Raw genomic sequence first — 46,831 nt, 5'->3', positions numbered from 1 at the left:
AACACCTTGATAAAATAGATGTTAGCGGGCGCTTCCCCTCTCTTGTGGCAAGAGAGGGGGCAGGGGGTGAGTTAGGGTGGAGAAAAGGGGTAACAATCAAATCTTAAACAATCCATATGCCGGTAAATGCCCTGTTTACAGTATATTTCGAACTTTTATAACAATTTTAACCGGACACTATTGAAACACAATGTGAAACAAGGCGTTTCTTACGTATAGAAAAAGTTGGGAAAAAATACGGGTTAGTAAGGTCCGATAAATTCAGTCAGATTATTCAAGCGTCCGAAACGCAAGACACTCAAAATAATGAAAGTTAAAAATAATATCGATTTACACCGATAATCGGTTACCAATACTGATTATCCGCGGAACTGATACAAATCCTCTCAAGTACTGGATGAATTCATACAGATACTCCGGTCTTATCAACACTGCTCTTGCAAAATGATAAAAACCGCGTTATTTTGAACCAATGCGGTAAGTATATGCCTTTTTACCCTCAATCAGAGTTGAGAAATGCGGGCATAAACCGTGTTTTGATAATCCTGCAACCTGACATCACAGCGATACTATTTCCGGAGTTTAAGATGGGTCTTGTAAGCACCGTAAATCTTCTCGAACACGCCGAAAAGAACTCGTATGCACTCGGAGCGTTCAATGTCATCAACCTTGAATTCCTCAACGGGATTCTCGAAGCCGCCGAAGCCGTTCACTCCCCGGTGATTCTCAACATAGCGGAGGTTCATTTCACCTATATCAATATCGAACAGTTTACTCCGGCAGTCAAATACATGGCTGACAACGCCCGTGTTCCGGTGGTGCTGAACCTCGATCACGGTCTCTCGATCGGGACGGTTGTGAGGGCGCTGCGCTGCGGTTTTTCCGCCGTGATGTACGACGCATCGAAGAAACCCCTCGAACAGAACATCGAGGAAACACGGCTTATTGTGAAAATGGCCCATTCCGTAGGGGTGAGTGTCGAAGCCGAACTCGGTCAGGTCGGGGGCGCCGAGGGAGGGAAAAAAACCGCAAAAGCCCGCCGCGAGTTTTTCACCAATCCCGGCGAGGCCGAACGTTTCGTTGCCGAAACGGGTATCGATGCTCTGGCGGTATCGGTGGGGAATGTGCATGGTTTCTACGAGGGTGCGCCCGAGCTCGATTTTGAGCTTATCGGAGAACTGAAACGGCGTACCGGGATACCGCTCGTTCTGCACGGCGGTTCTGGTATTTCCGACAATGACTTCCGCAAGGCTGTATCCCTCGGGATTCGGAAAATCAACTTCTTCACCGAAATGAGCAAGATGGCCACCGACCGTGTCCGCGAGCTGCTCGCCGCATCGGAGGATTATTTCATCCAGGACCTGCTCAAGGAAGCGCAGGCGAGAATAAAAGAGGTGGTCATGGACCGCATGCGGGTATTCGGCAGCGCCGAGGCGTGTTCTCTCCCCGGAAACATCTGCCCGACCGGAGGCTCCTGCTCCACATGTTCCTCCTGCAAGCCTTCTTCGAAAATAAACGCTTCGCCGCCGGCAGCCGTGCCGCATAAACACGAGATTACCGATACCGAGCTCGCGGATATCGTTTCCCGGGCAATCAGGAACATATTGGAAAAATAACACTGATTCAATCAGCGAAAAGAGCATGTAGAGGTATACCATATCACCAGTTCAAATTTAATAATCGAATGATACTCAGCGTGGTTATGTATTCGATAAAAGATTACTGAAGCGGGAATGGAGATATTCATGGCACCGCCTTCTTCACGATTTCACTATGGCTGGATTGTACTTTTCATGGGTACACTCGTAGTGTTCGGTTCGCTCGGGCTGGCTCGATTCGGCTATACGGTCGTATTGCCCGCCATGCAGGTGGGCTTAGGGATGGAAAATACACAGGCGGGTGTGCTTGCTTCGGCAAATCTGGTTGGCTACCTCGCTCTGTCGGTTATCGGGGGAGCGCTGGCGGCGCGGTTCGGGCCGCGCGTGGTTATCACCGCCGGTCTCATGCTGGCAGGCGCCTCCATGGTGATGACCGGCCTGGCTCATGGGTTCATGGCAGCTGCCCTCTGGCGGGCGGTGACCGGTGTCGGGAGCGGCGCAAGCAATGTCCCGGTCATGGGTCTCATGGCGTCATGGTTTGCGGCGCGACGGCGTGGTTTTGCGACGGGAATCGCGGTAGCCGGATCGTCACTTGCGCTCATTGTCGTCGGCCCCCTCGTTCCCCGGGTCCTCTCGGCATATGCTGAGAACGGGTGGAGAGTATGCTGGTTCCTGTTCGGCGGAATAACCGTTCTCCTTGCAGCCGGGGCATATATTCTCCTGCGGAACCGGCCATCAGATATCGGGCTCAGCCCGCTGGGAGCGTCAGGGAATGATCCGGCTCCTCCTTCGCGCCCGGGAGGAGGGCTTCAGTGGGGACGGGTGTACCGTTCGGCTTCGGTCTGGCATCTCGGGTTTGTGTATGTTGCCTTCGGCTTCTCCTATATCATCTATATGACATTCTTTTTCAAACACCTGATCGCCGGGGGCGGATATACCCGTGAAGCCGCCGGAGGACTGTTCATGACCATGGGCTGGGTCAGCGTCCTGTGCGGGCTGATCTGGGGAACCGTATCGGATGTTATCGGCAGACGGTGGGCCCTGATAATCGTGTATCTTATCCAGGCGGCGGCATTCAGCCTGTTCGCGCTCTGGCCCGAGCCTGCGGGATTCACCCTTTCGGCGGTGCTGTTCGGCCTGACAGCATGGAGCATACCGGCGATTATGGCCGCAACATGTGGTGATGTGCTCGGCCCGCGTCTTGCCCCGGCGGCGCTGGGATTCATCACGCTTTTCTTCGGGATAGGACAGGCAATCGGACCGAGCGTCGCAGGTGCCATGGCCGATGCGGCAGGCTCTTTCGGCCCGGCGTTCCTCCTTGCGGGCAGCGTTGCGCTCATGGGAGCCATTGGGGCGTTCATGCTTCGCCCTGCTTCCACGGTCATGGAAAGCTCGTCCGCTCTGCCGAATACACAGGAAAGTGCATAACCTGTTTTATACTCAATAAGGTATTTCAGCGCATGTATATTGTATAATTCACTGAAAAGTTATCTTTAAACGGATATAGGATAATTAAGCGATACCGGGGAGATATGACGATGCCTTCCTCTCTCGATAATTCCCATGATCGCCTCGTATTCTTCGATGATCTCCGTTTTTTCATCATTATGTTCGTCGTTCTTCAGCATATCGCTCTCGTGTATGGCGCAGAAACTCATGGATCGGCTGTCAGCGGGGCGATTTTCAACTACATTGTCATGCTTACCGACATTTTCATGATGCCCGTTCTCTTTTTTGCGGCCGGTTTTTTCGCCCTGCCCTCGATTGAACGGTATGGAACGGCGCACTTTGTCGTGAACAAGCTGAAAAGGCTGGGAATACCACAGCTGATAGGGGCGGTCTTTATCGTTCCGGTCGCGATGTATTTCATGTACTGCAGCCGGGTTGCCGGTGACGGTACACCGCCTGTCGGGTACTGGAATTACTGGATTGAGGTGATGAAAAGCGCCGTGACATTTCATTCGGGATATGTTCACAGTCCGGACCAGTTTTCACTGAGGCATCTCTGGTTTCTTTCGGTTCTTCTTTCGGTTTTAATCCTGTTCGCAGGGTTATATAAAGCGGAGAAGGAATCTGCCTTCATACGGAATACACTCGCCCACATTCCGAAAACTCATTCGGCTGCCGGCATGTTTACGGTGCTCCTGATCACAGGATTGATCACCTCGGTGGGATTCTTTATCGTAAAACTTTACCTCAAATGGGGTTATCAGGCAGTCCTTGTCTTCAATCTTATCCATTTTGAACCCTCGCGCCTCGTTTCCCAGATTGTCTTTTTTGCCCTGGGAGTCTATGCCTATTCCGCGAAATGGTTTGCTGAAGGCAGATCTTTCGGCTCGATAGGTATCTGGACCGGGGTATCCTTGCTCGCGCTGATCGTTCATATCCATCTGGATAATTCCCTTCCTGCCCCCTTGACCGTGTTTAACAAGTGTTTGCTGTCGTTTTCACGGTCGTTTCTGGCTCTTTTCCTGTTTGGCGGTCTCGTTTCCTTTGCACGACGGTTCTGGAACCGCCCGTCACCAGTGCACAAGGTTCTCGCAGCCAATTCGTACACCGTTTATGTGATTCACTATCCGCTGCCCGCGCTCTCTGCTATTCTGTTGAATGCATGGAATGTCCATGTGCTTGTTAAGTCGGGAACCGCGTTCGGATTGACCGTTCTGATAAGCATGATTCTGAGCAATTATCTCGTGAAACCGTATCCGCGTCTGGCTGTCGGTTCTCTCATCCTGTTGAATGTGGTGTTGTTCATGATTTTATAGTCGTTTGAGGAGCGTTTCTTCGGGCGTTGTTGATAAAGAATAATGCACTCATAAAGTGGGGGAGTACATGGCCGAGGTGAAACTGAAACAGAAGGTACTGACCCGGAACGATGAAATTGCCGCCAATATCCGTTCAGAGCTGCGGGAAAAGGGTATACGGTGTCTCAATCTCATCGGTTCGCCCGGCAGCGGGAAAACCTCGCTGCTGGAAGCAACGTTCCGAAAACTCAAGGACACTTCGGAGATTGCTGTCATCGAGGGCGATGTGAAGACCGACAACGATATGCGCCGTATCGAGGCTTTGGGTGTAAAAGCAGTTCAGATAGAAACGGGGGACGAGTGCCATCTGGCCGCTGTTCAGGTCGATGAGGCCATGTCGCATCTGCCCCTCTCGAAGCTGAAGGTGCTTGTCATCGAGAATGTAGGAAATCTGATCTGTCCGGTCGCGTTTGATCTGGGTGAAGAGTGCCGGGTTATCGTGCTGAGTGTGGCGGAAGGCGAAGACAAACCCCTCAAGTATCCCGCCGCGTTTGTGTCGGCGAATGCCGTGGTTATCACCAAAACCGATCTTGCACCCTATGTCGATGTCCGGCCTCAGGTTCTCGAAAACCACGCCCGATCGATCAATCCGAACCTGACCGTGCTCATGACCTCCGCAAAAACCGGTGAAGGGATAGACCGGTTCGCCGAATTCCTTTTCCAGGGAACGAAAAGCTGATGTCCGTGTCATGAAAACAATCCATTACAAATGTGAACGTATCGAAATCCGCGGTATTGTGCAGGGTGTGGGGTTCCGCCCGTTTGTCCATAACCTTGCCCATGACTGCCGTCTCTGCGGATATGTGAAGAACAACCCTGATGGCGTTGTTATCGAAGCGGAAGGGGCGCCGGAGGATATCGAGGTCTTTATCTCAAGCCTCATGAGCCGGGCGCCTGTTTTGTCGCGGATAGTCGAGCTCCGCCGCACTGTCCTCGATAACGAGCCGGGTGGACGGAAATACTTAACCTTCGAGATTCGGGCAAGCGACCGGACCGGTAAGCCGCAGGCGCTTATCTCCCCGGATGTATGTGTTTGCGGGGACTGCCTGCGTGAGCTTTTCGATCAGCACGACCGCCGTTATCTCTATCCCTTCATCAACTGCACCAACTGCGGCCCTCGGTTTTCCATCATCCGGCGGCTCCCGTATGACAGGGGTTTTACGACCATGGCCGGTTTTATCATGTGTCCCGACTGCGAGCGCGAGTATCATGATCCCGCAGATCGGCGGTTTCATGCCCAGCCCGATGCATGCCCGCACTGCGGGCCGAAGCTGCGGCTCGTGGACGGCGACGGTCGCGATATTCCCGGCGACCCCGTTCTTGCTGCTGTCGAACTGCTTCGAATGGGACGGATTGTTGCGGTTAAAGGACTTGGCGGGTTTCATCTTGCTGTCGATGGCGCACAGGACGAAGCGGTGCAGCGGCTGCGTTCATTGAAACACCGTGAGGAGAAGCCGCTCGCGCTTATGACCGGCACCATCCGCAGTGCACGGAAAATGATACACCTGACCGTAAACGGAAGAGCCGCGCTCGAAAGTCATGAACGTCCGATAGTGCTTGCACCCCGCTTTGACGGGCGCGCAAAGTCTTCGCCTGTCGCCCCTTCGGTTGCGCCGGGAACATATTACCTCGGGATCATGCTGCCGTACACGCCGCTCCACTATCTTCTCTTTTTCCATCCGCAGGCCGGCGGGGATTTTGCCGGCGGGAAGCCGGTCTTCGATGCACTGGTCATGACAAGCGGGAATCTGAGCGAGGACCCCATCTGCAAGGATAACGACGAAGCCCTCAGGCGGCTGTCGGGAATTGCGGATGCGTTTCTCATCCACGACCGGGAAATTGCTGTTCGCTGCGATGATTCCGTGGTGAATGCCGGGGGCGAGGAAATTTCTTTCGTGCGGCGGTCACGGGGTTTTGCCCCCGTACCGGTTTTTCTGCCCGAGCCTGTCCCCCCGGTGCTCGCTTTCGGCGGAGAGCTCAAGAATACCCTCTGCGTAACTGACGGTCACCGGGCTTTCGTGAGCCAGCATATCGGCGATCTGGAAAACATTCCCACACTCGGATTTTTCAGGGAGGCGGTTGACCATTTCACCGGTATTCTGGAGCTCGATCCGCGAGTGTATGCCTGCGACCTTCACCCGGACTATCTGTCCACCCGGTACTGCAAGCAGTGTCTTTCGGAGCGCAGCGACGAGCTTTACGGCGTGGTCGGTGTACAGCATCACCATGCCCATATAACGAGCGTTCTTGCCGAGCACGGGCATACCGGCACGGTTATCGGATTCTCGATGGACGGCACGGGATACGGTCTCGATGAAACGATTTGGGGCGGCGAAGTACTGATAAGCTCTCCCGTTTCGTTTGTTCGGTTCGCGCATCTCGATTATGTGCCGATGCCGGGCGGTACCGCCGCCGTCAGGGAGCCGTGGAGGATGGCGCTGTCTCATCTCCGGGCGGCATACGGCGACCGGTGGCTGTCATTCGATATGCCCTGCCTGCGGCATCTTTCACCTCATGAACGCGAGCTGCTCGATCAGGCATGCAGCGCGGGGCTGAACTCTCCCCGCACGAGCTCACTTGGGAGGCTTTTCGATGCCGCTGCCTCTCTTCTTGATATCCGGCACCGCTCAGCATTCGAGGGGCAGGCTGCGATGATGCTCGAATCAGCCGCCGCCGCCGGTGAACATACGCCGCAAACACTCCCCTATACCGTGCGCAAATCGCCGCCCGAAATATATGATTCATATCCTTTACTGTGGGGAAGCTGTACCGCGGATATTCCCGGAGCGTCCATTCATGTTTCGGACGGGTGTATTATCGATTATATTCCGCTCATCCGGGGACTTATGGAAGAAGCCCGCCGGGGAAAACCGGTCTCCGGGCTTGCCGCCGCTTTTCACAATACGCTCGCGGCGTCATTTCTCGAAGTCGCCGAATATGCCCGTGAAAGTACCGGAATCAATACAGTGGCGCTTTCAGGCGGGTGCTGGCAGAATCTCATCCTGTTTGTACGGTTCCGGGATGTGCTGAAAGAACATGGTTTTACCGTGCTCACCAACCGTCAGGTGCCGGTCAATGACGGCGGCATTTCACTGGGGCAGGCGTATACAGCCGCCGCCTGTATGCGGAACCGCGGGATTTGACAGACGGTTATCGGAGACGGAACAATACAGGTAATTTTACATCCTCCGGAACGGGATTACAGGTGAACGAGGTAAAAAAAATTCGCGATCCGGGTCTTATGAAAGACCTCAGCAAACGCCTTGCGTCTCTCCGCCTCACACGACCGGTGACGCTCATGGAGGTCTGCGGGACGCACACGATGGCCATTCACCGCGCGGGGCTTCCTTCACTGCTGCCGCCGGAGCTGAGGCTTCTGTCGGGACCCGGATGCCCCGTGTGCGTGACCCCCGCCTCGTACCTTGACACTGCAATCGCCATGGCGCGAAGGTATGATGCTGTACTTGCGACATTCGGGGATATGATGCGGGTGCCGGGGAGCAGCGGGTCGCTCGCCGGACTGAGAAGCGAGGGATACTCTGTCGAAATTGTCTACTCTCCGCTTTCTGCCATAGAAATGGCCCGCTCGATGCCCGGAGCGGAGGTTGTATTTCTGGCTGTCGGCTTTGAAACCACAGCCCCGGTTGTGGCATCATCCGTTCTGTATGCCCGCGAACACGGAGTAGAGAATTTTTCCATCCTTTCCGCTCACAAGCTGGTCATGCCGGCGCTCGAACTCCTGATTTCCGACAGACTGCTTGCGGTGGACGGTTTCATGCTGCCCGGGCATGTTTCGGCTGTGCTTGGAAGCGAACCGTACCGGGACATTGCGGAGCGTTATCACCACGCCTGTGTTATCACGGGCTTCGAGACAGCCGATATAATCCAGGGTATCCTCATGCTGGCGGATCAGATCGAACGGGATGACATGACGGTGGCGATTCAGTACAGCCGTGTGGTCAAACCTGAAGGAAACAAACAGGCCAGGGCGGTTATCGACCGTGTTTTTGAGGTGACTGACAGCGATTGGCGGGGATTCGGCATGATACCTTCGAGCGGTCTTGCTCTCCGGGATGAATTTCGGGATTTCGATGCAGCCCTGCGGTTCCCCGTCGAAATCGAAGCCGGTCATGAACCCGATGGATGCCGCTGCGGCGAGATACTCAAGGGACATTGCGCGCCGCCGGAATGTCCGCTCTTCGCTCGTGTGTGCAGGCCGGAAAGCCCGGTCGGGCCCTGCATGGTTTCAGGTGAGGGAACATGCGCGGCCTTCTTTAAATACTCAAAACGACAGGGAGCATACGGAAGTGACTGACAAGGACGATGAACGGATTCTTCTTGCCCATGGTTCGGGCGGCGCAATGATGCACAATCTCATCAGGGATGTGTTTCTCCGCCACCTCGACTCGCCCGAGCTCGCCGCTCTCGATGATGCCGCAGAGCTCACCATCGATTCCGTCCGTATCGCGTTTTCCACCGATACGTTCGTGGTGAAGCCGATTTTTTTTCCCGGCGGTGATATCGGGAGCCTCGCGGTGTGCGGCACGGTGAACGATGTGCTCATGAAGGGCGCCCGGCCTCTCTATCTTTCTCTCGGGTTTGTCATCGAGGAGGGGTTCTTTCTGAAAGACCTGGAGCGTATTGTGCACAGTATCGGTCAGACGAGCATCGAGGCCGGAGTTTCTGTGGTCACCGGGGATACGAAGGTGGTCGGCTCCGGCGAAATGGACGGGATATGCATCAACACTGCCGGTATCGGTGTTATTTCCGCCGGAATCAGTGTGAGCGGCAGCAATGCACATGCCGGGGACTCGATTCTCGTATCGGGAACCATCGGTGAGCACGGCATCGCTGTTCTTGCCGAGCGGAACGGTCTTTCCCTCAGGGGAGCGGTCAGGTCGGATGCCGCGCCGCTCACGGGGACGGTGCTGCCGTTTCTCGACCGGTTCGGAGCATCCATCCATGTCCTCCGCGATCCGACACGGGGCGGGCTTGCCGCAACCCTCAATGAAATCGCCGGTTCAAGCGGAGTAGGCATCGTTGTGCAGGAGTCCGTTGTGCCGGTGAGCGATCCGGTAAGCGCCGTATGCGGCCTGCTCGGTTTCGATCCCCTCTATCTTCCCTGCGAAGGGAGGTTCCTGGCCATAGTTGATGATGCAGTCGCCAGTGACGCCGTAACATTCCTCCGCACGATGGGAAACTGCCCGGACGCCGCAATGATCGGTATGGTCGCGGATTCTCCTCACGGTGAAGTCATTCTTTCCACTGCTTCCGGTGGACGGCGTATTCTCGACATGCCTGTCGGCGAGCTGCTGCCGAGAATCTGTTGAGGCAGTCATCCGTTATCCCGAATTTCCGGGATTTTCCACGAAAGCCCGTTAATATCCCCGCTGGTCGACAATAGCCCGAACGACCTGGTTGTATTCGCTTCCTCCCATCAGATGTACGCCCATATAGAGGCCGGGAGTTTTGTTAGCCCCGATCATCTGCTCGATGAACTGGCTGTTCAGCATCCAGAGGGTAAGGGCATACAGTACTCCCGTGGCGGGACAGAGCTTCTTATCGAACCCGGGAAGACCAAGAATACCATCGCGTTCGGGGGAGTAGGTTTCGATATGATACTTTGCCTCTCGCGCCAGATCGTCGCCGCTGCTCCCCTCGGTGTGAGCGGGGCCGATGGAGATGACTGATACTCCCTTGCTTTTAAGCAGGCGCGCCATTTCAACATTATCCCTGACATCGGAAAATTCCCCTGCAATCAGAGCGAAATCGCCCGGTTTGACGTTTTTCACCGCATCCTCAGCCTGCAGGAGAAGGCACATGGCAAGACCCGATGCCCTGATATAATTCTCGATCGCCATTTCACAGCCGGCGCTGAATGTCCAGTAACGGCCTCCATTTATGACGCTTTGGACCATGAAACGGGCGGTATCGTCGATATGACCTATATCCGACTTGATTTTCTCCCCGCGTTCCTTTATGGAAGTGATGTATTCCAGTGCTTTGACGGCAGTTCCGGAAACAGCGGGATTTCTGTGGCGAAGTGCTATTTCGGCGGTGAGCATCCAGTAGAGCGGTCCCGCTCCCTGCACCGATATGGGGCATGCCCTTACAGCCGGTATTTCGGGAATATAGAGCACACCGTCCGTGAAAGGAACACCCGGTGTCAGGACAAGGCTCGCGCATTCCTCGGTGGTGACATTCCCGTACAAACGGTATGTCGGGGAAAGAGCGCCGTCAGGAATTGTCATGTTGGGAAGGTACGGAACCCGGATTCCCACGGTGAATGCGCCGCGGTCACGGGCTGCCTTCACACGGGGGAGCGCATAGTCGAAGAACAGAAAGTCGTCCTTTCCGATGAGGTTATATGAATCATCCGTCGTCTGCCGGGTCCAGTTGGGGAGATACCCCGGATTTCCGGCGCGGGCAGAGCGGAATTCTGCTTCAAGCATGTGACCGAAAATGACATGGCTGTATAGTTTGCGGCCGTTTCTGAGCGCGTATATGGCGCGGTCGGCTGCCTCTGCCAGAACGGGGAGTTCGGACATCGACTCCCTGTCCCAGATTTCACAGGCCTTTTCGTAATAGAGGACTCCGAACGGTTTTTTTCCGGACGCTTTTTGAAAGGTCGTTTCCTGCCCGGACACCGTACCATATGCTGAAATACCTGCTCCGCAGGCGGCAAGGACTGTTTTTGTAAAATCTCTTCGGTTCATCGGGCGAGATTCCGAGATTAGGTTAAAGTGTGAGGTTCATATGTATTCAGTACATGCTGTTCAACCTGAAAGTATACTGTCATTATTGTGAACAGGCAATATAAATACTGGCGACTCCAATTTTTTAAAGAACACTCCTGAGACGATACTTTCCTTTGCGCGCCCCAAGGAAAGTATCCAAAGGAAAGGGCGCCCGTGAAAAGCCTTTTTCCCCGTTCACTACCCGTTTTTCGGGAATGTGTGAACTCACGAGCCTTCGGCTCGCTCGGACAGCACCCATTCTTTTTCCGAAAACCGGTTGTGACCGCGGGGCTTTTCAACGGGATTATTCATTCACCGGCTTATAATCATATATTCTATTTATGATCAATATTACACGATATTTCAGTTTTGATATCAATTGGTTGCCAGTTGGACTTCTCTCTCTTGATTCAGTATTGTATATAATCGTATATTGCTTTGCCTGGAAGTGAACGTACATATTCGCGGAGTAGATACCATTATGGAATTTCGCATCGAACGTATATTCAAGGGGCCCGGATTTGCCGAAACGCTGTATCTGGGCACCTGTGCGGGACAGCGGATCATCAGGAAGGCTTCCAATCCCGGTGCGCTCCACTTCAGCAGGATTGCCCTTGTCCGTGAGATAAGGCTGCTGATGAGTCTTCGTGAGGAGTTGAAGCCGTTTTTCCCCGCGCTGCTCAGGACGAATCTCGGCGACCTGACCGAGGATTCACCCGGTCTTCCCACGGTGATATTCTACGATATGCCCTATTATCCGCCGGAGGAGGGATGGGAGACCATGTCGGTCCTCCTGTGTGAAGGTGCGCTTACCCGAAAGGCGGCACGGCGAATTATCGGTGAGATCATCGATACCGCTTTCATGTATTTCCGGCTCGATGACTGTGAACCGCAGGCTGATTATGCGGAGAAAACCATGCTTCGCGCCATACGGGAAAGCCTGACATGGGCGTCGAACGAAGAGAATTTCCGCCAGCTTTTTTCTCTGAACGGTCTGCGGCTCAACCGGCGGACTGTCCGGAACATTCCCGCGCTGACAGAGTATTTCGAGGATACGCCCCTCATGAGGAAGCTGCTCATCCCGGCCCGCGACCGTTTTCTCCACGGCGATTTTTTCCCGGAAAACATACTCTGCAACACAAAGACGGGACGGTGGATTCTCCTTGACCCTGTCAGCGTCCGCGGAGTGCACCGTGGGGATTTCATGCTCGATCTCAACAAAATGGAAGGCTGGCTCACCGGTGAACTGCCCGCCCTGAGAACAGGTCAGTTTACCCTCGATATCACGGGGAATAGCATGGAGTTCGTCATCGGCAACCGGTCGGGCAAGCTCGAAAACCTCCACCGTCTCGGTCTTGACGGCTGGTATGCCGATCTCCTGAGGGAACCACGGTATGCCGATGTCTTTACTCAGGAGAAGGGGTGGAACGTCAGATCGCCGTTCATCAACGCTTTTTATGCCCTCTGCATGCTCCCGCTCGCCGACAAACGTCAGGCGGCTGCGCGGTATGCTTTCGGAATAAGGTGCATGGATGAATTTATCGGTAATCTGGAGGACGGACTCTGAATGTAATGATCATTCGGGGCTGCTTGTCGGGCTTTGACTCTTGTATACGCACGCGTCGCAGCGGAGCAGAACGCCTCGACACCGCTTATTCCTCTGTCCGTTTATTATAAAAGGAATAAAAGATTTCATACTGTGAAAACTGGGTACGGCCTTATTTCCACGTTATGATATAATCCACATGCCCGCCGGTTTGTGAGTCCGGCTGGACAATCTGGAGATTGGATTCCTTTAGTAATCCCCTGTCGAAGAGGTTGTGGGCATCGGTCGATGACGTCTGGTTTTCGATGCAGAAATAGTCGCGGTCGGGAGTGTAGACCACCACATGGGTGAAATCGGCAGTCGCTTTCTGTCCGATTTCGAGACCGATCGATTCATACATCACCCGGACGATGCTTTCCGGCGTCGCACCGAAATACACATCATCGAGCGAGAGTTCCGAGACGGGTTTCGGATTGTTGAGGTCCCACTGCGTTCCACCGACCGGTTCGAGTTTCCCCGTGGGAAGCAGATCTATCGCCTCCATGTGATAGGGCAGACCGACCTGGACGAGGTCGGACTTCTTGTCGCCGATGACCTTCCAGAACGGATGGAGACCGAAACCGAATCCGAGCGGCCGGTTGTCCTGGTTTTGAACCTCGTATGCTATGCGGACACGGTCTTCCATGAGCGTAAAGGTCACCGTAAGGGTGCATTTGAACGGATAGCCGGGGAACCGGGGATTGTTTTCATCGAACACATACCATGTTTTAAGCGAGATGCCGTCCTTCCCGATCTCGGGCTTGTCGAACTTCCATGCATCATCCCATACGAGCCCGTGAATGAGGTGCGATATCTTCTCGCCGGGAAATCCCATGGTATAGATTTCGTCCATGAACCGGTATGTGGCTTCACGGACCCTGTTGGGAGTGGGGAAGAGAATCGGGCAGCCCGTACGGCGCGCGATAAGCTCGCTCAGGCTGTCCGGACTTGCGATAAGCTCTCTCCCGCCTGCCGTAAACGAGAACATGTTGCTGCCGCATTCCGGCGTGACAGCGATGGACATGCTTTTCTGCGGAATCCCGGGTTTTTCGGCGGTGAGCCGGACGATGTTCCAGCCTGTAGCAGAATCTTTCGATATCATATATGAAAATTTCATGGCAGAATTCCTGTCTTGAGAACAGCTTGTGAAAATCAATGATACGGCTAAGAACAAACACGAGAGTCTATTCATCATTATTTCCCCGGAAGGTTGTGAGAAACGGTGAATTCGACGTACAGGATTTTTTCCCCATGTTTCGTAAATTACATCGGTGTCCGACCGATGTAAAGCGATTTCAGCCTGTTTCTCCAAAGAAATCGGTGTTGCGGCAATAACAGTAAAAAAGTTTTGATTGTATGTAAAAGGCATTTTATGTACAATATAAATCCTTCTTGAATTGCATGCTGACTCAGGTGAAATAGTGTTCGCAGATAAAGGAGAAAATCATGTTTCATGAAATCCGCTTTACACGGGAAAAGATAGCCCGTTTCCTTGCGATTATCGAACAGCTTGTATACCGTCGTAAAAGCCCGCTTCCTCCTTTCCGGTTCCTGCAGAGGCCGGATCCCATGGCGGACCCGCTTGCCGGCACCGATGTCGATGACAGCGGATGGGAGATCATCGAACCCGAAACATACTGGGGAGAGTGGGTGATGAATTTCACCCTCCGGTCATCGTTCACCGTTCCCTCCGAATGGGAGTCCGGCGCTCCGGCGGCCCTCTATCTGCCCCTCGGCGATGCCGGGGATTTCAGCCATCCGGAGGCGCTTGCCTATGTGGACGGTGTCCCGTATGCCTCCTGCGACCGTCACCACCGGGAAATCATGCTTCCCGTTCAGTGGCGCGACGGCGCTTCACATGTTCTTGCGCTCAATGGCTGGACCGGACTCGGGGGAGATTTTATCAAATCCACCGAGAAAACCCGGCTTTTCATGCGTCCCTGTTCGGTTGTGCTCATCGATACGGTGACCCGTGATTTTATCGCCGCTGCACGGGTTGCGCTCGGCGCGGTCAATGCTCTCGATGCGAACAGTCCCGTCCGGTTTTGCCTGCTCAATTCGCTCAACGACGCTTTCCGGGTGCTCGATATGCGCGAACCCATCGGCGACCGCTTTTACGGGAGTGTGGGAAACGCATACGAAGTACTGAGACGGGGTATAGAAAACGCCGGCGCACCGCTCGATGCGGACATCACCGCGACCGGTCATTCCCATATCGATGTTGCATGGCTCTGGACGCTCGGGCAGACCCGCCGGAAGGTCGGGCGGACGTTCCATACGGTTCTCAGGCTTATGGAGCAGTTTCCCGGGTATCACTTCACCCAGAGCCAGCCGCAGCTCTATGATTACATGCGCCGCGACTATCCCGATCTGTTCGAGGATGTGAAAGAACGTGTGCGCGAGGGCAGGTGGGAAGTTATCGGCGGCATGTGGGTCGAGGCCGACTGTAACATCAGCGGTCCCGAATCGCTGGCGCGCCAGTTTCTGCTCGGGCGCACCTTTTTTCGCAGGCACTTCGGCTCCGATGCCGAATCGCCCGTTCTGTGGCTTCCCGATGTGTTCGGGTACTCGTGGAGCCTTCCCCAGCTCATAAAAGAGGCCGGTCTCGAATATTTCTTCACCATCAAGATAAGCTGGAACCAGTACAACCGTCTGCCATACGACACATTCTGGTGGCAGGGCCTGGACGGCACCCGGGTGCTGACCCATTTCAGCACATCCCCGGACCTCGGCGCCACCCAGCTCGGACAGTTCATGTCCACTTACAACGCGAACGCGGCGCCAGCTCAGGTGCTCGGTACATGGAAAAATTTCCAGCAGAAAGAGCTCGGCCAGGAACTCCTCATGGCGTACGGGTACGGTGACGGCGGCGGCGGACCGACCCGTGAAATGCTCGAAAACATCAGAGAAATGGAGGCGTTTCCGGGTATGCCCCGGATGAATCAGAAGCATGTCGGCAAATTTTATCGTAAGCTTGAAGCCGAAAAAGGCGCCGAGCTGCCCGTCTGGAACGGTGAGCTTTATTTCGAGCTCCACCGCGGAACGTATACATCGCAGAGCCGTAACAAAAAGGCCAACCGTGAGAGCGAATTTCTGCTTCATGACGCCGAATTTCTCGCAGTCCTCGCATCGCTTTCGGACAAGAATTACCTGTATCCGGCCGAGGACATCAGGCAGGCATGGGAGCTTGTCTGCCTCAACCAGTTCCATGATATCATTCCCGGAAGCAGCATCAACGAGGTATACAAAGAATCGCTGGAACAGTACGCCGAAGTGAAAAGAATCGCCGGAACAGTCCGTGATAAAGCTGCCGGGGTGATTTCCTGCGCTGCCGGGGGAGATGTCATTGTCATCAACCCCTCCTCCTTCAGGCGGAGCGATCCTGCATTCATCGTCAGGAATACCCTACACGGGAAAGGATTGCGCCGTAAAGACGGGACGCCGGTGATGATTCAGCAGTTCGCTGACGGTATCCGGGCGGATTGTGGCGAGCTTGAGCCATACAGCGTCAACGCGCTTTACCGTGATGAACGCGAATCCATGCCCGGGGAAACCGGACTTTCGGCATTTCCCGAACTGCTCGAAAACAACTATATCCGCGTCGAGTTCGACAGGAATGGAGATATCACCCGCATCTATGATAAGGTGTGCGGGCGCGAGGTGCTTCCTGCGGGAGCCGCTGCGAATGTGTTTCAGGCTTTCGAGGACCGGCCGGTCGAATGGGAGGCATGGGATGTGTTCATCTACTATGACGACAAGATGTGGCTGAGCGAACCGGCGTCATCGGTCAGGGTCGTTGAGAACGGGCCTCTCCGTGCCACAATCGAAATCAGGCGTCAAATCCTGTCCAGCCCCTATGTCCAGCGTATTTCGCTGAATTACAACAGTCCGCGGCTCGATTTTGAAACATCCGTCGACTGGCGCGAGCGGCATGTTCTCCTCAAGGTTGCGTTCCCGGTGGACATCCTTTCCCCCGTGGCGACCTGTGAAATCCAGTGGGGCAATGTGGAACGTCCCACGCACCGCAATACGAGCTGGGACTGGGCGCGATTCGAGACCTGCGCGCAGAAATGGGTCGATCTGAGCGAGGGCGGCTATGGCGTCAGCATTCTGAACAACTGCAAGTACGGCCATGACATCAGGGATAATGTAATCCGGGTCAGTCTGCTCAGAAGCCCCTGCAATCCCGATCCCGAAGCCGATAAAGGGGAGCATCGCTTCACTTACAGCCTCTTTCCCCATGAGGGGAGATGGGATGAGCATACCATTGCCGAGGCATACTCGCTCAACGATCCTCTTATTGCTCTCGTTCCGGAAAAGACCTCCGTGAAAACCACGGGAGTAAATCACCCGAAGAGCCCGATAAAGCCTGGCGAGGCGCTTGTCAGGGTTGACAGACCCTCGGTGGTGATCGAGACGGTGAAAGCAGCCGAGGACGGCGATGGTATCATTGTCCGTTTGTATGAAAGCCGGCGCACCCGCGGAGATATTATCCTGACAGCGGGATTCGGGATCGCCGGAGCGTGGAGGACAAACCTGCTTGAAGAAAACCGGCACCCGCTTAAAACAGACGGAAACCGGGTTTTCCTGAGTGTGAAACCCTACGAGATCCTTACCCTTCGCATCGTGCCGATTCGTTAATACAATTTGCAAAGATGCGGTGATATGGAAACGGCTCCTGTGCATTATCGAACAATAATGTGCAGGAGCCGTTTTCCGTTATTGACCGGATTAAAAAAGGGAATCAGTTATTCTATGGGCTGATTGTTTTCAAAATCCCAGAGCGTTTTACGTTTGAGGTCGGCTGTCGCGAGCTGGAATGTGATATAGGCGTTCAGGTATGCCATCTTCGACTGAGACAGACGGTTGTTGTCAAGCGCCAGGTCCTGGCTCGTGATTTCACCGTTATTGAAGCGTTCGAGCGAGATATCATAGCTGCGCTGGGCGACTTCTTGGCTTTTCTGGAGAACTTCGAGCCGGCTCACCGCCTCGGTGACCCGCCGGACAGCATCACGAATGCTGCTTTCGACCGTTTTTTTCTGCTCTTCGACGGAGAGTTCGTTTCTCTTCAGCACCGCTTGTGCGCTCGCCACCTCGGCTTTGTTGACACCCCAGTCCCAGATGGGGACTGAAAAGGTAAGCGTTACGCCGCGGTTTCTGGGGCGGCGCTGGAGGTCATCCCAGCTCGAGTTGAACAGTGTATTGGTTGAAGAATTGTAGGACAGGCTGGGATTACTTACACCGGTGAGATCGTAGAATGCCGTGAGGTCGGCGCGGAATTCACTCCGTGCATCGGTTTCCCGCACCGTTATTTTCTGGAGTTCCAGTTCGATTTCACGCTCGCGGACTTCGGCGCGGCGGGCGAGACCTTCTTTTATTGCCTTGTCGAGATCGATTTCAAAGCGCTTGAAACTGACATCCGTTTTGACAGTTACTTCGTCAGACAGCATAAGCCCGATATCCTGCTTGAAATTATCGCGCTGGGTTTCCATATTTGCCTCAGCCGACATGAGATTAGCCCGGGCTTCCGCATAATCGACCTCCATCTGCAGCGCTTCGACCTCGGGAATGAGACCGGCCTCGAATTTCAATTTGGCCAGATCGTACATGCTTTTTTTCTGTTCGAGGGTTTCGCTGTTGATTTCGTAAGTTCTCAGACTCCGGTAGAGCGAAAAAAACGATTGAGTGGTATTGTAAATATTATCGAGCTGCGACCGTGAAAGCTGGCGTGACGCCCGTTCATAGTTGAGTTCTGCGCGTTTGAGTCCGGTTTTAAGCGTGTTCATGGTGAAAAGCGGCTGTCTGAACTGCATGCTCAACGAAGAAAGAAAATCCTTTCGCTTGAGGTCGCTGTCACTCTCGGCAAGGTAGGTTTTTTCGTCCGACTGGTAGAGCTGGGAGCTGAGGGTCAGCGTTCCGGAAGTAGGAAGCGGCTGATTGACATTGAGCTGTCCCTGAGTTTTCAGCGTGCCGAAACTGTTGTAGACAGGGAGGGAGTTGGGAACAGTGACCGCCGAAACACGTTCGGACCAGTTCGGTACATCCATCTCCATGTCGATATTTGTACGGAAACGGTATTTGGCAGCAAGGTATCCTTCCTCGGCCTGGGAGAGCGAAAGGCGGAGTGTTTTCATATCGTAGCTCTTCTCGAGAGCAATATCGATGGCATCCTGCAGGGACAGGACATACTGCTGTGCATCCGGTTCTCCTGCTCCGAACAGTACCATGCCCAAACCGAGACATATGAGACCGTATTTGAAATGGGTGAATCGTAAGGTTCTGTTTCCGTTCATTCCGACACAATCCTCCGTTTATTATTCATACCGTAAAGATTCTATTGGTTCCTGTTGTGCAGCCCGCCGGGCAGGATAATATCCGAAGATAATACCTACCGCCACGGAAACCCAGAAAGCAAGGAAAATTGCCTGCAACGATACAAGGGTCCGCCAGTTCGCGTACATGGAAATGATCTTGGTCAGAGAAAATCCGACCATGATACCGATGAGTCCGCCGGTGAAGCTCAGCACGACCGCCTCGAACAGGAACTGCCCGAGAATGTCCTTCCGTGTGGCGCCGACTGCCCGCCGGATTCCTATTTCACGGGTTCGTTCGAGAACGGAGGCGAGCATGATGTTCATGATGCCGATACCGCCCACGAGAAGGGATATGCTTGCGATCGCTCCCATGACGATGTTGAAGATGCGCTGGGTCTGCTGGCTTTGGCGGAGCAGCGATTCGGGAATGACGATGTTATAATCGATGATACCATTATGACGGCGGTCCATGGTGTGTTTGATGATATTTGCGGCTTCCTGGATTTTTTCGGTATCATTGACAAGGGCGACAAAGCGGTTGAGCTCACTCTCGAACGGCTGCATGGGGAACCGTTTCATGGATGTCGTAATGGGAATGTAGACATCCATGTTCATGTCGCGGATCGGGAGATCGGTTTTCCCGCCGCCCGATTCGATTTTATCTTCCATAACACCAACAACGGTAAACCACTGATTGCTGATTTTAACCTGTTCGCCGAGCGGCTCATGGAAGAAAAAGAGTTTCCGCTTGATGCCGCCTCCGAGCACACACACCCTTCTCGATTCATCGACATCGAGATAAGTAAAAAAAGTGCCTTCACGGGGGGTATAATTCAGCACCGGGCCATATTCAGGTGTCGTTCCGACAATCGATGTTTTGGTCCGCTCGGTTTTATATGTGATGTCAAGAGTCATTTCACGCTGGGGTACGGTGAGTTCAACGAGCGGATTAACTTCCTCGACCGCACGCGCATCAGCCCACCGGAGGCCCCGCGAAAGGTTAGATCGTCCCAGGCCCGTTTCCTTGTCCTCGATAGGGATATCCTGCACGATGATATTACGCATACCCATAAGCTGTATCTGTTCAAGGGCCTGCTGTTTTGCGCCTTCGCCGATCGAGAGCATAGCTATAACAGCACCCACACCGAAAATAATACCGAGCATGGTAAGGAGCGACCGGAGTAAATGAGTCCGAAGGCCTTCGAGTCCTAAAGTCAGGTTTTCACTATAATGCATATGATTATACTACCTTCCCATCAATCGAGACGAGCCGTTATTATTCTGTTTGTTCACTTCGGATGTTGCCACTTTTTCCCCGGCGCCAAGATTCTCGAGCGGAAGAGTCGGGTCTCTGAGAGCAACCTGTTCTCCCTCTTTGAGACCGTCCTCGACAATGATGTAGTCGCTGTTACTTCTCCCCACCTTGATCGGACGTTGGCTGAAACCGCTGTCCTTGATATAGACCACGGTCGTGTCCGCCTTTTCGAAAACCGATTCGAGCGGAACATAAAGCACATCGGAAATTCTCCCTGTCACCAGAGTGCACTGTGCAGTCATTCCGGGTTTGAGCCGTTCATCCTTTTCGTTAATCGTGACATCGACGTCAAATACCTTGACATCCGATCCTTCGTCGCGGCGCGCGAGAGTTGCAATATTGGTTATCGTACCATAAAATGTTGGTCCCGGGAGGGCGTCGAGTGTAATGACGGCCTGCTGACCCAATTGTACACGGCTTATGTCAACTTCGTTGATCTGGGTTCTTGCAAGCATGACCGAGAGGTCGGGGATACTCACGAGCACCATACCCCTGTGGGGTGTGTCGCCTACCTTGACCTTGTCACGGGTGCGTGTAGACCAGTTGTATATTTCCTGAAGAACGACAAGCCCGGCTTTGGGAGACCTGAGCGTCATGGCGTCCAACTGATCCTGCGCCTGATCTCTGCGCATCTGCGCCTGTTTTACCCGTACTTCAGCTTTAGCGATATTCGCCTGGTCGATTACCTTCTGTGATTCGATTTTTTCTTGCGCCTGTTGGAGAGCAAGGTCGGCTTTTTTGAAGTTCAGCTCCTGTTCACGGCGTTTTGATTCAGCCTCGTATTTCATCTGCTCGAAACGGAGTTTTGCCTGTTCATAGGAATACTGCTGGGTTTTATACGAGCTGTCGAGCTGTTTCATGTTTGATTCTATGCTCGCTTTTGTGCTTGCCAGTTCGGCAAGGGCATTATCAAGCTCGTTCTGACGGTCGGTTACCGTGCGCTCAGCTTCGCTCGTATCGAACTGTACGAGGAAATCACCCTCTTTAACCATGGCGCCATCCTCGACAACCCTGACGATACGTACGTCGCCATACACACGGTCAGGCACCGATACTGTGACCGACGATGAAGAGTTTAATTCGCCGCGTTCCTGGATATCGATTACAAATTCACCGCGTTTTACGTTAAAGAGGGCAACGCTCGATGCGCTGCTTTTAACCTGGAATATCAGAATGATTCCCAGAATGAATACAATGGGCCCGATAACCATGACGATACGTTTTTTCAAGAGATTTCTGACATCAGACATTTTCATGAATACCACTCCTGCCGCTGCTGCCTTTGTACGAGAAGAAAACAACAGCATAACGGGTTATTTTTTGTCGATACAATTTTCATTATCATTATTTTGTATATATTTTTTATGTGTATAAACCTTCCGGAATCTGCCGCTGTCACCCGCCGGGCTGCCTTTGTACCTGCTCTGCCGGCCGCTGTCCGTTCTCTCTCGCGGGACGGTCGGAAGTACTGTTCTGCTGTCCCCGTGTATCCCTGAGCACCTTCTGCTGAACATCAGTAAGGATTTCACCGAACGCTTTAAAGCCTTCGGGGCTCTTGAGCGCCTCCGTAAGCATCTTAATCTGTTCTGCTGTCAGCGGGCATCCGGCCTTTTCAAGGGTGGCTGCCATTGCCTTGATGCGTTCATCGGGTTCCTGTGTTTTTGGAATGACGGGTTTATTAATATTTTCTTTTGACATGGTATTCAGGTGATCGACAAGCTCTTCAAGTTCTGTGGATTTACGCTGTATATCAGCGAACCATCCCAGAGGGTGTGCATCAGGATTCGGCGATGAGAGAGAAATAACATCACCCTGTCTGATGTCCCCCTGAACAATGATATAACGGTCATTTCGTTTACCGGTAGTGATTGGGACGGGATCAGGAAATGTCCGCTGCGGGAAAACCACAGGTTTGCCATCCAGTTCAAACACGGCGCCAACGGGTGCATATAACGCATCGGGAATTTCTTCAAAAATTATCCGTGTTTTGGCGGACATGCCCGGCTTGAGAAGCTGATCCGACTCCTCGATACGGATGACAATCTCGAAGTCCTTGATCTGTGAAGTCTCTTCGGCCCTGTCGGCGAGGGGGGCGATACTGATCACGGTGCCGTTGAATACCCTGTCGATGAAGGCATCGAGCCGCAGTCGCGCTTTGTACCCGATTTTAATCTTGGATGCGTCGATCTCGTTGACACGGATGACACTCTCCATCTCGTTGAGATCCGGTATATACATCACCGTCATTCCCGGTCCGACTGTTTCGCCGGCGGCTACCTTATGGAGCGGCATATCGCGCCAGCCTCCAATTTCGTTGTATACGACCATACCGGAAACCGGGGCGCGGAGTGTGAGCGCATCGATCCTTCTTTTAATATTATCAACATGCTCCTGATAATGATTAAGACGCTGCTGCTCTATTTTATACCCGGATTCATTGATTATTTTCTGGCTGGAGATTCGTGTCATCGTCTCATCGTACCCGATGAGAGCTATTTCGAAAGCAAGACGGGCATCTTCCTTGCGAACCTCCGATTCGAATTTCAACTGCTCCAGCTGGAGTTGGGCAGCATCACGCGAATATTCCGACATTTGAAGGTTCGATTCAAGTTCGGACATGACCGATTCCTGCTGAGTCTTGACACTCAGAACCTGGGCTTCCTGCGCTTTGAACTGATCAATTGCCGTATCAAGTTCTGTATATAAGGTACTCGCGTCAAACTGGACGAGAACGTCCCCTTCCTTTACGACCGTTCCCTCCGGAACCATTTCGGTAATCTGGAGCGTCATTCTCCATTCCCGCGGCGCACTGAGATAATACGAATTTGCCGCACGTATTTCTCCGCTCTCCACAATATCGACCGGGAAATTGCCTTTCATGACCGGTATCCAATGGCCTTCATGAACCGTACTGCTCCTGCTCGAAATGACTGTGACAAGAAGGATGATGATTACCAGAGCTCCACCGGTAAATACAATACGGTGATTCCTGAAAGCATTATACGCCGTAAGCACATGTTTGATTATTTTTCCAACCGCGCGATCGAGAGCAACTTCAATTTGCATGGAATGTCCTTATTTTTTATTTCTTTAGTCTGAAATCACCGTACGCATTAATATTTACTTTGTGTAAACTCGTAAGATAATCAATTTGAAAACCTTTGTCAAAATCGAAATGAGAATATTTTCTCGATTTAACAGTACGGTATAATTATATCATACCCCTGGTTATCAACGGTTGTTACTCATGGTTATTAAAACTCTTATATCTGCCGGTGCAAACTGATACAGCATACTTAAGACGTTGCAACTCCAAAAAGGTTTAAAAAAAAATCAAACCTTTTAAAAAAAATATGAATTGAACGATAACCGATGTTTTTTCATGATTTGCATCGTGCCATGGCTTGCACGGCTGACGGTCATCTCATGCTCTGCGTTGGTAAAGTCCGGGCAGTTCAATGAATATGTGCAAAAAATAAAAATCTTTGTATCTCCGTCCGCTCCGGGGAAATCCTTGTTCCATACGTGATAATTCTGTTGATTTCGCACCGACCGTATATGTATCGTTATGTAACGAAGACCGACAACCCCCTAACTGTATCGGAGAATAAGCCATGTACGCCGCATCGTCAGTTCATCGTTTCGGACACATGATCAATGACCACTCTTCGAAAGTATTCGGACGGTATTTCATCATCCTTGTGGTTGTTACCGCAGTAATTCTGTCGGGAACAGTATTTGGTCAGCCATCGCGGGAGACCATACTGTTTCAGGCGGATACCTTCCAGTCGGTTGAATCGGCTGCCGCCGGAGGCTGGGTGCAGTACAGCCAGCGCGTCGAAATCAGTCCCGAATTTTTTGTCGCCGCTCTTCCGAGCATCGGCGGCGAGGGCAGTCTCGGCATTTCCGGCGCGTCCAACAGCTCTGCAAACGGGTGCTGGCGCAGGATGGTTACCGGTATATCGGGAGGGAATTACTACCGTTTCGAGGCGTCATACACCGTGCGGAGCGTTCCCAACCCGCGAATACAGGTTCTTGCCCGTCTCGACTGGCGTGACAGAAAAGACGAACGGATCGGTCAGCCGGAATATATCCCCGATGGGGTCGTTCATGAAGGCTGGCAGGAGGTGAGCGGTATCTTCCGGGCTCCCGTTGGGACGGCCTCGGTCATGATAGAGCTGCACCTCGGATTCTGCGATCAGGGTACGGTCTGGTGGGACGGCATCAGGCTGGCGCAGGTTCCCGCGCCTCCCAAACGGATCGTGCGCGTGGGTACTGTCAACTGCTTTCCGAGAAACACGGCGTCGAGTACGGAAAGCGTCGAGCAGTTCTGTAAGCTCGCCGGAGATGCCGGGAAAAAAGGATGCGACATAGTCTGTCTCGGCGAGGGAATCAATCTCGTTGGAGTCCGGGGGGCGCAGTATACGGACATTGCCGAGCCGATCCCCGGCCCGACGACGCAGAGGCTTGGTGAGGTTGCCCGGAAATGGAACATGTATATTGTGGCAGCCCTCGGCGAACGGGATGGCGCTGCAGTTTACAATACCGGCGTTCTTATTGACCGTCAGGGCAGAGTCGCCGGGATTTACCACAAGGTTCACCTCCCGCGCGAGGAGGTCGAAAGCGGCGTCACCCCCGGAAATTCCTACCCCGTGTTCGACACTGATTTCGGCCGTATCGGCATTATGATCTGCTGGGACAACCAGTATGCGGAGCCGGCCCGGGCGCTCGCATTTCAGGGCGCGGAGATCGTCTTCCTCCCCATCTGGGGCGGGAACGCCACCTTAACACAGGCACGGTGCATCGAGAATCAGGTTTATGTGGTGAGCTGCGGCTATGACATCGGGTGCACCATCTACGATCCCTGGGCCAATCTGCTTGCCGAGGCAAAAGACCGTCCCGGCTTTACCGTTGCGGAAATCGACCTCAACGAACCGCACCCGGAGCAGTGGCTCGGCAACATGCGTCATCGCTTCTACCGGGAGATGCGGGCAGATATTCCCGTTCCCGGCCTGAAATGATACAGACAGGGGCACAGTGTTTTTTGCCGCTGACATGCGCATCAGACTGTCTCATCTATTAATGAAAGGGCGTAACAGGTTTCTGCCTTACCATTTTTTAAAGACGAAGAACACGGCGCAGATCATGAAGAGAAAACCGACAAGGTAATTCCACTTGAACTCCTCACGGAGGTACAGCACCGAAAAGACGCTGAACACAACGAGCGTGATAACCTCCTGAATGGTCTTGAGCTGTGCGGCGGTGAAAGAGGCGTGACCGATACGGTTAGCGGGAACCTGGAAACAGTATTCAAAGAACGCTATCATCCAGCTCACGAGAATAACAACCCAGAGCGCCTTATTCTTGTGCTTGAGATGCCCGTACCAGGCGAATGTCATGAAGATGTTGGATATGGTTAAAAGGATGACTGTTTTCAAGAATTATAACTCTATTATAAGTAAAACTGTTACCTTCCGAATTATTGAGGCGCAAAAATACCATGTTTCAGCAGTTGACACAAGAGAAAATTAACTTGGATATTTCATGACTGTAATTTTTCGCGAAATCGTGATGATTTATAACATATTATTTATTAAAGCATAAGGAACTTTATGTATTACAATAATTATTTTAACAATATTTATCCGCTTATATCCGCCCAATCCGCGTAAATCAGCGTTCCTTTGCATCTGTAAATAGCCGGGATAAATCGTTTCCGAAAAAAATATTGCATTCAGCGCCGTAATGGATTTCCTTACAAACTGCATATGGCAGATGAAAGGACAGTGTATGAGAATACGGCATATATCGGTTAAAAACCTGTTCGGGATATTCAATCACGAGATACCGCTCAACACCGGCGAACGGATAACGATTATTTACGGCCCGAACGGATTCGGAAAAACATTCACCCTCACCCTCGTCAACGAGCTTTTTAATCCCGGGTACGAGGATTTCTACCGAATCCCGTTCAGCGATGTGTGTGTTGATTTCGACGATGGTGGAATGCTCGGTCTCAGAAAACGCAGGAACGATAACGGCGATGAGCTGTTTTTTGAATTCACCAGACCTGGAACGAAGCCCGAAACGTTTCTCCTTGATAAAAATCCCGATCGGCATATCGAGGAACCGGCCTGGTTCAAAGAGTTGAAGGAAATCATCGATGTACGCTTCATCCATACGGAACGGCTTATCCAGCTCTCAGACTCGACACACCCCGGAAACGAGTACACGATAACCGAATATACGGAGGAGCTCAGGAATCTCATCGAGAAAAAGCTTGCCGAATATGCGGCGCTTTCACAGTCCCTTGACCGGTCATTTCCCGTTCGCCTTGTTACCGGAAGTAATAAAACGGGACTGTCGCTCGATGAGCTGAAGAAAAGATTTCGGGACATCGAAGTGAAACGAGCGCGGCTCATGGATGCCGGACTTCTTGAGCGGGAAGAAACCACCATGGGCGTCATTGATCATATCGATGAATCGAATATGAATGTACTGTCGGTATATATCGGGGACGTGGAAAAGAAACTGAGCGTTTTCAAAGACCTTACCGATAAAATCGAACTCCTCATGAAGATTGTCAACAGCAGGTTCCTCCAGAAACGCATGGAGATAAGCAGGCGGGACGGTTTCATATTCATCGCGTCGGACGGTCGCAAACTGCTGCCTGAAAACCTCTCGTCGGGCGAACAGCATGTCGTGGTGCTCCTCTACGAGCTGCTTTTCAAGGTCAGACCCGATTCCCTCATCCTCATCGACGAACCCGAGCTGTCGCTCCATGTTTTCTGGCAGCAGCAGTTCATCAGGGATATTCAGGATATCATCGGGCTTGCAGGATTCGATGTGCTCATCGCCACGCACTCACCTCAGATCATCCATGACCGCTGGGATCTTGCAGTCGAGCTGAAGGGCCCCCGCGAATGAAGCAGTTTCTTACTCCGCACGAGATTGCAAATACCATCCGCATGATGCGTCCTGTGTACGCCGGGACGGTGCTCATGGTCGAGGGCGATTCTGATGCCCGCGTATACGGCCGTTTTATCGACAGGAAACGGTGCAGTATCATTCCTGCACACGGGAAAAGCAATGTGCTCATTGCGATGGGAGTGCTCGAGAAAGACCGGTATACCGGCATTCTTGCCGTCATCGACAGCGACTACTGGAGGATGGAAGGCACCGATCCCGGCAGCGTGAACATCCTGATGACCGATACCCATGACCTCGAAACGATGATACTCTCGTCCGGAGCGCTCGAAACCGTGCTTGCGGAATTCGGTTCGGCGCAGAAGATCAGAAAAACCGGCAGTCCGATCCGCGAGATGATCCTCCATGCCGCTCTGCCATTGGGATACCTGCGTTGGATTTCCTCATCGAAACAGGACAATCTTTCCCTGAAATTCAGGGATATTTCGTTCGCCGCGGTGATTGTCACGGAGGGGAAAACGATGAGAATGGATATCGATGACATGATCGAAGAGGTGAGGGCAAGCTCTGATACGGTCCCGTTTGACCGGGAGGAGCTCAGATTAAGGATTGCCGGTCTCGTCCGGAGTAACCGTCATGACCCGTGGCAAGTATGCCGGGGGCACGATATGATTCATATTCTTGCCATCGGTCTCAGAACCGTATTCGGCGGCAGGCATGCGAAAAATATCAGCTACGAACAGATTGACAGCATCATGCGGATCGCTTTCGGTTTCGCTGAATTTTCACAGACCCGGCTCTATTCCTCGCTGAAAAAATGGGAACGGGACAACCCGGACTTCTCCGTTTTCCCTGGATAAAATCGGCTGACCGTGCAAATTTACTGATGTGGATTGATGGGAAAATCAAAACCGTTTTGCCATTCTTTTCAATAGAATCCACTCGTCATCTCCCGCGTTAAATTTGATAAAATCGTATCGATCACGCAGGAACTGTTATGAATTCCGTTATTCCAGCCCGTTGTCATGGTTGCTCGAACACTATAAAGGTTCGGGTGATGAGATTCCCTGTTTCGGATCTGGTGATCCTTTTTCTGCTCGGATTACTGCTGTATCCCTCCGGCTCGTGCTATGGTGATACACGCAAGCCCTTTGACCTCGGTGTCAAAAAAGAAGTGCTGTTCCTTACGGCAGGTGCGGGCCTGGAAATCGCGAGACAATACAGCCTTGACCATTCTTCCTCGCCGAATCTGTCACGTGCGAATCCCGGCGACATACCTGCAATAGACCGTTTTACGCGGAAGTATTATTCCACCTCTGCTGACTCATGGAGCTACGTCACCATAAAGCCCGATAATTTACTTCCCATGCTGACACCGGTTCTTACAATGGCGCTCTCACGGAAGGGATCGTGGTATTACCTTGTCACGAGCGCTGTGCTTTATGCAGAGGCATCCCTTATAGTCAACAGTGCCACCGACATCGCCAAAAATACATTCGGTCGATACCGCCCGTATGTCTATAACGATGCTGTCCCCCTTGAGAGACGGACGTCACTGGCAGGCACGAAGTCCATGTGGTCGGGACATGCCGCAAATGCGTTTCAGGGCGCAGTGTTAGGGGGATATATGTTTCAGAAATACAATCCCGGGTCGCGATGGACAAAGCCGGTATGGTGTATCGGGCTTCCGTGCGCCACAGCTACTGCGGTGCTTCGTGTCAGGGCCGGACAGCACTTTCCGACCGATGTCGTAGTCGGAGCGGCGTTCGGCTCCCTGTGCGGATGGTTTATACCGTGGATGCACATCGAAAACCACACAGCACTGTCTATGCGTACAGAAGGAGAAAATACCCCGGTAATTACATTGACACGTATGTTTTAAAAAAGACGGGTAAAAGGCACAAGGCACAAGGCAGAAGTGAAAAAGACGGATATTACAAAGGAAAGCATCAACATAAGATATGTTTCAAAAAAAATGGGGGGGCGCAAGATGATACAATTCGTTGATTTTACCCTCATTTTACACTATATTAATAAAATTGTCAATTCATGGTTATCACAAGGTAATTGAATGTCCGTATATCTTTATTCATAGACTTAATCCGAGGAGACGGTTCAATGGGTATGGTCAAAGCCGAAAAAATCTGGTTCAACGGCAAATTTGTCAACTGGGAAGACGCCAAAATTCATGTTCTGTCACATGTCATCCATTACGGTACGTCGTTTTTCGAGGGTGCCCGGTGCTATAAGACCCAAAAAGGTCCGGCATGTTTCCGTATTCACGATCACATGAGAAGACTCGTGGACTCCATGAAAATCTACCGGACCGATTCGCCCTATACGATTCAGGAGCTTGTCGATGCCACCCTTGAAACTATCAGGGTCAACAAGTTGGAATCATGTTACATCCGGCCCATCATTTTCCGCGGATACGGCGAGCTCGGTGTGAATCCGCAGCACTGTCCGCTCGATACCGTCATAGCTGTCTGGGGATGGGGCGCATATTTAGGCGCCGATGCGCTGGAAAAGGGGGTCAGTGTCTGTGTGTCCTCGTGGAACCGTCTGGGACCCAACACGATGCCCAACATAGCAAAAGTCGGTGCGAATTACATGAACAGTCAGCTCATTAAAACCGATGCGCTGGCGAGCGGATTCGATGAGGGTATCGGCCTCGACACGCGCGGCATGATCAGCGAAGGCTCCGGTGAAAACATATTCATTGTCCGTGACGGCGCCATATACACACCATCGCCCGCTGCGAGCATTCTTCGTGGGATTACCCGCGATTCCATCATCACCCTTGCCAAGTCGATGGGTATACCGGTTTTCGAGCAGCCTGTTCCACGTGAAATGCTCTATATAGCCGATGAAGTTTTCTTCACCGGCACAGCTGCTGAAGTGACTCCGGTCAGCGCAGTCGACCATGTCAAAATCGGCAATGGTGTTCGCGGCCCGATCACCGGCAGACTTCAGAAGGAATTTTTCAACATCGTATCCGGCGAAGCCGAGGACCGGTACGGATGGCTGCTCTATGTTTGAACAACCGCCATTAAACATAATAATCAACCGGATAACTGACCGGGGGGATAGACATGAAATCGGTTAACTTGGGAATTATCGGATACGGCAACATGGGTTCCGCGATTATCAGGGGTCTCATCGATGCCGGTTTATACAAGGCTTCAAGCATCTGTGTGTACGATACGGCGCCGGAGAGAAACGAAGCGGCCCGCGGCGACGGATGCGCCATCTCAGGCTCGATCAAAGAACTGGGGAAAGCGGTCGATACCATTATCATCGGTGTCAAACCGAATATCGCCCTCGAGGTTATTCACGAACTCAGGGATGTTCCCCCGGGGAAACTGGTCATATCCATCGTGGCAGGATTGAGCGCAAAGACCATCGAGGCCATCATTCCCGATAAACCGGTTGTCCGTGTCATGCCCAATACTCCCTGCATGATAAGCGAGGGCGCAAGCGCTGTCTGCCGTGGTGAAAAAGCCACCGATGAACATGTCAGAAAAGCGACAGAAATCATGGGCGCCCTCGGATATGTCACCGAGGTCGGCGAAAAGCTCATGGACGTGGTCACGGGGCTTTCCGGAAGCGGCCCGGCATATGTCGCCATCATGATCGATGCGTTGAGCGATGGCGGCGTGAAGATGGGGCTTCCCCGTCCGGCTGCGCTCAAGCTTGCCGCACAGACCGTGCTCGGTGCAGCAAAGATGATACTCGAGAAGAACCTTGCTCCCTCGGCCCTCCGCGACATGGTCACTTCACCGGGCGGTACGACCATCGCGGGTATCTCGGTGCTCGAATCGCATGCTTTCCGTGCGGCGCTCATAGGCGCTGTCGAAGCCGCGACGCTGAAATCCGAGGCACTCGGGAAAAAGTGATGTCAGGTTCAGCCGGAGAGGATTTTTTTTGCTCGTGGTTTTTATTTCTGAGCCATGAGTTTTCAGGTGCAGGTTTTTTAAGGAGACAGTGTGGTTACGATCATAGATTACGGCATGGCAAATCTCGGAAGTGTCCGTAAAGCTTTCGAGCATGTCGGCGCCATTGCCCGGGTAAGCGATAAGCCGGACGACCTTCGCGACACATCACACATCGTTCTGCCCGGTGTCGGAGCATTCGGTGATGCGATGATAAACATCCGGAAACAGGGCTTTGGTGAAGCGATTCGGGAGGCTGTTCAGAACGGGATCCCGTTTTTAGGCATCTGCCTCGGTCTCCAGGTGTTGTTCACGGAGGGCGAGGAAAAGGGCATCCACAAGGGCCTCGATATTTTCAAAGGCAGAGTGCGCCTTTTCACCGAGGGTCTCGTTCCCCAAATCGGCTGGAACCAGGCCCACATACGGCGCGAGGACCCGCTCATGGAAGGAATACCGGATCATTCGTACTTTTATTTTGTCCATTCGTACTATGTCGATCCGGCGGAAAAAGAGAATGTGACCATCGCCGAAACCGATTACCACATCATGTATGCCTCCATCGTCGGCCGTGACCGTATCTGGGGAATACAGTTTCATCCGGAAAAGAGCCAGGAGATGGGGCTCAGAATACTCGGCAACTTCGTTAAAGTACGCTCATGATTGTCATACCGGCGGTCGACATAAAGGACGGGCGATGCGTCCGTCTCCTCCAGGGGCGGATGGAAGATGAAACGGTCTACGCCCGCGTACCTTGGACTATGGCGGTCAGATGGCAGGAAGCGGGGGCGCGCATACTCCATATCGTCGACCTCAACGGCGCTTTCGAGGGTCGGGGAGTCAACGACAGCGCTGTCCGTGAGATAGTCGAACATGTGGATATGGTCACCGAGCTCGGCGGCGGTATTCGCGACATGGCGCGCATTGACGCTCTCCTCGGCATGGGTATCGGCCGTGTCATTCTCGGGACTGTCGCTGTGGAAAATCCCGGCCTTGTTAAAGAAGCTGTCGAAATGTACGGCCCCGAAAAAATCATTGTCGGCATCGACGCCCGCGGCGGCATAGCGGCGACACGCGGATGGGCTGCGGACGGCGGTCGTCCGGCGGTCGAGCTCGGCCTCGAAATGAAACGGCTCGGTGTGTCGCGAATAGTTTATACCGACATCAGCCGTGACGGTATGCTCACCGGCCCGAACCTTGCCGAAACGGAGCGCATGGCCCGTGAAACGGGGCTGAAGATCGTGGCGTCGGGCGGAGTATCATCGCTCGGGGACATACGGGCGCTGAAAGAGTTTGAACCGCTCGGTGTCGACTCGGTCATCACCGGCAAGGCCATTTACGAGGGTACGCTTGACCTGAAAGAGGCGATAGAGGCGGCGGAATAATTTTTGAGAACGGTGAAAAGGAATAATTGATTTAAAAAGGCTATTATCAACTTGACGGTGTATTCAGCCGTTTTTCCGACATTGATTATTTCAAACAGGTTTATGTTCATAAGGAATTAGGTGTTTTGTGCTGGCCCGGTGATGTCGATATCGCACTGGAAACGGTCTACAGCATGGCGACCGGCAAACCACTGCCGGAATGGATGGAAGAAGATACTGATCGTAGTGTCTTGAAACGCGGATCACCGATTGATATAATTCATCTGAGGGTAATACACCATGAAAATGAAAGTCGTTATTCACAAAGCCGAGGAAGGTGGGTACTGGGCAGAGGTACCGGCAATTCAGGGTTGTGCAACTCAGGGCGATACGTTCGAGGAATTGCTCGGCAATCTGTATGAGGCGGTTGAGGGGTGTCTTTCTGTCGATATTCGATCCATTGATACAAAAATTGGTGATAAGATATTGGAAATTGTTGTATGACCATTATGAGCGGCAAGGAATTAATACTGATTCTCGAGAAGAACGGGTGGACTTTACTGAGAATAAAGGGTAGTCATCATATATATGGTCAGCAAGGATCAAATATACGTTTATCAGTACCGGTTCATGGCGACAAACCATTGAAAATCGGTCTTTTGAAATATCTGTTGAAGGCAGCAGGGATTTTTACTAAAGAAGACAACTAGCAAATTTTATCAATGCTCATATAACCGCGCATACTATAAATGATAATTCTTTGCTATAATAGGGTAAAACAATTTAAAAATATCACACGATGTATTTAAAAATAATAAACTTAGAAATATTCTTTTTAAAGAACATAAAACTGAAAAAATCTTATGATCGCAAAACGAATAATTCCCTGCCTTGACGTCAACAACGGCCGCGTTGTCAAGGGAGTCAACTACATCAATCTTCGCGATGCCGGCGATCCTGTCGAACAGGCGCGGTTCTACGATGCCGAGATGGCGGACGAGCTCGTGTTCCTCGATATCACCGCCTCATCGGATGCCCGCGATATCGTACTCGATATGGTACACCGTGTTGCCGAGGAAGTATTCATCCCGTTCACCGTGGGCGGCGGCATAAGAACCGTGGAGGATATCCGCGAAATCCTGAAAGCCGGAGCGGACAAGGTTTCCATCAACACCGCCGCGGTTACGACGCCCGACATCATCAACAAGGGCGCCGAGCGGTTCGGAAACCAGTGCATCGTTGTCGCCATAGACCCCAAACGCTCGAAAACCGTTCCCCATGGCGGGCACGGCTATTTCGAGGTTCACACCCATGGCGGCAGAACCCCGACCGGTATCGACGCCATCGAGTTCGCCCGAGAGGTCGAGCAGCGCGGCGCCGGGGAAATCATGCTCACGAGCATGGATCGTGACGGCACAAAGGACGGTTACGATATCGAGCTGACAAGGGCTGTCGCCGATGCAGTCAACATACCGGTGATAGCGTCCGGCGGCTGCGGCAATCTCGATCATATCCACGAGGCATTGACCTCGGGAGGTGCAAGCGCGGCACTCGCCGCCTCGATCTTTCATTACCGCGAATACTCCGTCCGGGAAGCAAAGGAGTATCTCGCGGAACGAGGAGTGACCGTCAGGTTGTAACCTTCCCGTACTGTCTTTTATCCTCATCCGGATAAAACATCATCCCAGGGTTCAATGCTAAAAAGGAGCTAATTCATATGATTATCGTCATGCAGAATGGCGCATCGAAAGAACAGATCGGACATGTCATAGATCGTATACGGCAGCTCGGATATACACCGCATCCCATCTACGGCGAACAGAAAACGGTTATCGGGGCGATAGGTGACGAGCGCGGAAAATTCCGCCTCGAATCTCTGTCGAGCGTACCCGGTGTAGAAGTGGTCATGCCGATTCTCTCTCCGTACAAGCTTGTCGGTAAAGAGCTCAAGTCCGATCCGACCGTCGTCAGAATAGGGGAACATACGGTCGGGGCGGATGAATTCATGCTTGTCGCCGGTCCCTGCTCCGTCGAAAGCCGTGAACAGATCATTAAAACCGCCGAGGTGGTGAAAAAGGCCGGTGCCCAGTATCTCAGGGGCGGTGCATTCAAGCCGCGGACTTCCCCCTATGCGTTCCAGGGGCTCGAAGAGGAAGGCCTCAAGTTTCTCAAGGAGGCTTCCGAGATAACAGGGCTCAAGATCGTGACAGAGGTCATAACTCCCACGGATGTCCTGCTCATTAACAAATATGCCGATATTCTCCAGGTGGGAGCGCGCAACATGACCAACTATGCCCTGCTCAAGGATCTGGGGAAAATCCACAAGCCGATCATACTCAAGCGGGGGATGTCGGCCACCCTGCAGGACCTGCTTATGGCCGCCGAATATATCGCAAGCGAGGGGAACGCGGATATCATCCTGTGCGAGCGCGGTATACGGACATTCGAAACGGCGACGCGCAATACGCTCGATCTTTCCGTGGTTCCGCTGCTGAAAAGCAGGACCCATCTGCCCGTAATCGTCGATCCTTCGCACGGAACCGGGATACGGGAGCTTGTCGGGCCGATGAGTAAAGCCGCGGTCGCCTGCGGGGCGGACGGTCTTATGATCGAGGTTCATCCGAATCCCGAGGAAGCATTCAGCGACGGCGCGCAGAGCCTGCTTCCCGATGAGTTTGCCGAACTGGTAAAAACACTGAAAAAGTATCTTAAAATAGAAGGAAAAAGTCTCTGAAAAACACTGACAGGAAAAAACTGCTTGCCAGGGTTCGCCGTGTTGTCCTCAAGCTTGGCACAAAAATGCTCACGAGCGGCCCGTACACGCTCGATTATGAAGCTCTGGCGCGGCTGGCGCTCGATATCGCCGATTTGAGGAAAAACGGCTATGAAATCGTGCTCGTGAGCTCCGGAGCTATCGCCGCCGGCATGGGACGTATGGGTATCCGTCAGCGCCCGAAATCGATTCCCCAGCTTCAGGCGCTTGCATCCATCGGGCAGAATCTGCTCATGAACGCCTTTGAAAAATCGCTCGGGCTGTTCGGATTTCCCATTGCGCAGGTTCTGCTGACCATCGACGACATCGACGACCGTAAACGGTATGTCAACGTTCAGAACACCCTCAACGAGCTGCTCCGCATGAAGGTCGTGCCGGTCATCAACGAAAACGACAGCGTGGGCACCGAGGAAGTCAAGGTTGGCGACAACGACAACCTTTCGGCTTATGTATCAAGCCTTGTCGATGCCGACCTGCTTGTCCTTTTCACCGATGTCGAAGGCCTCTATGACCGTCACCCCGAAGAAGGCGAGGGTAAACTCATACCGATAGTGACGCGTATAACACCTGAAATCACCGGGCTCTGCGGCGGTTCCGGCGATAATGCCGCAGTCGGAGGTATGCGTACCAAAATCGAGGCTGCCCGAAGGATTCTGAGCAGCGGCGGTAAAATGATCATTGCGCATGGCCGTACGGTAAAACTGTCGCAGATTCTCGCGGGGGAAGATGTGGGAACGCTCTTTTGTCCCGAGGGTAACGGTCTCAACGCACGCCATCACTGGATAGCGATGACTGCAAAGGTTCGGGGGCGGATACGGGTTGACGAGGGTGCGGCAAAAGCCATCAGAGAGAAAAACGCAAGCCTTCTGCCGAAAGGAATTACCGGCGCCGAAGGTTCGTTTGATATCGGGGATGTCGTGGCGGTGCTGAGCCCGGATGGAACCGAGATCGCGCGGGGTGTATCCCTCTACGATCACCACGAGATAAGGAAAATTATGGGCGCGCATTCGAATGAGATCGACGGTATTCTCGGATATACAAACGGGACAACCGTTATTCACCGCAACGACATGGTTCATACCGAAAACAGATCGTAGCACGAAAGGGCGGCGATAATGGATAATATCTACACGCACGTTATCGAAAAGGCGAAAAAAGCACGGAGCGCCGCAACGAAAATGGCAGGCATCGGAAGCGCGGTAAAAGACAACGCCCTCCGTGCGATGGCAGATGCGATTATTGCCTGTAAAGCCGAAATCCGAGATGCAAACAATATCGATATCGACGCGGCGAACCGGAACGGTCTGAAGGATGCCATGATAGACCGTCTGACCCTCACCGATTCACGGATCGATGGTATGGCGCAGGGACTCCGAGAAATCGCGTCGTTTCCCGACCCTGTCGGCATATTGACCGATGTCGTCCGGCGGCCTTCCGGCATTCGTGTCGGCAAAATGCGTGTCCCTATCGGACTCATCGGATTTATCTACGAGTCGAGACCAAACGTGACCGCCGATGCCGCGGGATTGTGCCTCAAGGCCGGTAACGCCGTCCTCCTGCGCGGCGGCAAGGAGGCGATCAACTCGAACCTTGTCCTGGCCGGTATTCTCAATACGGCCGCTGTCTCGCAGGGTATTCCCGATGGCGCGATTTCGATGATCGGGATGACCGGGCGCGAAGGGGTGAAACATATGATCGAGGCTGCCGGCATTATCGACCTTCTCAGTCCGCGCGGCGGCAAGGAGCTGATCAAAGCGGTTGTGGATGGCGCCAGAGTCCCCGTTATAAAGCACTACGAGGGGAACTGCCATGTGTATGTCGATAAATCGGCGAATCTCGATGATGCGCTCAATATCATAGTGAACGCCAAAACGCAGCGTCCCGGCGTATGCAATGCCGCCGAAAAGCTTCTCGTGCACCGTGATGTCGCCACGGTCTTTCTGCCCCGTGCAGCAAAAGCGCTCAGGGAAAAGAAGGTCGAGCTCCGGGGATGCGAGAGGTCGCGGGCGCTTGTTCCTGACATGAAGGTCGCTGTCGAGGACGACTGGTATACCGAATACCTCGATCTGATACTCGCGGTTCGTATCGTCGATTCGCTCGAAGAGGCTGTCGATCATATCAACACGTACTCCTCGCGCCATACGGATGCCATTGTGACTTCCGACATAACCGCGGCGGAGTATTTTGTGACCAATGTCGACTCCTCGTCGGTGATGGTGAATGCCTCGACCCGTTTTTCCGATGGCGGAGTATACGGTCTCGGCGCGGAAATCGGTATTTCCACGGACAAGCTCCATGCCCGCGGACCGATGGGAACCGCCGACCTCACCACGTACAAGTGGGTGGTGTACGGAAACGGGAATATTCGGGTGTGAAAAATTATTATTTTTAATGCTTAACGAAAGAATTACTATCTATGAAATCATGTGAGGAAATCGTAAAACTACTTGCTCATAACAAACCGCATTTCGAACGACGATTCAAGGTGCGACGCATCGGAGTGTTCGGCTCGGTTGCACGAGGTGATGCAATACCGGGAAGCGATATAGACATCATTGTCGATGTAGATCCATCCATCGGGCTGGATTTTGTCACCCTTGCTGATGAAATTGAACATCTGCTTGGTGAACATGTTGATGTGATTTCGCACCGTGCAATAAATTCACGACACTGGCGTGAAATTGAACAGGATATTGTTTATGTCTAAACGTCCTGAAAAGATACTTATAGAAGATATCTTGGAATCCATTGAAAAAATTGAACGGTATGTTTCAGGATTTTCCGCTGATTCATTCATGTATGATGAAAAGACAGTTGATGCCGTGGTACGGAATCTCGAAATCATCGGTGAGGCAGCTAACCGCCTTCCTACTCAATTTAAAGAAATTCATTCTACAATCGAATGGAATAAAATTGTAGGTCTGCGCCATCGTATTGTACATCAATACTTTGGTATAGATCGTGAGATTATTTGGGAGATCGTAGCCGCTGATTTGCCTGTGTTTAAATCTCAATTGGAACGTATCCTGAAAATCCTTTAATTAAAGCGAGAAGTATTGAGAATTCTTGTGAACAAGGAGATTTTTCTTGGACATTGAAACCATAAAATTCGATGAAAAGGGCCTTGTCCCGGTCATTACCCAGGACGATGAAACCGGCGATGTCCTGATGTTCGCCTGGATGAACCTTGAAAGCCTGAAAAAAACCCTCGAAACCGGCGTGATGACATACTGGTCGCGGTCGCGGCAGGAACTGTGGGTCAAGGGGGAACGCTCCGGCAACACACAGGTGGTGCGGAAAGTTTTCGTGGATTGCGACGCGGACTGTCTCCTTTTCAGGGTAACCTCACAGGGGCACGGAGCTGCCTGCCACAAGGGGTACAGGTCGTGCTTCTACCGTACTATCGATCCGAAGGATGGTTCATTTACCATTGTGGCTCAGCGTGTATTCGATCCTGACGATGTATACAAAAACTGATTGCGGTACTTATGACTGCTCTGAAACGTCAAAGAAATCGGAAACCGGGATGGTATGTGATCGTATCCGTCATCGTTATTGTGACGGTGTATTTTTTTTATAACTCCTGCAGAAACATCACCGATATCATGCGTTTTATCAGGATGAAACATAAGGAAGAGAAAGTTCTTAAGGAAGCATTGATTAAAAAGGAAGCGCTGCTCCTCGAACGGAAACGTCTCCTCAGCGATTCTACCTACATCGAGGAAATTGCACGCCGTGAATACGGCATGATAAAGAAAGGGGAGGAAATTTTTAAAATTTCCCTTCCCGACAGCGGTCAGACGGGGAAAAAAGATGCCCGGTAAAGAAACAAAAAATAAAAGTCCTTTTCTTCTGAGATTGAGAAACTACTTCACCACAGGATTACTCGTTCTCGCTCCGACCGCGCTGTCGATCTGGATAATACAGCGGCTGTTTGTAATTTTTGACGGCATCCTGGGGAAATTTTATGCCCGGTACCTGTTTGAGCCGTTGGGGAAAAAATCCCTGCCCGGCCTGGGTGCTCTGACGCTCGTCATTGTAATTATCATCATCGGTATGTCGGTCCGTCATTACGCCGGCAGAAAAATTTTCGAGATATGGGAACGGGCAATAAACTATATCCCGCTGGTTAACCGCGTTTACCTTGCGATTCGGCAGCTTGCCGATGCATTTGGAAAAGGCGGCGGAATTCTTTTCGAGAGGGCTGTAATCGTGGAATACCCCCGAAAAGGTATTTATTCTGTGGGATTTGTCACCAATCACTGTTCCGGACCGTTCTGCGATCGACTGGGTAAAAGTGCAAGCTGCGTGTTTATTCCCACAACACCCAATCCGACCTCGGGTATGGTGGTTATTGTTCCCGATGATGATCTTATTACGCTCGCCATAAGTATCGAAGACGCGATGAAGCTTATCATGAGCGCCGGCACGGTTTTCCCTGAAATATCGAGTTTGATTGACAGGTCGGACTGATGGGACTTCGTTCAACCCGGGCCATAGTGTCGAAAACCATGAGGATGTCCAATTCCTCGAAGCTTGTCACATTCATAACCGAACACTATGGCCTCGTCAAGGTGATGGCAAAAGGAGCGCGCCGTCCCCAAAGCAGATTCGGGGCATCGCTCGAACCGGTGACGTTGATACAATGCATTTATTATCAGAAAGATACACGCGATATACAGACACTTGCAAATACGGAGATCGATAACGATTACTCACGGATAAAGGATGACCTGAAACTCCTCGCGATCGCTTCATGCATGATTGAAACAACCCAGACCCACACGGCGGAGGAGGATGTCTCGGCCGGAACATTCGGATTACTCGTCGAATCCCTCGGCGATCTCGAGGCGAGCGCAAAAAAAGATGCCGACAAACATCTCTGGCGGTTCATGATGCGCCTCCTTTCGGCGACCGGTTACCGGCCCCTGCTCGATGCCTGCGTCAGGTGCGGAAAACGGCCCAGGAGTTCCTCGGTGTTCTTCAGCTTTTCGGATGGCGGTGTGCTGTGTTCCTGCGCTCCGGCTGAGGACCGGTACGGGTTCAGGGTAAGCGCCGGCGCGCTCATGATCATGAAGAGCCTTCTCGACGCGGAAGCCGGAGAACTGCCGAGACTCAGCATAAGCGGCAGCCAGCGGCAGGAGGTCGAAAAGACCATCCTCCAGTTTCTCGCCTACCATTCCGGAACATCGAGACCGATAAAATCGCTCGCGTTCCTGAGGAAATTTCCTGAAGGGGAACTGATCCGGTCCGAACACAAAACCCGATAGAACGCGGATTTTCGCAGATCAGGACGATTTTCGCGGATTTTTTTCCTGACCGATGTAATAGTATTATTGTAGGGGTAATTCATGAATTACCCCTACTCCGTACCTTTATGGCGAATCATTATCACTAATCATCCTGAATGGTTGATAACAATAGTTTATAGTACAATACACGGACGGAGGATACATGGCAAAGCAGCATACGAACAAGACACCGGTGAAAATGGAAAAACTCATGAGCCTGTGCAAACGGCGCGGGTTCATTTTCCAGTCATCCGAGATATATGGCGGCCAGTCGGCCTGCTGGGATTTCGGCCCCCTCGGAGTCGAGGTTAAGAACAACATCAAGCGGCTCTGGTGGAAGGCGATGGTCCAGGAGAATGAAAACATCGAGGGCATCGACGCCTCCATCATCATGCACCCCCGCGTCTGGGAAGCATCGGGGCATGTCGAGGGATTCCATGATCCCATGGTCGACTGCAAGGAATGCAAACGGCGGTTCCGGGCCGACCAGATCGATACTACCAAGTGTCCCGAATGCGGTGGCGAGCTCACCGATGTCCGTCAGTTCAACCTCATGTTCAAGACCCATATCGGCCCGGTGGAAGATTCGGCTTCCATCGCCTATCTCCGTCCCGAAACAGCCCAGGGAATCTATGTCAACTTTCTCAATGTGCTCAATGCGTCCCGCCAGAAAATTCCTTTTGGAATCGCTCAGGTCGGCAAGGCATTCCGCAACGAGATAACGCCGGGAAACTTTATTTTCCGGTCGCGCGAGTTCGAGCAGATGGAGATGCAGTTCTTTGTCAAGCCTGAGACTGCTGACTCGTGGATGGATTACTGGCGCATGCAGCGGTGGAATTTCCACCTCCGTCTCGGAATCCGTCCCGAACGCATCCGGTGGCACGAGCACGGCCCGGACGAGCTGGCTCATTACGCCAAATCGGCCTTTGATATCGAGTACCGTTTCCCCTTCGGCTGGTCGGAGCTCGAGGGTGTGCACAACAGGACCGATTTCGACCTCAAACGGCACACCGAGTTCTCCGGCAAGGACATGAGTTATTTCGACCAGGAAAACAACGAGCGTTTTATCCCCTATATCATTGAAACATCGGCGGGTGTCGACCGGACCATGCTCGAAGTTCTCACGGATGCCTACGAGGAAGAGCCCGGCGAAACCGAAAACCGCATAGTCATGCGCATCTCCCCGCTCGTGGCGCCGATCAAGGCGGCGGTCTTCCCCCTCGTAAAACGTGACGGCATGTCGGAGCGCGCCCATGAAATCCACCAGGAGCTCAAGAGCGAATTCCCCGTATTCTACGACGAAGGCGGATCGATCGGGCGCCGTTACCGTCGCATGGATGAAGCGGGAACGCCGTACTGTATCACCATCGATTCCCAGACACGCGAGGATGATACGGTCACTGTCCGCGACCGTGACAGCATGGTTCAGTCACGGGTCAGAATTTCCGACCTGAAATCCATGATCAGGGACGCCATGATTAACTATAAGCGCCCGGAAACGGTCGATGTACTCGAAGAAACGTATGTGGAATAAGGAAGGGGTAATCAGCCCGGATTATGGGCATGATGTGACAGACCAAGGTTTTTTTATGGAAGTGCGCAGAACAGAAAGGAATTACGATTACACTACAACAGATGAAACCCACCGGTATATTCGAATGCGATCTTCATGTCCATTCCATACGGAGCACATGCGGATTTCACACACTGCTTGAAATCGTGTCCATTATACGTAACAGGGGATTACGGGGCTTTGCGCTTACCGACCATGGTCCCGCGCTCGATACACCGCGAGCCCATTTCTCGGTGCTGCTCAGGCGTATTCCGCGCGTAATAGACGGTATCAGGGTGTTCAAGGGAATCGAGGCTTCGGTCATGAGCGCCGGGGGCGAGCTTGACCTGCCGGAGTTCCCGGGTTACCGGTATGAAGCCATCCTGGCAGGGCTTCACCCCCATGACGCCTTCGCGTCCAGTCCGGGTAAAGAGATCAATACCCGGGCGCTGGTCAACGCCATGCGTAACTATCCCGCGCTCAAGATCATCACTCACCCTTATTACAGCACGCTCCCGGTCGATTTCGACGAGCTGACCGATGTTGCGACGGAAACCGGCACAGCGCTCGAAATCAACAACTCGCACCTGAAAATGGATAAGGTCAATCTCGACTGGCTCTCCGAGATGCTCGACCACGCGCGCCGTAAAGGCACGCCGCTTGCGGTGAATTCGGACGGTCACGTGTTCACCGAGATGGGGGATTTCGCTCTCGCCGCGGCGTTTCTGGAACCGTTCGGGCCCGACAGCCTGACGATAGTCAACAGAACGCTCGAAAGCACCGCTGAATTTCTGGGGGTCGATGCTGCGGGTTAGCTCCGATTTATCGGAAAATGTAATAGAACGCGGATTTACGCGGATTGTACGGAATTTCCCGGATTTGTTATGTCTTTTAGACATAAGCGATTGATAATTGCTAATGGTAGTATAAATAATATCTTATGTATTTTTTGTGTCTTTGTGTCTTCGTGGTAAAAAATTTATGAATCATCCGGTTTTTTTCCGGTATCCTTCAAACACTTTCAGCCACTCACCTTTCATGGTGGTTCTGATCCGCTTCTCGCCGATTCGGACATACCAGTGGAAATCGCTGTACATAACGGTCAGAATCCGCGCAAGAGGGCGGAGAAGCGACCCCGCGAGACCCTTTTCCAGCAGGCGCAGGCGGGTATCCATTCCGGTTTTCCCGGTATTCATGGCAAAACGGACTGAGGAGATATCTTCCCCGTCAATATCGATAACATTCAAATCCCCCGTTCCGAGGCCGTCCTCGTGTGCAAGCCTTATAAACGGAATCGACAGCGGGTCGATGCCCATGAGGAACGCTGCGACCGCATCGAGCGCCACGGGATCGGACGAGGCAAGCAGAAGATTCCGCTCGTTGGGCATGTAGCTGAGCGGTCCGGGTCCCTCGCCGGTAAAAACGCCGTCCATGACCGTGAAAATCCCTCCGAATACATCTCCGGCTATTGTGAAGGCATCGGCAAGCGCTTCGTGAAATGCCCCGTATGCCCGGGTGCTGTTCCTGTCGAACAGCGTCTCGAAGCATGTGTATAGAGCCCCGGCGATTATCGAGAGCGCCTCGGTTTTCATAGTGGGGAGAAGGATGACCGATTTTCCCGACAGCCTTTCGGGAATGTATATCCCTTCGGGGAAAATCTCCGGCAGTATACGCAGAGCTGTTTTGGGCTCGTACCGTATCCATCGTTCCCCCTCGCTCAAGTGAAAGGCGCCGATGCCGTACCGCTCGAGTACGGGCACAAACCGGTTGAACACCTCTCCCTTTTTTGTCGAGACGCCATCCCGCCATCCGTAACAGACGCTCAGCCGTTCCGGCGCGAATCCGTCATCGATGAGCGTCTTCAGGACTCCGTCGAGCTGCCACGGCGTTGTCGAGACCGAGGGGAAAAAGTGATGCCACGAGAGGTCGACAGCGAGCACAGTCTCATCTCCCGGCTTCACCGTACCGGTGTATGATGCCTTGCGCATGAGTTTGCCGTAATCATCGAGCACTGTCGCCGGGGATGTTCCGAATACTGATACACGTGAGCGGTTCACTGAAAAACCTTTCCAGAATGGTGATATATGGTGGTTATCGTCAAAACGGACTTTGTTTATCTATCCCGGAATATTCATGAAATTATTCAACTACGAAGACACGAAGACACGAAGACACAAAGGCACAAAGATACATAATAGATTATTAATACTATCTTTAGTGACAATTAATCGATAACATCAAAAGAATATATATATAAAAAACGAATCCGCGTAAATCCGCTCGATCCGCGTGAATCCGCGTTCAATTATCGATCGGGATAGAAGCTCAGGTCATGTTATACTGTTCGCGATCGACATGACGGATGTGGCCGACAAGTTCGTCATGAATCTTCCCGTTTGTTGCCACAATCTGATTCATATAGATCGAGAGCGGCTCGCCCCTGAGATTGGTAACCGTACCCCCTGCCTCGGTGGTTATAAGCGTCCCGGCGGCAATGTCCCACGGCGATATGCTCAATTCCCAGTAACCGTCGAACCGTCCCATGGCGCTGTAACAGAGATTGAGCGCCGCCGATCCGTCACGGCGTATTCCCTGCACGGACATGATAAGATGACTGAAATGCGCCAGATTGTTGTATGGGTTTTCCCTGATATCGTATGAAAATCCCGTCGCCAGAAGGCTTTTTTCGAGCGAATCGATCTTCGAGACGGAGATCGGCTTGCCGTTGCACTGTGCGCCATGCCCGCGCCGCGCGGAGAAAAATTCCTCGCGCACCGGGTCGAATACCGCTCCGATTTCCAGCCGACCATCGATCTCGAGGGCTACCGAGACGGAAACGAACGGATAATCATGGGCATAATTCACCGTACCGTCCAGCGGATCGATGATCCATCGAAACGGAGAACCCATGAGCTCGATGTGCGATTCCTCGGTAATGATATCATGATCCGGATAACGGGATTTGATGAGGTCGATTATTGCTTTTTCGGACTGGAGATCGACATTCGTTACAGGATTTATTCTCCCTTTATACATAATGTCTTTCTGCTTCCCGAAATGTTCCCGGAGAATCGATCCTCCGAGACGTGCGGCGGCGCAGAGGGTTTCATACAGATCATGGTATTCATTTTCAGGGCACGTCGTCATGGGTACAATCCTTAATATAATAGTACGGGCAACATTACGGATATTTCAGTGTCGATAGGGCCGGAATGCCATAATCCCCGGCTTTCGATCAATTCAGAAATAAATGACTATCAGGGCGGCAATTCCGTACCCGAGAATATCGAGTTGAAGAGGAATATCAGACAGAAGCACTTCCTCGGGCTGGCCTCCGACCTTTTTCTGATGCACGAGATACAGGTACCGGAAAATGCCATACAGGACAAACGGCACGGTCAGTATCATGCCTGAACCGAATTTGGCTGTCGTCTCATCGGAAAGGGTAAAGATCATGTATGCCACAAGCGTTGCCGAGGTCACGATTCCGATCATCTGATCGAGAAGGTACGGACTGTACTCCCTGAGAATCTGACGGTGAGAGTCGGCGTTGTTTTCGAGGAGCACAAGCTCGTGCCGGCGTTTTGAAAGCGCGAGGAAAAGAGCAAGCAGCATGGTGCAGACAAGTATCCAGTTCGAAATCACCACATGAATCGCGAGCGCTCCCGCAATGACCCTCAGGAGAAAACCGAAGCTGATGACAAAAACATCGAGAATTACAACGTTTTTTAAAAAAACGCTGTATGCGATCTGTAAAAAGATATAAACGAGCACGGCCAGACCAAAACCGGTATCAAAGAGAAACGACAGGGGAATTAACGCGGCAAACAATATGATAACCATGAACCAGGCGGTTTTTATACTGATACGGCCTGAAGCTATGGGACGGGTTTTTTTCAGGGGATGTTCACGGTCTTTTGCAATGTCCACAATATCGTTGAGGGTATACACCGCTCCGGTAATCAGCGAAAAGAGGATAAACGCGATCGATGACCGTGACAGGTAATCCGCCTGATGAGCGTGACGGGCAAAAATGAGAGCCGCAAAGAGCAGGCTGTTTTTCGACCACTGCCTGACCCGGAGACATCCGGCCAGATCTCCGATTGTCATGGCCGACCTCCGGGATTATGAACCGTTATAACCATGGTATTGTCAAGGATTGTATCCCGTTACGGGCAGAGACCCCGGTATTTCATCGCCTCTGCGATTCTCCCTATCCCGAGCTTGAGGGCTGCGGTGCGCATGCTGATTTTTTCCTTGTGCATGACAGCATCGAGCTGACGGTATGTGGAAACCATAATGGTCTGAAACCGTTCCTCGATCTCAAGTGTCTGCCAGAAAAATTCCTGCCTGTCCTGTACCCATTCGAAATACGATATCACCAGTCCGCCGGCATTGACCAGAATATCGGGCATGACGAGAATGCCGCGGTCATGGAGAATTTTATTGGCCTCGTAAGAAATACCGGCATTCGCCGCTTCGGCGACAATGGAAGCTTTAATGTTTCCGGCATTATCCCCGTTGATGGTATGTTCATACGCTGCCGGAACAAGGATATCGATATCGAGCGCAACAAGCTCGTCGTTTTTGATACACTCCGTTCCGGGCATGTCCTTGAGCGTACCGTACCGCTCCTTATATT

General features: G+C 52.5%; 41 protein-coding genes and 2 pseudogenes. 32 read left to right on the top strand and 11 right to left on the bottom strand.

The genetic code is table 11. The features are described from left to right. Positions 1-587: 587 nt before the first annotated feature. The 7 genes and pseudogenes from LLG96_18750 (at position 588) to hypE (ending at position 9,732) form a co-directional block, all read left to right on the top strand. Positions 588-1,433 (top strand): annotated as a pseudogene (locus LLG96_18750) (class II fructose-bisphosphate aldolase). A 312-nt stretch (positions 1,434-1,745) separates the two neighbouring features. After that, positions 1,746-3,026 (top strand): MFS transporter, encoded by a 1,281-nt coding sequence (locus LLG96_18745; GenBank protein ID MCE5252245.1) that lies wholly within the window; start codon positions 1,746-1,748, stop codon positions 3,024-3,026. A gap of 110 nt (positions 3,027-3,136) precedes the next feature. Beyond that, complete coding sequence (locus LLG96_18740; GenBank protein MCE5252244.1) at positions 3,137-4,363, top strand: acyltransferase family protein; 1,227 nt, start codon at positions 3,137-3,139, stop codon at positions 4,361-4,363. Between the two features lie 67 nt (positions 4,364-4,430). Beyond that, positions 4,431-5,081, top strand: coding sequence for a hydrogenase nickel incorporation protein HypB (gene hypB, locus LLG96_18735; protein ID MCE5252243.1), 651 nt, complete (start codon positions 4,431-4,433; stop codon positions 5,079-5,081). 10 nt (positions 5,082-5,091) lie between these two features. Then, positions 5,092-7,545, top strand: coding sequence for a carbamoyltransferase HypF (gene hypF, locus LLG96_18730; GenBank protein ID MCE5252242.1), 2,454 nt, complete (start codon positions 5,092-5,094; stop codon positions 7,543-7,545). Positions 7,546-7,607: 62 nt separating this feature from the next. After that, positions 7,608-8,717: a hydrogenase formation protein HypD gene (gene hypD, locus LLG96_18725; GenBank protein MCE5252241.1), complete on the top strand. Its 1,110-nt coding sequence runs from the start codon at positions 7,608-7,610 to the stop codon at positions 8,715-8,717. Then, complete coding sequence (gene hypE / locus LLG96_18720; protein ID MCE5252240.1) at positions 8,710-9,732, top strand: hydrogenase expression/formation protein HypE; 1,023 nt, start codon at positions 8,710-8,712, stop codon at positions 9,730-9,732. The genes hypD and hypE overlap by 8 nt, the downstream gene beginning before the upstream one ends. Positions 9,733-9,780: 48 nt before the next feature. On the opposite strand, the gene LLG96_18715 is transcribed toward hypE, so the two are convergent. Further along, the gene (locus LLG96_18715) at positions 9,781-11,118 is read right to left on the bottom strand and encodes a DUF2529 family protein (protein MCE5252239.1); all 1,338 of its coding nucleotides are present in this window, start codon (positions 11,116-11,118) and stop codon (positions 9,781-9,783) included. Between the two features lie 502 nt (positions 11,119-11,620). On the opposite strand from LLG96_18715, the gene LLG96_18710 reads away from it, so the two are divergent. Next, the gene (locus LLG96_18710; protein MCE5252238.1) at positions 11,621-12,706 is read left to right on the top strand and encodes a hypothetical protein; all 1,086 of its coding nucleotides are present in this window, start codon (positions 11,621-11,623) and stop codon (positions 12,704-12,706) included. A 151-nt stretch (positions 12,707-12,857) separates the two neighbouring features. Here the strand turns inward: LLG96_18710 and LLG96_18705 are convergent, their stop codons facing one another. Beyond that, the gene (locus LLG96_18705; protein ID MCE5252237.1) at positions 12,858-13,841 is read right to left on the bottom strand and encodes a hypothetical protein; all 984 of its coding nucleotides are present in this window, start codon (positions 13,839-13,841) and stop codon (positions 12,858-12,860) included. Between the two features lie 329 nt (positions 13,842-14,170). Here LLG96_18705 and LLG96_18700 point away from each other — a divergent pair, with 329 nt between their 5' ends. After that, the gene (locus LLG96_18700) at positions 14,171-17,365 is read left to right on the top strand and encodes an alpha-mannosidase (protein MCE5252236.1); all 3,195 of its coding nucleotides are present in this window, start codon (positions 14,171-14,173) and stop codon (positions 17,363-17,365) included. Positions 17,366-17,472: 107 nt separating this feature from the next. On the opposite strand, the gene LLG96_18695 is transcribed toward LLG96_18700, so the two are convergent. The 4 genes from LLG96_18695 to LLG96_18680 form a co-directional block, all read right to left on the bottom strand. After that, complete coding sequence (locus LLG96_18695; protein ID MCE5252235.1) at positions 17,473-19,017, bottom strand: TolC family protein; 1,545 nt, start codon at positions 19,015-19,017, stop codon at positions 17,473-17,475. A 21-nt stretch (positions 19,018-19,038) separates the two neighbouring features. Further along, complete coding sequence (locus tag LLG96_18690) at positions 19,039-20,274, bottom strand: ABC transporter permease (GenBank protein ID MCE5252234.1); 1,236 nt, start codon at positions 20,272-20,274, stop codon at positions 19,039-19,041. Positions 20,275-20,283: 9 nt separating this feature from the next. Next, positions 20,284-21,609, bottom strand: a complete 1,326-nt coding sequence (locus LLG96_18685; GenBank protein ID MCE5252233.1) for an efflux RND transporter periplasmic adaptor subunit — start codon at positions 21,607-21,609, stop codon at positions 20,284-20,286. A 139-nt stretch (positions 21,610-21,748) separates the two neighbouring features. After that, the gene (locus LLG96_18680; protein MCE5252232.1) at positions 21,749-23,419 is read right to left on the bottom strand and encodes an efflux RND transporter periplasmic adaptor subunit; all 1,671 of its coding nucleotides are present in this window, start codon (positions 23,417-23,419) and stop codon (positions 21,749-21,751) included. A gap of 548 nt (positions 23,420-23,967) precedes the next feature. On the opposite strand from LLG96_18680, the gene LLG96_18675 reads away from it, so the two are divergent. After that, complete coding sequence (locus LLG96_18675) at positions 23,968-25,374, top strand: carbon-nitrogen hydrolase family protein (GenBank protein MCE5252231.1); 1,407 nt, start codon at positions 23,968-23,970, stop codon at positions 25,372-25,374. 87 nt (positions 25,375-25,461) lie between these two features. Here the strand turns inward: LLG96_18675 and LLG96_18670 are convergent, their stop codons facing one another. Next, positions 25,462-25,791 carry a DMT family protein gene (locus tag LLG96_18670; GenBank protein MCE5252230.1) on the bottom strand — a complete coding sequence of 110 codons (330 nt, stop codon included), beginning with the start codon at positions 25,789-25,791 and terminating at the stop codon, positions 25,462-25,464. 352 nt (positions 25,792-26,143) lie between these two features. Here LLG96_18670 and LLG96_18665 point away from each other — a divergent pair, with 352 nt between their 5' ends. From LLG96_18665 to LLG96_18560, 22 genes and pseudogenes are all read left to right on the top strand, one after another. Continuing rightward, positions 26,144-27,280, top strand: a complete 1,137-nt coding sequence (locus LLG96_18665) for an AAA family ATPase (GenBank protein MCE5252229.1) — start codon at positions 26,144-26,146, stop codon at positions 27,278-27,280. After that, on the top strand, positions 27,277-28,140 hold the full coding sequence (locus LLG96_18660; GenBank protein ID MCE5252228.1) for a DUF4435 domain-containing protein: 864 nt from the start codon (positions 27,277-27,279) through the stop codon (positions 28,138-28,140). The genes LLG96_18665 and LLG96_18660 overlap by 4 nt, the downstream gene beginning before the upstream one ends. Before the next feature lie 197 nt (positions 28,141-28,337). Next, entirely contained in the window at positions 28,338-29,162 is an 825-nt protein-coding gene (locus LLG96_18655) for a phosphatase PAP2 family protein (protein MCE5252227.1), read from the top strand. Between the two features lie 236 nt (positions 29,163-29,398). Further along, on the top strand, positions 29,399-30,319 hold the full coding sequence (locus LLG96_18650; protein MCE5252226.1) for a branched-chain amino acid transaminase: 921 nt from the start codon (positions 29,399-29,401) through the stop codon (positions 30,317-30,319). 53 nt (positions 30,320-30,372) lie between these two features. After that, positions 30,373-31,176 (top strand): pyrroline-5-carboxylate reductase, encoded by an 804-nt coding sequence (proC, locus tag LLG96_18645; protein ID MCE5252225.1) that lies wholly within the window; start codon positions 30,373-30,375, stop codon positions 31,174-31,176. Positions 31,177-31,266: 90 nt separating this feature from the next. Further along, positions 31,267-31,872, top strand: a complete 606-nt coding sequence (gene hisH / locus LLG96_18640) for an imidazole glycerol phosphate synthase subunit HisH (GenBank protein MCE5252224.1) — start codon at positions 31,267-31,269, stop codon at positions 31,870-31,872. Further along, on the top strand, positions 31,869-32,594 hold the full coding sequence (gene hisA, locus LLG96_18635; protein ID MCE5252223.1) for a 1-(5-phosphoribosyl)-5-[(5-phosphoribosylamino)methylideneamino]imidazole-4-carboxamide isomerase: 726 nt from the start codon (positions 31,869-31,871) through the stop codon (positions 32,592-32,594). The genes hisH and hisA overlap by 4 nt, the downstream gene beginning before the upstream one ends. An 80-nt stretch (positions 32,595-32,674) precedes the next feature. Continuing rightward, a pseudogene (locus LLG96_18630) lies at positions 32,675-32,770 on the top strand (DUF2442 domain-containing protein). A gap of 103 nt (positions 32,771-32,873) precedes the next feature. Further along, on the top strand, positions 32,874-33,077 hold the full coding sequence (locus tag LLG96_18625) for a type II toxin-antitoxin system HicB family antitoxin (GenBank protein MCE5252222.1): 204 nt from the start codon (positions 32,874-32,876) through the stop codon (positions 33,075-33,077). Beyond that, positions 33,074-33,283 (top strand): type II toxin-antitoxin system HicA family toxin, encoded by a 210-nt coding sequence (locus LLG96_18620; GenBank protein MCE5252221.1) that lies wholly within the window; start codon positions 33,074-33,076, stop codon positions 33,281-33,283. The genes LLG96_18625 and LLG96_18620 overlap by 4 nt, the downstream gene beginning before the upstream one ends. A gap of 153 nt (positions 33,284-33,436) precedes the next feature. Then, positions 33,437-34,213, top strand: a complete 777-nt coding sequence (hisF, locus tag LLG96_18615; GenBank protein ID MCE5252220.1) for an imidazole glycerol phosphate synthase subunit HisF — start codon at positions 33,437-33,439, stop codon at positions 34,211-34,213. A gap of 77 nt (positions 34,214-34,290) precedes the next feature. Next, entirely contained in the window at positions 34,291-35,307 is a 1,017-nt protein-coding gene (aroF, locus tag LLG96_18610; GenBank protein MCE5252219.1) for a 3-deoxy-7-phosphoheptulonate synthase, read from the top strand. Between the two features lie 20 nt (positions 35,308-35,327). After that, positions 35,328-36,443 carry a glutamate 5-kinase gene (gene proB, locus LLG96_18605; protein MCE5252218.1) on the top strand — a complete coding sequence of 372 codons (1,116 nt, stop codon included), beginning with the start codon at positions 35,328-35,330 and terminating at the stop codon, positions 36,441-36,443. 18 nt (positions 36,444-36,461) lie between these two features. After that, entirely contained in the window at positions 36,462-37,721 is a 1,260-nt protein-coding gene (locus LLG96_18600; protein MCE5252217.1) for a glutamate-5-semialdehyde dehydrogenase, read from the top strand. A gap of 41 nt (positions 37,722-37,762) precedes the next feature. After that, positions 37,763-38,053 (top strand): nucleotidyltransferase family protein, encoded by a 291-nt coding sequence (locus LLG96_18595; protein MCE5252216.1) that lies wholly within the window; start codon positions 37,763-37,765, stop codon positions 38,051-38,053. Then, on the top strand, positions 38,046-38,387 hold the full coding sequence (locus LLG96_18590) for a DUF86 domain-containing protein (GenBank protein MCE5252215.1): 342 nt from the start codon (positions 38,046-38,048) through the stop codon (positions 38,385-38,387). Before LLG96_18595 ends, LLG96_18590 begins: the two co-directional genes overlap by 8 nt. Before the next feature lie 46 nt (positions 38,388-38,433). Further along, the gene (gene hisI, locus LLG96_18585) at positions 38,434-38,823 is read left to right on the top strand and encodes a phosphoribosyl-AMP cyclohydrolase (protein MCE5252214.1); all 390 of its coding nucleotides are present in this window, start codon (positions 38,434-38,436) and stop codon (positions 38,821-38,823) included. A gap of 56 nt (positions 38,824-38,879) precedes the next feature. Further along, positions 38,880-39,170 carry a septum formation initiator family protein gene (locus tag LLG96_18580; GenBank protein MCE5252213.1) on the top strand — a complete coding sequence of 97 codons (291 nt, stop codon included), beginning with the start codon at positions 38,880-38,882 and terminating at the stop codon, positions 39,168-39,170. After that, complete coding sequence (locus tag LLG96_18575; GenBank protein ID MCE5252212.1) at positions 39,160-39,819, top strand: DUF502 domain-containing protein; 660 nt, start codon at positions 39,160-39,162, stop codon at positions 39,817-39,819. Before LLG96_18580 ends, LLG96_18575 begins: the two co-directional genes overlap by 11 nt. Beyond that, positions 39,819-40,616, top strand: coding sequence for a DNA repair protein RecO (gene recO, locus LLG96_18570; protein MCE5252211.1), 798 nt, complete (start codon positions 39,819-39,821; stop codon positions 40,614-40,616). The genes LLG96_18575 and recO overlap by 1 nt, the downstream gene beginning before the upstream one ends. A gap of 184 nt (positions 40,617-40,800) precedes the next feature. Next, entirely contained in the window at positions 40,801-42,171 is a 1,371-nt protein-coding gene (locus LLG96_18565; GenBank protein ID MCE5252210.1) for a glycine--tRNA ligase, read from the top strand. A gap of 101 nt (positions 42,172-42,272) precedes the next feature. Next, entirely contained in the window at positions 42,273-43,004 is a 732-nt protein-coding gene (locus LLG96_18560) for a hypothetical protein (GenBank protein ID MCE5252209.1), read from the top strand. A 171-nt stretch (positions 43,005-43,175) separates the two neighbouring features. Here LLG96_18560 and LLG96_18555 read toward each other — a convergent pair whose 3' ends face one another. The 4 genes from LLG96_18555 to LLG96_18540 form a co-directional block, all read right to left on the bottom strand. Beyond that, on the bottom strand, positions 43,176-44,246 hold the full coding sequence (locus tag LLG96_18555; GenBank protein ID MCE5252208.1) for a DUF362 domain-containing protein: 1,071 nt from the start codon (positions 44,244-44,246) through the stop codon (positions 43,176-43,178). Positions 44,247-44,514: 268 nt separating this feature from the next. Continuing rightward, entirely contained in the window at positions 44,515-45,336 is an 822-nt protein-coding gene (locus LLG96_18550) for an inositol monophosphatase (GenBank protein ID MCE5252207.1), read from the bottom strand. Positions 45,337-45,429: 93 nt separating this feature from the next. Continuing rightward, entirely contained in the window at positions 45,430-46,299 is an 870-nt protein-coding gene (locus LLG96_18545) for a decaprenyl-phosphate phosphoribosyltransferase (protein ID MCE5252206.1), read from the bottom strand. A 59-nt stretch (positions 46,300-46,358) separates the two neighbouring features. Beyond that, positions 46,359-46,831, bottom strand: a 473-nt coding sequence (locus tag LLG96_18540) for a glutamate dehydrogenase (GenBank protein MCE5252205.1), incomplete at its 5' end; no start/stop codon positions are given.

The organism is bacterium (genome assembly GCA_021372535.1).
Lineage (GTDB): Bacteria > Latescibacterota > Latescibacteria > Latescibacterales > Latescibacteraceae > JAFGMP01.
The sequence above is the reverse complement of the archived record's forward strand: the minus strand, read 5'-3'. Positions and strand labels throughout refer to the sequence as shown.

What these genes read in the sequence shown, in the direction of transcription:
- LLG96_18575 (MCE5252212.1), top strand. Translation starts at nt 39,160, where the DNA reads ATGCCCGGTAAAGAAACAAAAAATAAAAGTCCTTTTCTTCTGAGATTG.
- LLG96_18705 (MCE5252237.1), bottom strand. Translation starts at nt 13,841, where the DNA reads ATGAAATTTTCATATATGATATCGAAAGATTCTGCTACAGGCTGGAAC.
- recO (MCE5252211.1), top strand. Translation starts at nt 39,819, where the DNA reads ATGGGACTTCGTTCAACCCGGGCCATAGTGTCGAAAACCATGAGGATG.
- LLG96_18695 (MCE5252235.1), bottom strand. Translation starts at nt 19,017, where the DNA reads ATGAACGGAAACAGAACCTTACGATTCACCCATTTCAAATACGGTCTC.
- LLG96_18690 (MCE5252234.1), bottom strand. Translation starts at nt 20,274, where the DNA reads ATGCATTATAGTGAAAACCTGACTTTAGGACTCGAAGGCCTTCGGACT.
- LLG96_18620 (MCE5252221.1), top strand. Translation starts at nt 33,074, where the DNA reads ATGACCATTATGAGCGGCAAGGAATTAATACTGATTCTCGAGAAGAAC.
- LLG96_18655 (MCE5252227.1), top strand. Translation starts at nt 28,338, where the DNA reads ATGAGATTCCCTGTTTCGGATCTGGTGATCCTTTTTCTGCTCGGATTA.
- LLG96_18560 (MCE5252209.1), top strand. Translation starts at nt 42,273, where the DNA reads ATGAAACCCACCGGTATATTCGAATGCGATCTTCATGTCCATTCCATA.
- LLG96_18685 (MCE5252233.1), bottom strand. Translation starts at nt 21,609, where the DNA reads ATGAAAATGTCTGATGTCAGAAATCTCTTGAAAAAACGTATCGTCATG.
- LLG96_18565 (MCE5252210.1), top strand. Translation starts at nt 40,801, where the DNA reads ATGGCAAAGCAGCATACGAACAAGACACCGGTGAAAATGGAAAAACTC.
- LLG96_18675 (MCE5252231.1), top strand. Translation starts at nt 23,968, where the DNA reads ATGTACGCCGCATCGTCAGTTCATCGTTTCGGACACATGATCAATGAC.
- LLG96_18650 (MCE5252226.1), top strand. Translation starts at nt 29,399, where the DNA reads ATGGGTATGGTCAAAGCCGAAAAAATCTGGTTCAACGGCAAATTTGTC.
- LLG96_18715 (MCE5252239.1), bottom strand. Translation starts at nt 11,118, where the DNA reads ATGAACCGAAGAGATTTTACAAAAACAGTCCTTGCCGCCTGCGGAGCA.
- hypB (MCE5252243.1), top strand. Translation starts at nt 4,431, where the DNA reads ATGGCCGAGGTGAAACTGAAACAGAAGGTACTGACCCGGAACGATGAA.
- LLG96_18680 (MCE5252232.1), bottom strand. Translation starts at nt 23,419, where the DNA reads ATGCAAATTGAAGTTGCTCTCGATCGCGCGGTTGGAAAAATAATCAAA.
- LLG96_18740 (MCE5252244.1), top strand. Translation starts at nt 3,137, where the DNA reads ATGCCTTCCTCTCTCGATAATTCCCATGATCGCCTCGTATTCTTCGAT.
- proC (MCE5252225.1), top strand. Translation starts at nt 30,373, where the DNA reads ATGAAATCGGTTAACTTGGGAATTATCGGATACGGCAACATGGGTTCC.
- hypF (MCE5252242.1), top strand. Translation starts at nt 5,092, where the DNA reads ATGAAAACAATCCATTACAAATGTGAACGTATCGAAATCCGCGGTATT.
- LLG96_18550 (MCE5252207.1), bottom strand. Translation starts at nt 45,336, where the DNA reads ATGACGACGTGCCCTGAAAATGAATACCATGATCTGTATGAAACCCTC.
- LLG96_18710 (MCE5252238.1), top strand. Translation starts at nt 11,621, where the DNA reads ATGGAATTTCGCATCGAACGTATATTCAAGGGGCCCGGATTTGCCGAA.
- hisF (MCE5252220.1), top strand. Translation starts at nt 33,437, where the DNA reads ATGATCGCAAAACGAATAATTCCCTGCCTTGACGTCAACAACGGCCGC.
- LLG96_18595 (MCE5252216.1), top strand. Translation starts at nt 37,763, where the DNA reads ATGAAATCATGTGAGGAAATCGTAAAACTACTTGCTCATAACAAACCG.
- LLG96_18660 (MCE5252228.1), top strand. Translation starts at nt 27,277, where the DNA reads ATGAAGCAGTTTCTTACTCCGCACGAGATTGCAAATACCATCCGCATG.
- aroF (MCE5252219.1), top strand. Translation starts at nt 34,291, where the DNA reads ATGATTATCGTCATGCAGAATGGCGCATCGAAAGAACAGATCGGACAT.
- LLG96_18745 (MCE5252245.1), top strand. Translation starts at nt 1,746, where the DNA reads ATGGCACCGCCTTCTTCACGATTTCACTATGGCTGGATTGTACTTTTC.
- LLG96_18545 (MCE5252206.1), bottom strand. Translation starts at nt 46,299, where the DNA reads ATGACAATCGGAGATCTGGCCGGATGTCTCCGGGTCAGGCAGTGGTCG.
- LLG96_18625 (MCE5252222.1), top strand. Translation starts at nt 32,874, where the DNA reads ATGAAAATGAAAGTCGTTATTCACAAAGCCGAGGAAGGTGGGTACTGG.
- LLG96_18700 (MCE5252236.1), top strand. Translation starts at nt 14,171, where the DNA reads ATGTTTCATGAAATCCGCTTTACACGGGAAAAGATAGCCCGTTTCCTT.
- LLG96_18600 (MCE5252217.1), top strand. Translation starts at nt 36,462, where the DNA reads ATGGATAATATCTACACGCACGTTATCGAAAAGGCGAAAAAAGCACGG.
- LLG96_18590 (MCE5252215.1), top strand. Translation starts at nt 38,046, where the DNA reads ATGTCTAAACGTCCTGAAAAGATACTTATAGAAGATATCTTGGAATCC.
- LLG96_18665 (MCE5252229.1), top strand. Translation starts at nt 26,144, where the DNA reads ATGAGAATACGGCATATATCGGTTAAAAACCTGTTCGGGATATTCAAT.
- hisA (MCE5252223.1), top strand. Translation starts at nt 31,869, where the DNA reads ATGATTGTCATACCGGCGGTCGACATAAAGGACGGGCGATGCGTCCGT.